Origin of the sequence: Clostridium fessum (genome assembly GCF_027698965.1) — a bacterium.
In the GTDB taxonomy this organism is placed as follows: Bacteria; Bacillota; Clostridia; order Lachnospirales; family Lachnospiraceae; genus Otoolea; species Otoolea fessa.
On record NZ_JAQEQF010000002.1, the window covers coordinates 230685 to 288355 of the forward strand.

General features: G+C 50.2%; 48 protein-coding genes (2 of these 48 cut by a window edge). 8 read left to right on the forward strand and 40 right to left on the reverse strand.

The genetic code is table 11. The features are described 5' to 3' along the window. The 5 genes from dprA to PG862_RS03805 form a co-directional block, all read right to left on the reverse strand. Nucleotides 1-629: the 5' portion of a DNA-processing protein DprA gene (dprA, locus tag PG862_RS03785; RefSeq protein WP_243101256.1), read on the reverse strand. 604 nt of this gene lie to the left of the window's left edge; 629 of the gene's 1233 nt are visible here — the first part of the coding sequence; the start codon lies at nt 627-629; its stop codon lies beyond the left edge, outside the window. A 102-nt stretch (nt 630-731) separates the two neighbouring features. Then, nucleotides 732-2375: a YifB family Mg chelatase-like AAA ATPase gene (locus PG862_RS03790; protein WP_270706552.1), complete on the reverse strand. Its 1644-nt coding sequence runs from the start codon at nt 2373-2375 to the stop codon at nt 732-734. A gap of 342 nt (nt 2376-2717) precedes the next feature. After that, nucleotides 2718-5030 carry a xanthine dehydrogenase family protein molybdopterin-binding subunit gene (locus PG862_RS03795; RefSeq protein ID WP_106999931.1) on the reverse strand — a complete coding sequence of 771 codons (2313 nt, stop codon included), beginning with the start codon at nt 5028-5030 and terminating at the stop codon, nt 2718-2720. After that, nucleotides 5027-5503, reverse strand: a complete 477-nt coding sequence (locus tag PG862_RS03800; protein ID WP_107000403.1) for a (2Fe-2S)-binding protein — start codon at nt 5501-5503, stop codon at nt 5027-5029. Before PG862_RS03800 ends, PG862_RS03795 begins: the two co-directional genes overlap by 4 nt. A 59-nt stretch (nt 5504-5562) precedes the next feature. After that, a complete protein-coding gene (locus PG862_RS03805) occupies nt 5563-6426 on the reverse strand; it encodes an FAD binding domain-containing protein (protein WP_118683732.1) in 864 nt (287 codons plus the stop codon). Between the two features lie 148 nt (nt 6427-6574). Between PG862_RS03805 and PG862_RS03810 the strand changes: the two genes are divergently transcribed. After that, nucleotides 6575-7699 carry an NTP transferase domain-containing protein gene (locus tag PG862_RS03810; protein WP_270706555.1) on the forward strand — a complete coding sequence of 375 codons (1125 nt, stop codon included), beginning with the start codon at nt 6575-6577 and terminating at the stop codon, nt 7697-7699. Between the two features lie 146 nt (nt 7700-7845). Here the strand turns inward: PG862_RS03810 and PG862_RS03815 are convergent, their stop codons facing one another. From PG862_RS03815 to PG862_RS03830, 4 genes are all read right to left on the reverse strand, one after another. After that, complete coding sequence (locus tag PG862_RS03815) at nt 7846-9243, reverse strand: uracil-xanthine permease family protein (RefSeq protein ID WP_106999933.1); 1398 nt, start codon at nt 9241-9243, stop codon at nt 7846-7848. A 145-nt stretch (nt 9244-9388) separates the two neighbouring features. Then, complete coding sequence (locus PG862_RS03820) at nt 9389-10312, reverse strand: alpha/beta hydrolase (RefSeq protein ID WP_118468608.1); 924 nt, start codon at nt 10310-10312, stop codon at nt 9389-9391. Between the two features lie 298 nt (nt 10313-10610). Then, nucleotides 10611-14147, reverse strand: a complete 3537-nt coding sequence (nifJ, locus tag PG862_RS03825; RefSeq protein ID WP_270706557.1) for a pyruvate:ferredoxin (flavodoxin) oxidoreductase — start codon at nt 14145-14147, stop codon at nt 10611-10613. A gap of 346 nt (nt 14148-14493) precedes the next feature. Further along, on the reverse strand, nt 14494-16296 hold the full coding sequence (locus PG862_RS03830; protein ID WP_181357145.1) for a VanW family protein: 1803 nt from the start codon (nt 16294-16296) through the stop codon (nt 14494-14496). A 331-nt stretch (nt 16297-16627) separates the two neighbouring features. Between PG862_RS03830 and PG862_RS03835 the strand changes: the two genes are divergently transcribed. Then, on the forward strand, nt 16628-17482 hold the full coding sequence (locus PG862_RS03835) for a PHP domain-containing protein (protein ID WP_118293870.1): 855 nt from the start codon (nt 16628-16630) through the stop codon (nt 17480-17482). A gap of 108 nt (nt 17483-17590) precedes the next feature. On the opposite strand, the gene hemC is transcribed toward PG862_RS03835, so the two are convergent. Continuing rightward, nucleotides 17591-20017, reverse strand: a complete 2427-nt coding sequence (hemC, locus tag PG862_RS03840) for a hydroxymethylbilane synthase (RefSeq protein WP_270706558.1) — start codon at nt 20015-20017, stop codon at nt 17591-17593. A 25-nt stretch (nt 20018-20042) separates the two neighbouring features. After that, nucleotides 20043-20525 carry a precorrin-2 dehydrogenase/sirohydrochlorin ferrochelatase family protein gene (locus PG862_RS03845; protein WP_117795481.1) on the reverse strand — a complete coding sequence of 161 codons (483 nt, stop codon included), beginning with the start codon at nt 20523-20525 and terminating at the stop codon, nt 20043-20045. Nucleotides 20526-21019: 494 nt separating this feature from the next. On the opposite strand from PG862_RS03845, the gene PG862_RS03850 reads away from it, so the two are divergent. Further along, on the forward strand, nt 21020-21277 hold the full coding sequence (locus tag PG862_RS03850; protein ID WP_270706561.1) for a hypothetical protein: 258 nt from the start codon (nt 21020-21022) through the stop codon (nt 21275-21277). A 185-nt stretch (nt 21278-21462) separates the two neighbouring features. Beyond that, a complete protein-coding gene (locus tag PG862_RS03855) occupies nt 21463-21699 on the forward strand; it encodes a hypothetical protein (protein ID WP_022359553.1) in 237 nt (78 codons plus the stop codon). Between the two features lie 202 nt (nt 21700-21901). On the opposite strand, the gene PG862_RS03860 is transcribed toward PG862_RS03855, so the two are convergent. Continuing rightward, entirely contained in the window at nt 21902-23068 is a 1167-nt protein-coding gene (locus PG862_RS03860; RefSeq protein ID WP_270706562.1) for an alanyl-tRNA editing protein, read from the reverse strand. Between the two features lie 216 nt (nt 23069-23284). Between PG862_RS03860 and PG862_RS03865 the strand changes: the two genes are divergently transcribed. Then, nucleotides 23285-23536 carry a hypothetical protein gene (locus PG862_RS03865; protein WP_022359551.1) on the forward strand — a complete coding sequence of 84 codons (252 nt, stop codon included), beginning with the start codon at nt 23285-23287 and terminating at the stop codon, nt 23534-23536. A gap of 82 nt (nt 23537-23618) precedes the next feature. Here the strand turns inward: PG862_RS03865 and PG862_RS03870 are convergent, their stop codons facing one another. The 12 genes from PG862_RS03870 to PG862_RS03925 all read right to left on the reverse strand — a co-directional run bounded on the left by PG862_RS03870 (nt 23619) and on the right by PG862_RS03925 (nt 39099). Continuing rightward, nucleotides 23619-24266 (reverse strand): precorrin-8X methylmutase, encoded by a 648-nt coding sequence (locus PG862_RS03870; protein WP_370823688.1) that lies wholly within the window; start codon nt 24264-24266, stop codon nt 23619-23621. Between the two features lie 4 nt (nt 24267-24270). After that, entirely contained in the window at nt 24271-25884 is a 1614-nt protein-coding gene (locus PG862_RS03875) for a cobyric acid synthase (RefSeq protein ID WP_270706563.1), read from the reverse strand. A gap of 289 nt (nt 25885-26173) precedes the next feature. After that, complete coding sequence (locus PG862_RS03880) at nt 26174-27361, reverse strand: pyridoxal phosphate-dependent aminotransferase (RefSeq protein WP_270706565.1); 1188 nt, start codon at nt 27359-27361, stop codon at nt 26174-26176. A gap of 250 nt (nt 27362-27611) precedes the next feature. Continuing rightward, nucleotides 27612-28631 (reverse strand): adenosylcobinamide-phosphate synthase CbiB, encoded by a 1020-nt coding sequence (gene cbiB, locus PG862_RS03885; RefSeq protein ID WP_243023716.1) that lies wholly within the window; start codon nt 28629-28631, stop codon nt 27612-27614. Nucleotides 28632-28654: 23 nt separating this feature from the next. Continuing rightward, nucleotides 28655-29113: a bifunctional adenosylcobinamide kinase/adenosylcobinamide-phosphate guanylyltransferase gene (locus tag PG862_RS03890; RefSeq protein WP_118472659.1), complete on the reverse strand. Its 459-nt coding sequence runs from the start codon at nt 29111-29113 to the stop codon at nt 28655-28657. Nucleotides 29114-29128: 15 nt separating this feature from the next. Beyond that, nucleotides 29129-29914 carry an adenosylcobinamide-GDP ribazoletransferase gene (locus tag PG862_RS03895; protein ID WP_270706567.1) on the reverse strand — a complete coding sequence of 262 codons (786 nt, stop codon included), beginning with the start codon at nt 29912-29914 and terminating at the stop codon, nt 29129-29131. A gap of 71 nt (nt 29915-29985) precedes the next feature. After that, nucleotides 29986-30627, reverse strand: a complete 642-nt coding sequence (locus PG862_RS03900; protein ID WP_118742568.1) for a bifunctional adenosylcobinamide kinase/adenosylcobinamide-phosphate guanylyltransferase — start codon at nt 30625-30627, stop codon at nt 29986-29988. A gap of 87 nt (nt 30628-30714) precedes the next feature. Then, complete coding sequence (gene cobT / locus PG862_RS03905) at nt 30715-31857, reverse strand: nicotinate-nucleotide--dimethylbenzimidazole phosphoribosyltransferase (protein WP_117795496.1); 1143 nt, start codon at nt 31855-31857, stop codon at nt 30715-30717. 282 nt (nt 31858-32139) lie between these two features. Further along, nucleotides 32140-33516 carry a TolC family protein gene (locus PG862_RS03910; protein WP_270706568.1) on the reverse strand — a complete coding sequence of 459 codons (1377 nt, stop codon included), beginning with the start codon at nt 33514-33516 and terminating at the stop codon, nt 32140-32142. A gap of 14 nt (nt 33517-33530) precedes the next feature. Further along, entirely contained in the window at nt 33531-34721 is a 1191-nt protein-coding gene (locus PG862_RS03915) for a TolC family protein (protein ID WP_270706570.1), read from the reverse strand. Nucleotides 34722-34778: 57 nt separating this feature from the next. Then, on the reverse strand, nt 34779-37787 hold the full coding sequence (locus PG862_RS03920) for an efflux RND transporter permease subunit (RefSeq protein ID WP_270706571.1): 3009 nt from the start codon (nt 37785-37787) through the stop codon (nt 34779-34781). 19 nt (nt 37788-37806) lie between these two features. Next, nucleotides 37807-39099, reverse strand: a complete 1293-nt coding sequence (locus tag PG862_RS03925; RefSeq protein ID WP_270706573.1) for an efflux RND transporter periplasmic adaptor subunit — start codon at nt 39097-39099, stop codon at nt 37807-37809. A 207-nt stretch (nt 39100-39306) separates the two neighbouring features. On the opposite strand from PG862_RS03925, the gene PG862_RS03930 reads away from it, so the two are divergent. After that, on the forward strand, nt 39307-39984 hold the full coding sequence (locus PG862_RS03930) for a response regulator transcription factor (protein WP_022360261.1): 678 nt from the start codon (nt 39307-39309) through the stop codon (nt 39982-39984). Further along, on the forward strand, nt 39981-41048 hold the full coding sequence (locus PG862_RS03935) for a HAMP domain-containing sensor histidine kinase (protein ID WP_270706575.1): 1068 nt from the start codon (nt 39981-39983) through the stop codon (nt 41046-41048). Before PG862_RS03930 ends, PG862_RS03935 begins: the two co-directional genes overlap by 4 nt. A gap of 268 nt (nt 41049-41316) precedes the next feature. Here the strand turns inward: PG862_RS03935 and PG862_RS03940 are convergent, their stop codons facing one another. The 9 genes from PG862_RS03940 to PG862_RS03980 all read right to left on the reverse strand — a co-directional run bounded on the left by PG862_RS03940 (nt 41317) and on the right by PG862_RS03980 (nt 48663). Continuing rightward, entirely contained in the window at nt 41317-41721 is a 405-nt protein-coding gene (locus PG862_RS03940) for a GerW family sporulation protein (RefSeq protein ID WP_022360264.1), read from the reverse strand. 1 nt (nt 41722) lies between these two features. Next, on the reverse strand, nt 41723-42820 hold the full coding sequence (locus tag PG862_RS03945) for a hypothetical protein (protein ID WP_270706577.1): 1098 nt from the start codon (nt 42818-42820) through the stop codon (nt 41723-41725). 122 nt (nt 42821-42942) lie between these two features. After that, on the reverse strand, nt 42943-43281 hold the full coding sequence (locus PG862_RS03950) for a hypothetical protein (RefSeq protein ID WP_270706578.1): 339 nt from the start codon (nt 43279-43281) through the stop codon (nt 42943-42945). 103 nt (nt 43282-43384) lie between these two features. After that, nucleotides 43385-44638 (reverse strand): competence/damage-inducible protein A, encoded by a 1254-nt coding sequence (locus PG862_RS03955; RefSeq protein ID WP_270706580.1) that lies wholly within the window; start codon nt 44636-44638, stop codon nt 43385-43387. A 1-nt stretch (nt 44639) separates the two neighbouring features. Beyond that, entirely contained in the window at nt 44640-45182 is a 543-nt protein-coding gene (gene pgsA / locus PG862_RS03960; RefSeq protein WP_270706582.1) for a CDP-diacylglycerol--glycerol-3-phosphate 3-phosphatidyltransferase, read from the reverse strand. Next, a complete protein-coding gene (gene rimO, locus PG862_RS03965; protein WP_270706584.1) occupies nt 45166-46509 on the reverse strand; it encodes a 30S ribosomal protein S12 methylthiotransferase RimO in 1344 nt (447 codons plus the stop codon). The genes pgsA and rimO overlap by 17 nt, the downstream gene beginning before the upstream one ends. 274 nt (nt 46510-46783) lie before the next feature. Beyond that, complete coding sequence (gene rpoZ / locus PG862_RS03970) at nt 46784-47038, reverse strand: DNA-directed RNA polymerase subunit omega (protein ID WP_022360270.1); 255 nt, start codon at nt 47036-47038, stop codon at nt 46784-46786. 17 nt (nt 47039-47055) lie between these two features. Continuing rightward, complete coding sequence (gmk, locus tag PG862_RS03975) at nt 47056-47676, reverse strand: guanylate kinase (RefSeq protein WP_022360271.1); 621 nt, start codon at nt 47674-47676, stop codon at nt 47056-47058. 108 nt (nt 47677-47784) lie between these two features. Further along, nucleotides 47785-48663, reverse strand: coding sequence for a YicC/YloC family endoribonuclease (locus PG862_RS03980; protein ID WP_106999957.1), 879 nt, complete (start codon nt 48661-48663; stop codon nt 47785-47787). 144 nt (nt 48664-48807) lie between these two features. Between PG862_RS03980 and PG862_RS03985 the strand changes: the two genes are divergently transcribed. Next, nucleotides 48808-50550 carry an Rqc2 family fibronectin-binding protein gene (locus PG862_RS03985; RefSeq protein WP_118683713.1) on the forward strand — a complete coding sequence of 581 codons (1743 nt, stop codon included), beginning with the start codon at nt 48808-48810 and terminating at the stop codon, nt 50548-50550. A 109-nt stretch (nt 50551-50659) separates the two neighbouring features. Here PG862_RS03985 and serS read toward each other — a convergent pair whose 3' ends face one another. The 7 genes from serS to pknB all read right to left on the reverse strand — a co-directional run. Then, on the reverse strand, nt 50660-51937 hold the full coding sequence (serS, locus tag PG862_RS03990) for a serine--tRNA ligase (RefSeq protein ID WP_022360274.1): 1278 nt from the start codon (nt 51935-51937) through the stop codon (nt 50660-50662). A gap of 280 nt (nt 51938-52217) precedes the next feature. After that, nucleotides 52218-53054 (reverse strand): pyridoxamine kinase, encoded by an 837-nt coding sequence (locus PG862_RS03995; protein ID WP_118683712.1) that lies wholly within the window; start codon nt 53052-53054, stop codon nt 52218-52220. A gap of 461 nt (nt 53055-53515) precedes the next feature. Further along, the gene (locus PG862_RS04000) at nt 53516-54118 is read right to left on the reverse strand and encodes an ECF transporter S component (RefSeq protein ID WP_022360276.1); all 603 of its coding nucleotides are present in this window, start codon (nt 54116-54118) and stop codon (nt 53516-53518) included. Between the two features lie 117 nt (nt 54119-54235). Further along, the gene (locus PG862_RS04005) at nt 54236-54895 is read right to left on the reverse strand and encodes a thiamine diphosphokinase (protein ID WP_333490929.1); all 660 of its coding nucleotides are present in this window, start codon (nt 54893-54895) and stop codon (nt 54236-54238) included. Beyond that, nucleotides 54892-55557, reverse strand: a complete 666-nt coding sequence (rpe, locus tag PG862_RS04010; protein ID WP_022360278.1) for a ribulose-phosphate 3-epimerase — start codon at nt 55555-55557, stop codon at nt 54892-54894. The genes PG862_RS04005 and rpe overlap by 4 nt, the downstream gene beginning before the upstream one ends. Before the next feature lie 32 nt (nt 55558-55589). Continuing rightward, a complete protein-coding gene (gene rsgA / locus PG862_RS04015) occupies nt 55590-56483 on the reverse strand; it encodes a ribosome small subunit-dependent GTPase A (RefSeq protein ID WP_106999960.1) in 894 nt (297 codons plus the stop codon). A 25-nt stretch (nt 56484-56508) separates the two neighbouring features. After that, nucleotides 56509-57671: the 3' portion of a Stk1 family PASTA domain-containing Ser/Thr kinase gene (pknB, locus tag PG862_RS04020; protein ID WP_270706590.1), read on the reverse strand. The gene runs 1084 nt beyond the window's last position; 1163 of the gene's 2247 nt are visible here — the last part of the coding sequence; the start codon falls outside the window, past its right edge — the gene reads right to left on this strand; it ends in the stop codon at nt 56509-56511.

Genomic DNA, 57671 nt, shown 5'->3' on the forward strand with positions numbered 1-57671 from the left:
TCCATCGCGCCCTTATGCCCCGCCTGATCGATCCCCAGCGCCATGCCGCTCACTACCTGCACGCCGTTTTCTGCCAGAATCCGGCCGAAATACTCTGCCTCCTGTCGTCCATACGGCGTACAGCTGCGCGCCCCGATGACTGCCGCGGATGGTTTCGCATCTTCTGGAAGCATTCCACGCACAAACAGCCACATCGGTTTATCATAGATATGCATCAGGCGCTTCGGATATGCCGCCTCACCGCACAGAATGAAACGTACCCCCTGTTCCTCCAGCCTATCGTATTCTTCCACGCGCTGTTTGAAGAGCAAAACCGCTTCCTCCAGCCCCTTTTTCACAGCCTTTCCGAGAAAGGAACATATAAACGGATCCAGTTTCTTCCTATTATATAAAACCCGCTCATAGATTCCCTCAAAACTGCCGCAGGATTCATATAATTTAGCCGCCGTCACCGCGCCGATTCCATCCACTCTCGATAACCAGTAGGCATGGATGCGCTCACGGTCGGAATACTGCATATTTTCTGTCAGAGGCACTTTTTTATGCGGCGGTTCCTGTGTTTTTCCATATAGTTCCTGCATAGAAAGCTGAGCATTCTGTACATTGCTCTCTTCTTTTCCTATTTCCATATCTTTCCCCCTATATATGTCAGATCGGCTGCCTTTTACCATATAACAATTACAACCCTTGTTAAACTTTTTATTCTTTCGATCTTTTAGACATGCTTCTTTTCAGAGACTCCCCCAATATTTTTTTTCAAAACTCCGGAATCCAATCGCCTCCGCCAACTGCGTCCGCCCGATCTCCGCCTGTCCATCCAGATCGGCAAGTGTGCGCGCTACTTTTAAAATCTTTCCGTGTCCCCTGGCACTGATTCCCTGCTGCCGTTCGACCTTTTCCAAAAATACCGCATCTTCCCCGGATAGACGGCAATACTCTTCGATCTGGCGGCGGGTCATCTGGCTGTTGTAGGAGATAGATTCGTCTGCAAACCTCTTTTCCTGTCGAGCGCGCGCCTCCATGACGCGGGCGCGCATGACAGCGGAGGAATTCCTCTGCTCTGTCTGTGGAAAACTCCCCTCATCTATGCTCTTCTCTGCAGCCATCATCCCCAAATCCTGCCGCGGTACTTCCACCCCAATATCGATCCGATCTAAAAATGGTCCCGAAACGCGGTTCAGATACCGGCGAATCTGGGTTGGAGTACAACGGCATTTTCCCAAATCTGGGAAAAAACCGCATTTGCAGGGATTCATCGCCGCCGCAATCATCGTTTTTGCCGGAAATACAACCGTCTGGTTGAGACGGGAAACCGTGATGCTTCCTTCCTCCATCGGCTGACGCAGCAGATCCAAGATTTTCGGCTGAAACTCCGTTAACTCATCTAAAAAGAGGGTTCCATAACTGGCGAGTGAAATCTCCCCGGGCTTCGGATTTCGTCCTCCGCCTGCCATCGCCTGGGCGGTCGTGCTGTGATGCGGGCTGCGGAACGGACGCTGCAAAACCAGCGGTGTGTCTGGCTTCAGGAGACCGCAGATACTGTATATCTTCGAGACTTCAATGCTTTCCTCCAGCGTAAGCGGCGGCAAAATTGTCGGAATACGCCGAGCTGCCATCGTTTTTCCCGTTCCAGCCGGCCCGATATAGAGAATGTTGTGACGCCCCGCTGCTGCCGCCTCGGTTGCCTGCCGCACCAGCGGAAGTCCGACGATCTCATCAAAATCGACGTCAAATTCTTCCTGTCCCGCCTGAAACAGCTCTGGTGTGAACCATTGTCCGTGAATCTGTTCCGGATGCTGCAGGCACCCCGTCAGCGCTTTCACATCCCGGACTCCGACGATCTCGATTCCATCCACAGCCCGTCCCTCCTGTACATTCTCTTCGGATAGAAAAACCCGTTTCATTCCGCAGCGGCGCGCTTCATAGACCATCGAAAGAACACCGGTCAACGGCTTGATGCTGCCGTCCAAACCCAGTTCACCGATAAACGCCCATTGGTCCCAATCCGGTGCAGAATTGTTCTCCTCATCTTCCATCCCATCCATTTCCGAGCAGGTTTCATCCGTCTTTCTTATTTTTGCCTTTTCACCCTGTTCCCACAAGCACCTCAAAATTCCTGCCGCGATCGCCAGATCACACCCCGTTCCCTCTTTCCGCACCCCGGCTGGCGATAAATTGACTGTGATCCGCTTCGGCGGCAGGCAAAACCCCGCATTCCGAAGTGCGGTCCGAACGCGCTCCTGCGCCTCCCGCACCTCCTCCGCCAGGTAGCCCACCATAACAAAACTCGGCAATCCGTCGCTCACATCAACTTCCACCGTGATCCGGTAGCCATCGATGCCGCGGGTGCTGAAACTGTTTATTTTACTGAACATATATTTCCCCCTATTATTGATTTTTTACCTTGCCTTGTATTTTTCATATCATACAGGTTTAAAATTTGAATATTTTTAACGATATCCTGAGATAAAAGAGATTCTACTTGAATTTGATTTGAAATTAAAATAAATAGATTTGAATCATGAAATCAGATTTACCAGACCTAAAATAGATATTCACTCTTTCATTATATATAGACCTGCGGCAGAATGCAAGCCAAAACAGCTTAGAACTATGACACTAATTAATTGACATTGTGCGCACACAAAAACAAAAAGCTGCAGCAAAATGCTAACATATAACATTCTGCTGCAGCTTTTTGTTTTTAATCTATCTCTTTAAATAAAATCTTCTCCCAGCTTCTCTGCCGCCGCGCGTGCAATCTGCTCCGGCGTGATCGGAAGCTCATAGAATCGTTTTCCGACTGCATTGTACACCGCATCAGCAATCGCCGGAAGCGGCGTGTTGATAACAATCTCGCCGATCGACTTTGCTCCGAACGGACCAGATGGCTCATAACTGCTCTCAAACTCAACGTTTAAATGTCCATAGTCAATCCGGGTCGGAATCTTATACTGCATCAGGGAATTTTCACGCACACCCCCCTGTGCATTGCGGGTAATATTTTCCGTCAGCGCCATGCCGATTCCCTGCATCAGACCGCCCTCAACCTGCAGGCGGGACAGATTCGGATTGATCGGTGTACCGCAGTCTACCGCTGCCGCATAATTAATAACGCTGGTTTCGCCTGTCTCCATATCAATCTCAAGCTCAACCGCACCTGCCATAAACGGAGGCGGGGAAATGTGAGCGGTTCTCGACTCGGTTACCTCCAGCGGAATTTCATGCCCGTACATGGATGCCGTTGCGATATCAGCCAGAGCGATCTTCTTCGTCTCATCCCCGGCTTTTTCGGTTGTGAATACCTCTTTTCCGTCAAATTCCACTGCATCCGCCGGGACGCCCAGAAGCTCTGCGCCCAGTTTACAGATCTGCTCGCGCAGGCGCAGCGCACACCGTTCGGTCGCTTTTCCGGTCAGATAGGTCGTACTCGATGCATAAGAGCCCGAGTCATACGGGGATGAATCCGTGTCCGCGCCCAACACCGTGATTGCGTCAATTGGGCATTCCAGCACTTCCGCCGCAATCTGCGCCAAGATCGTGTCACAGCCGGTTCCCATATCTGCCGCTCCGAGCGACAATGTATAGAACCCTTCGTCGTTGACTTTGAGACGGGCACTTCCGACATCCATCGCCGTGATTGCCGATCCCTGCATCGCCATACCCATGCCGACGCTGCGGACCTTGCCATTGCCCATGTCACGCACCGGATATTTGTCTTCCCAGCCGATCATCTCACGCACTTTTTTTACACAGCGGTCGAGTGCGCAGCTTGTATTAACCTGATTATAATATGCTGGCATCAGATCGCCCTCTTTAACCATGTTTTTCAGGCGGATCTCAAAGCGATCCATCTGAATCTGGTCTGCCAGCTCATTGACCGCCGACTCGATCGCGAAAAGTCCCTGTGTCGCACCATAGCCACGGTACGCGCCTGCCGACATGATATTCGTATAGACAACATCGCTGATAAAGCGGAATGCTTCAACACTTCCATACAACGGGATCGATTTGTGTCCTGACAGTCCAACGGTTGTCGGTCCATGCTCGCCGTAAGCACCGGTATTGGACAATGTGTAAAGATCGATGCCGCGGATCGTGCCGTCCTTCATCGCGCCCAGACGCACATGCATCTCCATCTCATGGCGCGGCGAAGACGCCGTCTGTGTCTCCATCCGGCTATAAATCAGCTTCGACGGTTTTTTCGTCATCCAGGTAACGAATGCCGGATACACTTCACAGACCGCCGTCTGCTTCGCACCAAAACCCCCGCCGATTCTCGGCTTGCTCACGCGCACCATCGACTTCGGGATATGAAGCGCATTTGCCACGATTCTGCGGCAGTGAAACACGATCTGCGTGGAACTTAAAATATTTAATCTTCCGTAGGTATCGATCGAACAATAGGTACGGAATGTCTCCATCATCGTCTGCTGGCACGGCTTTGTGTGGTATACATGGTCAATCACGATGTCGCAGTCCTTTAAAACCGCCTCGACATCCCCGTTGCCGCACTCATCGTGCGCGCAGAGGTTGCGCTTGTTGTCTGCGCCGACCGGAGCAAGACTTTCCCAGTTGTCCTCTGGGTGAACCAGGATCGGGTTGTCCTTTGACGTATGGAAATCCAGAACCGGCTCTAAGACTTCGTACTGTACCTTGATCAGGCGGAGTGCTTTATCGACACATTTTTCATCTTTTCCTGCTACAATCGCCACAATATCGCCCTGAAAACGGACATGGCGGTCGATCAGGAGACGGTCATACGGGCTCGCCTCCGGGTATGTCTGCCCCGCCTGTGTGTAGCGCTTTGCATCCTGCGGCACATCCTCCCAGGTATAAATTGCCTCGATGCCCGGAACTTTCATTGCGATCGCAGTGTTGATCGTTTTTACCATCGCATTCGCATACGGGGAACGCAGAAGTTTGACGATCAGGCAGTCCTGCGGCGCCAGATCATCCACGTAAACCGGCTGTCCGGTTACCAGCTGCATCGCATCTTTTTTTCGTACAGAAGTATTGACTACTCTCATTCTGCCGCCTCCTTCTGTTTTTCTCTCTTCCAGTCTAAAAATGCCAGAATGCCGCGAAGCTGTCCTTCATAACCGGAACAGCGGCACAGGTTTCCTGCCAGATATTCGCGGATTTCATCCTCCTCCGGGAACTCTTTTTCCCGGAACAGCGCCAGCGCATTCATGATAAAGCCCGGATTACAGAAGCCGCACTGTTCGGCTCCCTGATCGGCAATGAATGCGCCAAATTCTTTTGCCTCCTCCTGGAGCCCTTCCAGCGTCGTCACGCTGTGACCGTCCGCCCGCGCCGCCAGCACGGAACAGGAAAGCACTGGTTTTTCATCCAGAAATACGGTACAGAGTCCGCAGTTTGCCGTCTCGCAGCCGCGCTTGACACTGTAACAGCCCTGACTGCGTACCAGATCAATCAGAAGCGTATCCGGTTCAATCTCCGGGGAAATCTTCGTTCCATTTAGAGTAATCGTTATCTGCATCATATGTGAATCTCCTAATATTCATACTGTTATACGATCATTTTATTGTCCTATTTCGTTTAGCACTCTTCCAGCACACGCACCGCCCGCTTTATCAGAACACCGGTTAAATGTTTCCGGTATTCGGCGCTGCCGCGCATATTTGAAGACGTCTGAACCTGATCACGGACCCACTTTGCAAGACAGGCTGCTTTCTTCCCGGTCTGCGCCTTGTCCTGATTTTCTCTGATATTGGCATCCGCATCTGCTTTTGTTTCAGCCTTTTGCTTTTCCTCTATAAGCGCCTGTATTGTCTCCGCTGATGCCTCGAACAACACAGCACGCCCCGGACGCGCACCGATGCTAAAACGATATGCTCCATCCGCCCGTTTCGCCGCCGCACAGGTCAGCACTGGAAAATCAGTCTGCGTATTCCGCACGGACTGATAGTGATATACGGCTTTGTCTTTATGGACAATTAATTTGACTAAAATGTCCCGGCCGCCGATCTGTTTTGCAAATTCCACCAACGGCATCCGTCCAGCTTTGTAAAGTTCCACTTCGGTGTCCATCGCCAGGAACATCGTCAGGACATCTGAAAATCCAAACCTGCCATAGATACTGCCTCCGACTGTCGCCAGGTTCCGAAGCTGCACGCCGACGATATGACGCACCGACTCGCGCATGGCACCGTCTGTGTATGCCGCCAGTCCCGGATGTTCTTCCAGCTGGCGCAGGGTAACCATCGCACCGATCTCAAATGTATCCTCAGTCTCCTCTATCTGATCCAGCCCCAGCCCTGAAATATCAATCGCGGTTCCTACATTGCCCCGGCTCATCTTCAGCCAGATCATACCGCCTATCACCCGGTTCGCTTTTTTCTGATTCAGCTCCCAGGCTTCCTCCAGGCTTTCTACCCGTTTATATTCTCGAATCGTCATCATAGGTTTTTCCTCTTTTTCATCTATTTCTTAAATAACAAAATTATCCATCTTTTATTATAGCATAAAACATGGTATAATTCCGTTGTTATTTTTAAAATACAACGAGACCACTTTTTCCAGAAAAGATTAGGAGGATTTGACAAAAACTATGAAACCATCCATCCGTACCTACCTCTGCAACGACGAAAACCATCGTTTCTTTGGCGAAGGTCCTCGTCAGCTTCTTCATGCCATCGATGAAACTGGCTCGCTCCGCTCCGCCGCTCTGTCCATGAATATGGCGTATACAAAAGCACTTCGGATTATCCGCTCCGCCGAAGCCACGCTTGGATTTCCACTGACCGTCCGCACCACCGGCGGAAAAGGCGGCGGAGGCAGCCAGATGACGGCGGAGGCGAGGGAGTTTCTAGCTAAGTATGAGGCATATCGGGATGCATGTACGGAGAGTGGGCAACAGTTATATGAAGAATTTTTTTGCAGGCGGAAATCTGTTTTTTTCTCTTCTGGAACACAAACGCCCTCTTTCACTTGTTTGCAAAATTCAAACGATGTCCGGATCGCCTGCATCATCATGGCCTCCGGTCTTGGAAAACGTTTCGGCTCGAACAAGCTCATGGCTTCGTTCCACGGTGCTCCGCTCATCCACTCGGTTCTGGATGTGACCGGTTCTGTTCCGCTCTTTGCCGATCGTCTCGTTGTGACGCGCTCCCGGGAGGTTCACGATTACTGTCAGTCCCTGGGAATTCCGGTGCTGATTCATACACTTCCCAATCGGAACGAGGCGCTCTGCCTGGGACTTACACACATGTTAAAAAGGCACCCGGATTTATCAGGCTGTCTCTTTGCACTCGGCGATCAGCCGCTTCTGCGTCCACGGACACTGGAACGGATATGCCGGCGCTATCTCGAATGCAAAATATCACCAGGTCACTCTGAATCTGTTTTCCCAGATTCTGATTTTTCCATTTTGAAATCAAAATTGCCTCAGAATTCAGGAATTGCAGAAAAATCACCGATCGTACAGCTCTGCAGCGTCCAAATGACGGCTTCTCCCGAACCTTCCGTCTCAACCACCGTCGGAAGCCCGATTCTCTTCGACCGGGCATATTTTGACGAACTGCTCCATCTGCCGGAAAAAGCTGGCGGAAGCCATGTTCTCCGCCAGCATCCGGACGTTGTCCAGTATGTGACTGCCGAAGTGCCGGAGGAATTGATGGATGTAGACACGCCGGAGGAGCTCAAACGCCTGGAGAATCTGGTAACAATCGAATAAAACTATAAGGACTGACATCACACATGCAGCATGATGCCAGTCCCTTTTTATCAATCTACGTATCACTTTCAGCCATACATTCCATATTTTATAGATGGATCTTATATTTTTATGTACCTATAACCTTTTTCTAATCTTCCTATTTCTTACGCCTCATCCTTCGGCAGCAGCACATTCAGGATAATCGCCATGAAAGCTGCCGGAACGATACCAGATCCGCCGAATACAAGCTGAATTGCTTCCGGCATCTTGGAAAGGATGGTTGCATGTGCACCCATGCCGTAACCAACACCCAGTGCAACAGAGACGATGGTCAGGTTGCGTGAAGTCATCTTCTCTTTCGTGATAAGCTGAATACCGCTAACTACGATCGAAGAGAACATCATAACCGCTGCGCCTCCCAGTACCGACTGCGGCATGATCGAAACGATCGCACCCAGCTTCGGAATCAGACCGCACAGAATCAAGAATACCGCGCCGGTTGCAAGTGCCATGCGGTTGACTACCTTTGTCATCGTAACCAGACCTACGTTCTGGCTGAACGAAGTGTTCGGAAGAACACCGAACAGCGCCGCAATACTGGAACCAAGTCCATCGCAGATAACACCGCCGGAAAGCTCTTTATCGGTCGCCTCACGGTCCATACCGCCCTCAACGACACCGGAAATATCTCCGACCGTCTCAACAGCGGTTACAATAAACATGATAAGAACCGGCAAAATTGCGCGCATATCAAAGACAATTTTAACCGGGACGATCGGCGGAATGCTGATCCAGCTCGCCTGTGCTACCTTATCCCAGTTTAATACCCATGCTTTGGTATATTCGGTTCCGTCCGCTGCAATGCCCGTGTGCGGAAGCACCAGACCCATGATGAATGCTACAGCATAACCGGCAATAATTCCGACCAGAATCGAGGAAGAACTTAAATATCCCTTCGTTCCGTGCTTCACTGCCAGAATCACAATCAGGACAAAAATAGCAAGCAGCATATTTTCCATGGAACCAAAGTCCTGCGCCGAGCTGCCGCCGCCGAAGGAATTGACGCCGACCCCGATCAATGACAGACCAATCGAAAGAACGACCGTACCTGTTACGACCGACGGGAAAAATCGGCGAAGCGGCTTTAAGAAGCATCCAAGCACACTCTCGAACAGACCGCCGATGATCGAAGCACCCATAATGGCGCCGTACGCTAAAATACCGCCGCCCATCGTAGCCGCCACGCTGTTGAATACACCGATGAAACCAGAGCTGGTTCCCATGATAATCGGAACCTTGCCGCCGACCGGACCAACCGAAAATAACTGCAGCAGCGTGATCAGTCCCGCCACCAACATCGCATTCTGCAAAAGCTCGATCTGCAGCTGTGCCAGATCGTTTCCGCCCGTGATACCACAGGCGCCTGTGATGATCAGAAGTGGTGTCAGGTTACCAACAAACATCGCAAGCACGTGCTGCAGTCCCAGCGGAATCGCCTGTTTTAACGGCATCTTCGCCTCAAACTCATAGGCAGGTCCCGTAAATTTCTTTTCATTTTCCATAGATTTTCTCTCCCTGTACCCAATTTAAAACTACCTTTTTACACAGTTTCCAAAACATTCTCAATTATAAAAAAAAGCATATGAACTGTAAAGATTGTTTTTTCATTTGTATATTATTTTTCATTAAGTAAGTTATAAGTATTACTTATAATTTACTTACCCAGTCCACAATATCACCAAATACCTCTTCCCGGTTGATCTCATGAAACAGTTCATGCCTTGCCCCCGGATAAAGTTGCATCGCCACATTGGTACATCCGGTTTCTTGCAGATCTTCCATCGCGCGCCGCACACCGCGTCCGCCTTCTCCGACCGGGTCCTCCTCTCCCGATATCAGCAGAATCGGCAGATTTTTCGGAATTCCATCAAAGCCTCTCTTCCGCTTCAAATCCAGCATGACCTGGAAAAAATCGACGAATGCCCCATCAGTAAATAAAAACTGGCAGTATGGATCCGCCTCGTATTTTTCATCCTCCTCCGTCACGCGCGACAGCCATTGATGTTCCGTTTTTCCTTTTTCAAAATAGTGGTTATAGCTTCCAAGAACCAGCTGGTGCAGCCGCTCATTTCGTCCATTTCTTCCTTCCAGCCACGCTGCCGCTGCCACGACGGTTCCGCCCAGCCACAAAAGTGGTTCCGGCTGGCTTCCGGTTCCCATGAAAATTGCGCCGTCCAGCCATTCTCCATAATGCGTGATAAAACGGCGTCCAAAAAACGAACCCATGCTGTGCCCCAGAAGAATATGCGGAATGCCCTGAAACTTGTGTTTCGCAAAACGTGCCACCTGCGCCATCGCACCGTTCACGCGGCGGACACCATTTTTCTCCGCGAACTCGCCTAATTCCCCTGGTTTTGCTGTCCGTCCATGTCCCGGATGATCGTGCCCGATGACCGCAATCCCCGCCCGGTTCATCGCCTGTGCAAATTCTTCGTATCTGCCAATGTGCTCGATCATACCGTGCGCCACCTGAATGACCGCCCACGGTGTTTCCTCCGGCTCCCAGCAGATGCCATGGATTCTGCCGCTCCCATCCTGAAATGGAATATAAAAATCTTTGCCCTGTGCCATCCTGATTTCCCCGCTTTCTAAATGCTATACCGAATTAGCTCTCTCAACATTGCCTGAAATATTTTTTATTTTCCTGTTTTATTGAAGCATATAATTTTCAGATCCTTTTCATATACAGGATACCACAAAAACACTCTATTATACGATTTTCCCCCTTAAAAAAAGAATGTGCCTTGTTGTGTAATAGGGAATTCCAAGGAATTTCCTATTACACAACAAAAGCTCCATCTTTCGACGGAGCTTCTGCAGTCATACGTTTTATATATCGTATGTCATATATTCATGAATCAGTGATTCATTAGTTGTTTGTATACAGAGTAACGAGCTTGTTCAGGTACTGGTATCTAGCCTTTGCCTCTTCCTCGTTCTTTGCATCCAGCGCGCCGGCTCTATCCGGATTCTTCAGAGCCAGAGATGCGTAACGAACCTCACCCTTTAAGAATGCCTGGTAGTCACCTGTCGGTGCCTTGCTGTCCAGAGTGAACTTCTTGTCCTCTGCAGCCGGATTGTAACGGAAGTTGTGCCAGTAACCGCACTCTACCGCCAGTTTCTCCTCGGTCTGAGCCTTGTCCATACCTTTCTTGATACCGTGGTTGATACACGGAGCATAAGCAATGACTAAGGACGGACCCGGATATGCCTCTGCCTCAGCAAGAGCCTTAACAGTCTGAGCATAGTCAGCACCCATGGAGATCTGGGCAACATATACATAGCCGTAGCTCATAGCGATGGAAGCAAGATCTTTCTTCTTCACATCTTTACCGCCTGCTGCGAACTGTGCAACTGCACCGGTCGGAGTCGCCTTGGAGGACTGTCCGCCTGTGTTGGAGTAAACCTCGGTATCGTATACCATGATGTTGATATCCTTGCCGGAAGCAAGTACGTGGTCAACACCGCCGAAACCGATATCGTAAGCCCAACCGTCGCCACCGAATACCCACTGGGATTTCTTAGCGAGGAAGTCTTTGTTCTTCACAATATCCTTGCAGTTCGGGCAGTCGATGCCGTCCAGAGCCTCTACCAGCTTGTCGGTAGCTGCGCCGTTCAATGCACCAATTCCGTAAGTATCCAGCCACTCTTTGCAAGCTGCTTTCACTTCATCGGTCGCCTGTTCTGCCGCCATCACAGCCTCAACCTTATCCTTTAAGCCGTCACGGATTGCGTTCTGAGCCAGAAGCATACCATAACCGAACTCTGCGTTGTCCTCGAACAGGGAGTTGTCCCAAGCCGGACCCTTGCCAGCCTTGTTCATGGTGTAAGGTGTGGACGGTGAAGAGTTGCCCCAGATAGAGGAGCATCCGGTTGCGTTGGCAATGTACATACGATCGCCGAACAGCTGAGTAATCAGTTTTGCATACGGAGTCTCGCCGCATCCTGCACAAGCGCCGGAGAACTCAAGTAACGGCTGTTTGAACTGGCTTCCCTTAACGGTTGTCTCTTTATATTTATCAATGACATCCTGTTTGATCGGAAGTGTCTGACCGTAGTCATAACCCTTCTGAGCCTCCAGATTCTTGTCAAGACTTACCATCGTAAGTGCTTTCTCACCCTTCTTGCCCGGGCAGACATTTGCACAGGAACCACATCCGGTACAATCCAGGGAAGAAATAGTCATCACGAACTTGTACTGCGGCATACCTGTAAGCGGCAGTGTCTTTGTTCCTTCCGGAGCGGCAGCAGCCTCTTCCTCGGTCATCGCGATCGGGCGGATAACTGCGTGCGGGCACACATAAGAACAGAAGTTACACTGGATACAGTTGTCCGGATTCCAAACCGGTACATTGACTGCGATACCACGTTTCTCGTATGCAGCAGAACCAGACGGAGTTGTACCATCTACATAATCAGTAAATGCAGATACCGGCAGGTTGTTACCCTCCTGAGCATTGACAGCAGCCTGAACGGTATTGACAAACTTAACAACGTCTGCTCTTCCCTCGGTTGCGTGAGTCATCTCAAGTCCCTCGTCCTCGCCGTTCTTCCAGCTTTCCGGAACCTGAATCTCTACAACGTTCTGAGCGCCTGCATCGATAGCAGCCCAGTTTTTCTTAACAACATCTTCGCCCTTACGACCGTAGGTTGCCTTTGCAGCAGCCTTCATCAGCTCGATCGCTCTCTCCTCCGGAATAATATTTGCCAGCTTGAAGAATGCGGACTGAAGGATGGTATTGATACGGGTCGGACCCATACCGGTCTCGATACCCAGTTTAACACCGTCGATGGTGTAGAATTTAATCTTGTGGTCAGCGATGAACTTCTTAACCTGTCCCGGTAAGTGCTGCTCCAGCTCTTCCATGTTCCACGGGCAGTTTAACAGGAATGTACCGCCGTCAACCAGTTCCTGAACCATGTTGTACTTACGGATGTAAGCCGGGTTGTGACAGGCAACAAAGTTTGCCTTGTGGATCAGGTAGGTGGATTTGATCGGTTTATGACCGAAACGAAGGTGGGACATTGTAACACCACCAGATTTCTTGGAGTCATAATCGAAGTAAGCCTGTGCGTACATATCGGTATTATCGCCGATGATCTTGATAGAGTTCTTGTTTGCACCTACAGTACCGTCGGCACCAAGACCCCAGAACTTACAGTTTACAGTTCCTTCCGGAGTGGTAACAAGCGGTGCGCCAAGCTCCAGGGAAAGGTTGGTAACATCATCTACGATACCGATGGTGAACTGTTTCTTGGTTGTGTTCTCATATACAGCTACGATCTGAGCCGGTGTGGTATCCTTGGAACCAAGTCCGTAACGACCTGTGAAGATCGGAGTCTGATCGAATTTTGTACCCTTTAATGCTGCTACTACATCAAGGTAAAGCGGCTCGCCAAGGGAACCTGGCTCTTTGGTGCGGTCTAATACGGAAATCTGCTTAACTGTATCCGGAATAGCGTCTACCAGTGCGCTGGCTACGAACGGACGGTACAGGCGAACCTTTACAACGCCGACTTTCTTTCCAGCTGCTACGAGGTAATCGATCGTCTCTTCGATGGTATCGTTGACAGAACCCATTGCGATGATAACGTGCTCTGCATCCGGAGCGCCATAGTAGTTGAACAGCTTGTAGTCTGTGCCAATCTTCTCATTGACCTTGTCCATGTATTCCTGAACAATCGCCGGAAGTGCATCGTAGTACGGGTTGCAAGCCTCTCTTACCTGGAAGAAGATATCCGGGTTCTGAGCAGAACCGCGCTGACACGGGTGGTTCGGGTTCAGTGCATTCTTACGGAATGCATCGATTGCATCCATATCTGCCATATCTTTCAGATCTTCATAATCCCAGGTCTCGATCTTCTGAATCTCATGGGATGTACGGAAACCATCAAAGAAGTTAATGAACGGAATCTTGCCCTTGATGGATGCCAGATGTGCAACCGGGGTTAAATCCATAACTTCCTGTACGCTGGATTCACACAGCATCGCGCAGCCTGTCTGACGGCACGCATAAATATCAGAATGGTCACCAAAGATGGATAACGCATGGCTGGCCAGTGCACGAGCAGAAACATTAAATACGCCCGGGAGCTGCTCACCTGCAATCTTGTATAAGTTCGGGATCATCAGAAGCAGACCCTGGGAAGCGGTGTACGTGGTTGTCAGCGCACCTGCTGCCAGAGATCCGTGTACTGCACCTGCTGCACCTGCCTCAGACTGCATCTCTGTAATCTGAACTGTGTGGCCGAAAATATTGGTTCTTCCGTCTGTTGCCCATTCATCGGTAGCCTCAGCCATCGGAGAAGAAGGGGTAATCGGATAGATAGCTGCCACGTCGGTGTATGCGTAAGAAGCATGCGCTGCTGCGTGGTTTCCATCCATGGTTTTCATCTTTCTTGCCATAATGAATATTCCTCCTATTGATAGTGAATGTATTCAGTAATAAATCTCCCCAAATAGATTGTCCTGGAAATTTACCTGATAATATTATAACAAATTCTCGTCAAAATGCAAATAAATTTGATTTATATCCGGTATTATTTTTCGAACAATTACAAAAAAGCTGTCTACTGTTTTTTCAGATAGTCGGTAAAATCACAAAATATGGAAAAAAACACCGCCAGATGAAGAAAGACTCTCCATCCAGCGGTGCTTTTCATTCAAATGCCGCTTGAATGCCCTTTTATCATTCATTTTTGCAATCTATCTTACAGCACTTTCTATATTTCACCTTAGTTTTGCCTTGATTTTAATTGCTTCCAGGTCCATTTGCTTCCACAACCGGGTTCGTTTCCTCTGGCTCTGGAGTTGTCTCCTGTGGTCCTTCGTTGGATGCCGCCGCTGTCGTGGTCGGAGCTTTTGTCTCGCCGTCAGGGCTGGACGGTGCCGCTGTGGTTGTCTCATGTGCCGCTGTGCTCTCATTAGCTGCATTTGTCTCAGCTGCGGTGCTCTCTGCTGCCGCCGTTGTCTCCGTTGCGTTGGTCGCTACAGTAGCGGAACTGTTACGTTTGATCTGCGCTGCCTTTCCACGATAGCTGCTATTGTGAAAAAATTCACGACTCACTTCTTTATCATTCTCATAGGTAACCAGATCCGTGGACCAGCGGCTGCCCGGAGTCGCTGCCTTTGTCTGCACTTCCTGACCCGGCTGCAGGGAACCATCCTCGGTATAAACCGCAGACGGCGGATCAATCTCGCCTGTCTTCTCAGAAGACATACGAATCTTGACACCCTCTTTCAGAATCGGAACTCCATACAGTGCGATCGTCAGTTTTCGATCAGATGCGCTGAAGCTTGCCTTGATAGCCAGCGGATATTCCGAGTTGTTGACGAACTTGAAGTCCGGTCCGCCGTAGCTGACTGCCGCATCCTCGCCCGGTGTAACGTAGGACGGCTCGTAGCTGTGTGCGTGGCGCTCCGTACTTTTAAGCCCCGCAAATACAACCGCGTTATATAAGGTCGAAGATACCTGGCAGACGCCGCCGCCTGGCTCCTGGACAACCTCGCCATTTAAGTATGCGGTTGCCGGCTTGTAGCCTTTTTCTTCGGTTCTCGCACCGGTCGTATTGTTAAAGGAAAATTCCTGTCCTGGTTTGACAATCGTTCCGTTTAACGCTGCGACCGCCAGACGGATATTCTCGTTTCGGTTGCTGTTGGAGGTCGTCGTGGTTGTGTAGGTGGACATTGTCTTGTACTTATCCTGTACCGACGAATCCGCTGCGACTTCCTTCGTCTCTGCGGTCAGAACGGCATCAAACTCTTTCTTGTCAATCGCATCGACCATCGCCTGTGCCAGCTTGTCCTGATCGATGACAAGTCCCTTGGTGCCCTCGCTGAACTCAAACTTGCCCGTTTCCTTATTGTAACCAGAGATACCGCCGCTCTTGGCTGCCATGTTCCAGTTTCCGGCAATCAGTGCTGCCTCTGCCTTGGCATCCTCGATCATATTTTCCGTGTTGACTTCATATGTCTCACCCGGTTTCAGATCACTTGCATAGATCTCCTCGAGAAGCTGATCAACTTTATCCGCCATCAGATTGGTGACGTCGGCCTCTTTGTCCTCGTATTTGACCTTCATCTTCCAGTCAAATGAATCAAGGATCGCCTTGCGCGCCTCCTCCTGCGTCATTCCGTAAATATTGACGCCGTTGACGGTCACCGCTCCATCTGCCACGGTACTCTCCTGTACGGCATCCGATTCGGTCGCCCCGCCTGCCGCGCTGCCCCCACCGCACCCGCGGGAGGCAATCGCCGCTATCAGGATAACCGCCAGGACACCGATCACGATCAAAAGGATCTGTGTAATATCCAGACGGTTTCTTCTCTTCTTTTTATAACGCCCGGAAGTATGCCCACTCCGACCGGCTGCCGCCCGGTTCATCGCAGTATCCCGGCGTCCCGTGCTTGTGTGCGCAGCTGTACTTTTTGTATGGCTGGATGTTCCGGACGACGAACGATGCCCGGTACTGCTGTACGAACTCAGCGTTCCGCCCTCCAATCCTCTATGTTCAAAATTCCTTCCTCCTGAAGAATTTCTGTTGTACTCACTCATTTTCCATCACCTGTCCGTCTTTTCCATGAAATTTTATTATATGTGTTTATTTGAAAATATCCCTGCTACAGTATAGCACAATTCCAGGAAAAGAAAATAACATTATTCTTAAATTAACTTATAAATTTTTTTGATCCCCACAACCGTTTCCTGGTACAAATTTCCACAGCCGCTCTGTTTTTTGTATAACGCTTCTTCTTTCAAATATATCTGATGTAAACAATCATTTTTGTTCCCGTTTACACACTGGCAAACTGCAGCGGGTATCTGCCGCATACTTGACTTTTCCATCTAATGCGGGTAGTCTTACAGCAGAAGGAGGTCTGCATCTATGCAGTTAATTGATTTACACGTTCATTCTACTGCTTCGGACGGAACACTCACGCCCACCGAAGTGACAAAGCTGGCGCTCCAATGCGGTCTGACCGCCTATGCGCTGACGGATCATGATACAGTTGACGGCGTTGCGGAAGCCATGCAGGCAGCCGAGAACACCTCCCTGACTGTCATTCCCGGTGCCGAATTTTCCAGTCCTTATAAAGGAAAAGAAATCCATATTCTGGGGCTCTATCTGAACCCGCACTGCCCGGAACTTTTATCTGCACTGCGGCAGGTCCGCGAGATCCGCAACCGGCGCAATGAAGAGCTTCTCGCTTTATTTCAGGCAGATGGATTTCCCATTAAATATGAAGATTTAATTCATGGAAATGAACACACTGTCATCACCCGTGCCCATTTTGCACGCGCACTGCTTGAAAAAGGCTGTGTCACTTCGGTCAGCCAGGCATTTGATAAATACCTCGGGGACGGCAAAAAATATTACCGCCCGAAGCAGATGATTGAGCCGGAGGAAGCGATCCGCCTGATCCGTGTAGCTGGCGGTTTACCAGCGCTCGCACATCCTCTCCAGTATAAACTTGGCTGGAAAAAGACCGAGCAGCTTCTCTCCTATTTAAAAGAAGCCGGAATGATGGGCATCGAGATTTATTATTCCTCACACTCTCAATCCGACAGTCTTCATTTACGTGAAATAGCTTCGCGTCTCGGTCTGGTCTCCACCGGCGGTTCCGATTTTCACGGTGCCAACAAACCAGATATCCATCTTGGAAGCGGCTACGGTGGTCTGCGGGTTTCTGCACTGCTGCTGGACAACATAAAAGCCCGGTTACAGCAGAAAAACAGCTAAAATGCTGATTTACCCGCTCACGCTTCTATCGGTTCCGTATGTTCAGGCATTTACAATTTATATAAAAACTTCTTCATGAACCTGCTGAACAGACGTCTGTTTATATGTTTACATATGATAGAGCGCCTGCTCAATCCCTTCTTCCGAGACGGACTCCGCCAGTACGGCTTTCATTCCCGCCGCGCTGGCGGTTTTTTCTGTCTTTTCTCCGATACAGACGGCTGTAAATCCGTTCAATGTCTCCTTATCCGGCTGTAAAATATCCAGGAATCCCTGTACCGTCGATCCGCTCGTAAACGTGGCCGCATCGATCGCGCCCTCTTTTAGGAGTTCACGGATGCGCTCTGCAAGAGGCGATTCCTCCGGCGTGATCGTATCGTAAAGTGTCACATCCATATAGGATATTCCGGCAGCTTCAAATGCCTGCGTCAGTTCCGGCGAACCATGTCTGGCGCGCAGGATGCATACGCGTTCGTTCTGCTTCACCCGTTTTGCCAGCCCTTTTCCGAGATCTGCCGCATAAAAGCGCTCCGGAATATAATCTGGGTAAATGCCGTGTTCCCGGCAGACGGACGCGGTTCCCTCGCCGATCACAGCAAAACGCAGATGGGAAAGGCTCCTGAAATCTTTCTGCATCTGGTTCAAAAGCTCAAAGAAATATTGCGCCCCTGCTGGACTCGTGAGCACCAGCCAGTGATACGATTCCAGATTCCGAACCAGTTCATACAGTTTTTCTTTATCCGCTGTGCCAGCATCCGCTTTTTCTGATTTTTTCCAGACCGGTTTTAACTCAATCGTCGGAAATTCCAGCACCTCCGCTCCGGCATCGCGCAGATGTTCCGCCAGCTTCTGGCTGCGCTCCTTCGGGCGGGTAATCACGATCCGTTTTCCTGCCAACGGCTTTTCTTCTCTCCATGCACACGTATCAGCAAGCGCACAGACCTCCCCGATCACAAGGATGGCAGGCGCCTTGACGCCCTGACGCACACCCTCTTCCGGAAGTGTCTGCAGGGTTGCGCGGATCATTCTCTGGGACGCAAGGGTTCCGTTCATCAGAAATGCCGCCGGCGTCTCCGGTTTCATTCCCGCACTCAGAAGCCCTTCACAGATCCTCGGCGCATTCGCAACACTCATCAGAAAAATTAAGGTGCCGCCGACCCGAGCAAGTGCCTCAAAATCCAGAGCCGGCATGCCCTCCATACGATGTCCGGTAATCACATGAAACGATCCCGCCAATCCTCGGTGCGTCACCGGGATGCCAAAATATGCTGGAACTGCCAGGCTGGAGCTGATACCCGGAACCACCTCAAACGGGATCTGATGTTTCTTTAAAAATTCGGCTTCTTCGCCGCCGCGTCCAAAGACGAACGGATCCCCGCCCTTGAGGCGCACGATCGTTCCGCCCTTTTTCGCTTCCTCTAATAAAATTTCTAAGATTTCTTCCTGCTTCTTCGAATGGCGTCCACTCCGTTTACCAACGTCAATTTTCCGCGTGTGCTCCGGAATCCAGCCCAGTACCGCGTCGCCTGCCAAAGCGTCGTAGACGACGGCATCCGCCTGCTCCAGAAGTTCTCTGCCGCGCAGGGTAAAAAGCCCTGCATCGCCAGGGCCCGAGCCGATAAGGTAGACTTTCCCCAGCGGAGACAGTGCAGGCTTTCCCGATAACTGTTCCGCCAATTTTCTTCCAAGCTCCGCTGCTTTCTCTGCCTCGCCCTCAATGGAGCCAATACGGACTTCTCCCGTTTCTTCCTTATAATAAAGACCGCGCAGCTTGATTTTTCCATTTTCAAGCACCGCCGAAGCTGCCGTCGGCGACGAACATCCGCCTCCAAGTGTGGCGACAAAGCCCTGTTCTGCCCTGGTTAAAACCGCAGACTCCTCAGAGTGAACCATTTTCACAAAAGGGATCTCCCGGTCACGCCGTCCCTGGATTGCCAGAATGCCCTGTCCTGCTGACGGGATCATTTCCTCCACAGAAAAATAACGGCTGATGCGATCTGCAAATCCCAGACGAATCAGCCCCGCCGCTGCCAGAATCAGCGCATCATATTCGCCAGAATCGAGCTTTCGCAAACGCGTGTTCAGGTTGCCTCGGATCCCCTTAAATTCTGCATCCGGGAATAATCTCTGCCCCTGTAGGACGCGGCGGCGGCTGGAAGTTCCGATTACCGGGTGCGCCGGAAGCTCGGATAAGCCTTCACGCAGAACCAGCACATCGCGGCAATCTTCGCGCTCTAAAAGCGCCAGCACCGGCAGCTCCTCCGGCGGACAGAGCGGCATATCTTTTAAGGAATGAACTGTCAGCTCGCACCGCCCTTCATAAAGCGCCTGATCCAGCTCTTTTACAAACAATCCCCTGCCGCCAACCGCATCAAGTGGACGGTCAAGCACCTTGTCTCCCGTCGTTTTCATCGTGATCAATTCAAATCCTGTCTCCGGACAGACATTCTGCATCGCTGCGATCGCCATCTTTGACTGAACAACTGCCAGCGCGCTGTCGCGGCTGCCTACGCGGATCCTATTTTTATCTGTCAATTTTTAATCTCCTCTATAAAATATATTAAGTATCTTCTACCTCTGCTTCCGCCAGCACGCGGCGTACTTCTTTTGCCACACGATGCGTCAATCCCGGATCCGCTCCGCCAGAAATCAATCCGGCTGTCAGTTCTCTGCCCTGGGCGATCGCCGGGAAATAAAACTCTGACTGACTTTTATCGGAAGCCATATTAAACCAGACGGAATGGCTCGACGCATCCTCCTTGATCCGTGCATCCGTCCCCGTCTGCCCGGTCGCTGCCAGCGCCATAAAAAAGTTTTTTTCCTGCCAGATCGTATCTCGAACTTCCTCATAGGTTTGTTCAATCAGACGGATTTTCCGTGAATCCGCCAGCTTCCGTATCTCTTCCGAAGTGTTCGGTGCAATCACCGTGATTGCTGCGCCAAATTTTTCCAGCACGCCGACCCGCCTCGATGCCACACTTCCAGCTCCCACAACCAGCACCTGCCGATCTGTCATATCTATAAAAATCGGAAAATAGGACATTTCTCTTCTCCCACTATTTTCGTTTGGTAACTGTTCAGTGCCTTCACAGTCACGCGCAATAAATCCGCAGACCTACTGAACAGTTACTTCGTTTGTTTCTATACCGCCGGAATTGAGTTCATCTCTTCAAAACCGTATTTCCGTATTATTATAAGGTTTCACGTTTTATAAATCAAGCATGAGGCAGACCTATTTTTCATTTTAGAACCTCTTTTGTTTCTGTTCACGGGTAGGCACTTTTGGAACCGAAAGTGCCGTAAGAAAACGTGGTGGCAGCAGGAATTTGCCGTATTGAAATGCGAAGCCACGGCAAATTCCGTTACTTTTTACGTATGCGTGTACAGTAACCCTCTTTTATTAATACCCGCATACGTAAAAAGTAATCCTTGTTTTGTCTTGCCAGAACGGTGCAGATTTTGTATACTTATAACACATTTAAATTCAATACAATGAGTATAAAAAGATTGACTAATACCAATAAAGGAGTTACAACGATGGAAGAATTTTACAAAGCAATCGAAGACAAGATCAAAGCTTCCGGCTATCTGGGCGAGGTAAACGGCGAGGATATCTACAACGACATCTGCGATCAGATGGAGGAAAAAGAAAATGGAACCTATCTGTTTCTCTCCAAAAAAGACAATGGCGTCGTATTTGAATACAAGGTAGACATTCTGGATGAGTCTTTCAATCTCTCCTATGTTCATATTACCGCAAATAACGACACGTTTCATATTGATTTTGACAATTAATAGACAATCTTTTCTTGGACATCCCTGTATTTTTGACATACAGGGATATTTTTTTAAGGATTTTTTTGGAAAATGTGAGCATTGCGCCCTTTATAGAGGTCTGTTATAATTATCATTGTTAAAAGATTGACGAAATTATAAACTGCACACAGGGTTGTGTGCCAATCCATGAAGGAGGGCTAAATATGAAAATCCAGAATATTTCCGATGTAAACACATTTTTTAAAGTAATTGATTCCTGCAAAGGAACCGTCGAGCTGGTTTCCCCGGAGGGCGACCGCATCAACCTGAAATCCAAGCTGTCCCAGTATCTGTCGATGGCAAATATTTTTTCCAATGGCTATATCAAAGAGCTGGAGCTGGTTGCTTATGAGAAAGAGGACTTAGACCGACTGATTAAATTTATGTATCAGGGGGAGTAAGCTCTCTTCTAAGGTGTACACGGTATGTACCTTGCCGTTGTATAAAAAAATGTTTGAATGATACGATAGAAACTGTATAAAAAAGCTTCCTGGCTGCATGGCAGATTGGCTCTGCTACACAGGAAGCTTTTTTCCGTTTTATGAATCTAAGTCAAACCGTTTCTCATACTTCACGCAGTAAACACGCAAACCTTCTAAACAGCTACGCTTCTATCCGCGCCAGCTCTTGAAAGATTTTTTCAATTTCTTCCCGCGACGCCCGGAATGTTCCCTGCACCATCTGGGTGCTCCCGCCGCCGCGTCCCTGCAGACGGGCGTTTAATTCTTTTCCGAATGCACGCATATCACGGCCGAGGCTTCCGGCTGTGTAGTTATAACCTGACGCGTCATCGCCAGAGCACACCAGCACGGTCTCTCCTTTTTCCTGTTCCAATAGCAGATTTGCAAACTGACGCACCAGAACTGGCGTCATGCCCTGCTCAAATACAGCCAGCGCTTTCTGACCCTGCGGATAGACGTCTGCCTGCATGGTGAGAATGCGCTGCCAGAGGTGGTTGATCTCACCGTCCTTGCGCCCGCTCTCCTCTTTCAGATGGCTGACCGCCTCCGCCGCCTTCTCCGGTTTTGCAGAAAGCAGGTTAGAGATCGTCTGCATCTGCTCCGTCTTCGCCTCAAAATTCTCCAGCGCACGGTCACCACAGAGCATGGAGAAACGCACGCCGCCCTTGTAATTCATCAGGGAAAGCACCTTGATCACGCCGATCTCTCCCGTGTAATCCACGTGTGTGCCGCAGCAGGCACAGATATCCGCCCCCGGAATCTCTACGATGCGAACCTGACCGGTCAGCTCTTTCTTGCTGCGGTAATCGATGGTTTTCAATTCCTCCTCACCCGGATATGTCACCTGTACCGGAAGATTCGCCCAGACAACCGCATTTGCCTTCTTCTCGATTTCCTTTAACTGTTCCCAGTTAAGCGGACCATTCAGATCGACCGTCACTTCATCGTGTCCCATATGAAATCCGACATTATCATATCCGTATGCGGCATGAATCAGCCCCGATATGATATGTTCTCCCGTATGTTGCTGCATGTTGGAAAAACGCTGTTCCCAGTCGATGGCCGCGTGAACGGTGCTTCCCACCTCCAGCGGCGCGTCCGTCTCATGAACAACCACGCCATGTTTCTCCTCCACATGTGTCACGTGCACTTCCCCGATCCGTCCGGTGTCCGACGGCTGTCCGCCGCCCTCCGGGTAAAATCCGGTCTGGGAAAGTTCCACCTCAAATCCGTGCTTTGCCGGACGGCAGGCGGTGACGATGGCATCAAATTCTTTCACATACGGTGTCTGATAATATAACGGTTCCATTTTCATTCCTCTTTTCATTTCGTTGTACAATGTTCTGTGACAAATCGTTATGGATAAACATCCATGTCGATCCGCCCGGTTATCTCGGTTATCTCGATTATTTCAACAAAAAATTTATAGTAAAATATTTCCGTCCTAATTTTCCTGATTTATGGAAACTGTGGCAAGCTGCCCCTCATATGATGAAGTGTATAGAAAATCTCGGAGGACATAACCATGAGTGATTTAGCGGCTACCAACTGCGGTTGCGGATGTGATAACAACGGAGGAAGCTGCGGCTGTAATTGTGGCTGTGGATGCGGCGGTTTCGGCAACAACAACTGTCTCTTCCTGATTCTGATTCTGCTGTGCTGCGGCGGATGTGGCGGCGGATGCTTTGACCACGGATGCGGCGGTAACAACTGCGACTGCCTGATCTGGATCCTGCTTCTGTGCTGCTGCTGTGGCGGCGGTGGCTTTGGCTGCTGATAAACATCCGCCCATATCCAGCATATCTTTTGAGAATGCATCCATGTACATTTTAATACCGCAGATTTAACACCATCACATCTTATTTGCGCGTCAACTGATAAATCAATGCATTGCAGATCGCGGCGGCTACATTGCTGCCGCCCTTTCTGCCTCTTGCCACAATATAAGGAGTGTCCGGCAAGGATATAATCAATTCCTTGGACGGCACGACATTGACAAAGCCGACCGGCACGCCGATGATGAGCTTCGGGTGGATTTTTCCCTCCTGAATCAACTCGTACAGACGCACCAGCGCGGTCGGTGCATTCCCAACTGCAAAAATACAGTCTTTTCCCATTTCTGCCGCCTTGTCCATGCTGGCAACCGCACGGGTGGTCCCGAACGCTGCCGCTTTCTTCGCGACATCCTCGTCCGCCATAAAACAGTAGACCTCGCCGCCCAGCGACGCAAGCGCGCGCTTGTTGATACCGGATTTTCCCATATTAGTATCAGTCACGATGCACGCCCCATTTTTCAGGGCTTCCAACGCCTTATCGACTGCGCCCGGTGAAAATACAAGCGAATCTGCGTACTCAAAGTCGGCTGTCGTGTGAATCACGCGTTTCACAATTGGTGCTTCTTTCTCCGGAAATGTCCGTTCCCCCAGCTCCTCGGTGATAATCTCAAAACTTCTCGCCTCGATCTCCGACGGCAATACCTGACTGAGTTCTTTCATTTTCTCATCCATCTATCTACACTCCCTCTTCCAGAATCCGGTAAATTGCTTCCATATCCAAGTACTTCCGCATCGTGTCTGCCAGCCGGTTGTACTGCTCTTCCCGGTATTTCTCATAATCAAACGATAATCCGCTGACTTCCGGCTCCATTCCTTTTTCTTTCATCAGCGCACAGACAATCGTCTCCGCCACCTCTGCCTTGTCAAAAATGCCGTGGACGTAAGTGCCGTAAAGGTTGTCCCGGCAGCAGCCATCCTGTTTTTCAGTGTGGTTTCCCGCCTGTTCTTCCCTGAGTTTCAATAAACTATGATTTACGGCTTTTTCCTGCTCCTTGATCACGTTCTTAACAATATCACCGCCGACAGATGATGTCTCTCCCATATGTATTTCATATCCTTCCGCCTCCATCCCCGAAAGCCCGGAAAAGATACCGCTGACCGTCCCGAAACATCCCTTGACCTGTGTCCTGGTCTTTTCTTCCTGAAACTGTGTCTGTAACGGCAGAAGTCCCATACCGGAGATCGTACGCCCAGGCACACCCGCCTCGGTTCCTTCCTGATCTGACAGCGTCTGTCCCATCATCTGATAGCCGCCGCAGATGCCCCAGATCGGCGTTCCTCCGGCTGCTTTCTTTAAAACTGCCGCTTCCAGACCATTCTGCCGCATCCAGAGCAGATCCTCGATCGTATTCTTCGTTCCCGGAAGAACAATCAGATCCGGTCGTCCCAGCTCAGACAGGCGGCTCACATAACGCACCGAAACGCCGGGGATCGGGTCAAATACGTTCAGATCAGTGAAATTGGATAAACGCGGAAAGCGGATGGCTGCAATGTCGATCCATGCCTCTACATGTTTTTCAGATGACTCGTTTTCCTGTTTAAGGGTATTATTCCGCCCTGTGGATGAAAGGCGGCTGCTTAAGCTATCCTCGTCCTCGATATCCACGTCCATGTACGGAACGACGCCGACCACCGGAATCTTGCATAATTTCTCGATCATCTCAACACCTGGATCCAGGATCGTCTTATCGCCGCGGAATTTGTTGATGATAAGCCCCTTTACCATCGCCTGTTCATCCGGTTCCAGAAGCGCTACCGTTCCATAGAGCTGTGCAAACACGCCGCCCCGGTCGATGTCCCCGGCAAGCAGCACCGGCGCACCCGCCATGCGCGCCATTCCCATGTTCACGATATCATCCGATTTTAAGTTGATCTCCGCCGGGCTGCCGGCGCCCTCGATCACGATGATATCGTACTGTTCGGACAAGTGCTGAAACGCTTTCTTGATTTCCGGGATTAGCTGCTTTTTATACTTGAAATATTCCTTCGCGGGCATTGTGCCGATCGGGACACCGCGCACGATCACCTGAGAACCGACATCGCTGGATGGCTTTAAGAGAATCGGATTCATGTCCACCGATGGCTCACAGCCCGCCGCCTGCGCCTGCACTACCTGTGCGCGTCCCATTTCCAATCCCTCGCTGGTAATATAGGAGTTCAGCGCCATATTCTGCGATTTAAACGGCGCCACGCGGTAGCCGTCCTGCTTGAAAATCCGGCAGAGTCCCGCCGCCAGCAGGCTTTTTCCCGCATTGGACATCGTTCCCTGTATCATGATTGCTTTTGCCACGGTGAAATCCTCCTTATTTTTGAGTGTCTTACCAAATAATGGTTGCTCAAAGCTATTTAATTCGAAGCTATTTTGTGCTTAACCGAAACTATTTTTCTGCCATTTGTCCTTTCAAATGACAGAGGCTATTTTATGGGTTCGTGTAACTGTTCAGTACCTTCACAGTCACGCGCAAAAATCCATTAAAAATTGCCTACGGCAATGGGATTTTTGCCTGCTGGCCCATGTTTTCGTACGGTCAGCGCAGTAAATGCGCAGACCTACTGAACAGTTATGGGTTCGTTTTATATTACAAATTCACATCGTGTTTTTCTTCAGATTGTACCTCTTTCAAAATATTTATCAACCTTTCATTTTCTCCTCGGTTCCGCACCGCCACCCGGTAATAATGACGGTTCAGCCCTTCAAAATTCTCACAGGCGCGAATCAAAATGCCATGCTCTAAACACCCCTGTTTGTAATCGCGCGAATCCTCATCCGGCGAACGGAACAACAGATAATTTGTCTGGGACGGATAAACGATAAATCCCAGTTCTTCCAGTTTTTCCGCCAGCCGCGGACGTTCCGTCTGCAAAGATTTAACCGTCCATTCCAGCAGATTTCCTTCTGAATGAGCCGCCAGTACCGCAAATGCCGCCACCCCGCCCGCCTGTGCCGGAGCCGAGACACTCCACGGCTGGCGGAACTTCTCGAGGCGTTCCCGGAGTCCGGCATTGGAGATGATGCCATAGCCCAGGCGAAGGCCTGCCATTGAGCAAATTTTGGTCAAGGCATTTAAGAGAATAACGTGATCTCCAACACCATTTAACAAATTTCCAACAAACGAACATTCTCTCCGTGTATCCAAAAACCACTGAAAACACTCGTCCAGCATAAGCCAGGTATGTGTTTCCCGGCAGACCTCCGCCAACCTTTCCAGCTCGGTGGCTGAAATAGCGCGCCCTGTCGGGTTATTGGGATTTCCGAGAATCAATATTTTTTCCCAGACGTTTTCATGTTTAGAGGATAAAGTTGGGACCGAATCTATCTTCGATGCATCCCCAGAGCCATCGCAAAGCATGGCATACAATTCTTCCCTCGTACTCTCCAGGGAAAATCCATTTTCTTCCCTTAAATGAAGCCACCGGATCTTGCAGCCGCACATCCGAAGCGCCTGCTCATACTCCGAAAATCCCGGTGCCAGCAAAATCGCCTGTTTGGGCCGAATCGCTGAGACAACTGCATATAAAATATCCGAAGCACCGTTTCCAAACACGAGCCAGTCCTTCGGAATCGGCGTGCCGTCTGCCTCATAAAAAGCAGCCGCTGCACGCCGCAGCTTCCGGCATAAAGCATCCGGATATTGTTCCCAAGCAGCCGACGATGCTATCACAGCATCACGGACAGCCTGCGGCATTCCAAGACGATTTGTATTGACTGAAAAATCTAACTCTACGGCTGCATCACCGTAAATATCGCCGCCGTGCGTGTATGGCATAGATGCTTCCTCCCTGTTGTTCCCTCTTTTTATATATTCTTTATCTGTTTACTGTTCTCTTATTTCGTTCTGTTTTGTAATTGTTCAGTAGGTCTGCGCATTTACTGCGCTGACCGTACGAAAACATGGGCCAGCAGGCAAAAATCTCATTGCCGCAGGCAATTTTTAATGGATTTTTGCGCGTGACTGTGAAGGTACTGAACAGTTACTCTGTTTTTAATATTTTTATCATTCCGGAATTCTTCCAATTCTATAAAAACAGAATCACACCGCGCACCACCAACGCAATAATCCCCATGATTCCCGCCGCTCCATACATCAGGCGGTTGACCCGGCGGATGTCCTGCGGTTCAATCGGGTGTATCTCATCACCGATATATGGCTTCGGAACTAACTTGCCGAAATACCAGGCATCGCCCGCCAGTCGCAAGCCCAGCGCGCCGGCGCATGCCGACTCGGTCTGCGCGGAATTGGGGCTTTTGTGGTTCCGGCGATCACGCCGCCAGATACGGTAAGCATTCTTTCCGTCATATCGTAAAAGGTATGCAGAGACTATCAATAAAAGCGCTGCCAGACGCGACGGAATCAGGTTTACCAGATCGTCCAGTTTTGCTGCCGCGCGTCCAAAATGCAGATATCTGTCATTTTTATATCCGACCATCGAATCCATCGTGTTGACTGCCTTGTACAGCCAGCCAAGAAGCGGACCTCCGATCGCCAGATAAAACAAAGGCGCAATCACTCCATCCGACGCATTTTCCGCTACCGTCTCAACTGCCGCCCGTGCGATCCCCGCCTCTGAAAGAGGTTTCGTATCGCGCCCGACAATCATCGACACTGCATAGCGGGCTCCCTCGGTCTCTCCCGCCTCCAGCTTCCGGCAGACCGCCATGCTCTCATCCCGCAGGGAGCGCGCCGCCAGCAGATAGTAAGTCATGACCGCCTCGACTACTGTCTGAATCCAGCTGCCGCCCAGATGGGAAATCCAGAGGATTCCGCCTGCCACACTGCCTGTCACAAGCAGCACCAAACACACAAAAAGAACGCCCGCGCGGCGTTCCCCCCGTTCCGTTGCATGCTTTTTTCCAGCTGGACGCAAATATTTTTCCAGCCACACAATCAGATTTCCGATCGCCCGAACCGGATGCGGCATCGAATGCGGATCACCCAGGCACAGATCCAGAAGATAACCTGCCAGAATCGCAGCTAAGTGATATCCGACCATTCTACCTTCTATCATTCCTGTCAATACTTTACTGATTGCTGTCATTTTGTCTACTCCCAACTATTCTTTTATTTGATCCGCATTCCCAGACCGCAGATAACCCGGTGCACTTCCTCCGAATACGCGGCGATCCGCTGGCAAATGCGCCCGTCTGTCTCCCGGTAATCGCGCTCAAATGCTTCCATCGGCACAATGCCGCAGCCGATTTCATCCGCCGTCACGAATGCATCCGGATTTTCCTGCATCAGGCGTTCTGCAAACACGTATGGATCGCGCCCGGCTTCCATCTCACGCCTCACAAACAGTTCAAAATGCGTGATCAGATCCGCCTGCATGATCGTCTGTTCGTCCGTTTCTAATCTCCCATCCGCGATGCGTGCCGTAACTCTACACGCTTCTGGATTTTTCGATCGATTCAGAACGGTGGATAAGTCTTTTGTTTTCCTCCGTTCCAAAGTACGTTTTTCCCACAATTTCATCGCATACGCTGTCTTTCCTTGTTCCCTGCCGCCAATTATAAAAATCATTCTGCTTTTCCTCGCTTAAAAATTCAAAAACCGCAGGCACGTACCTGCCAGCCGCATCGCCGCCAGCACCAGCACCACATTCCGCTCGCAGCTCTGCAGAAAATGCCCTGCCAGATCGCCGTTGATGCCGCCAAATTCCCGCATGGAAAAACGATAATAGCAAACGAAAGTCGCAAGTGCTGTTAAGGCTGCCAGAGCGCCGCGCAGATGTCCCCAGTAAATCATCCAGCTGATCGCCAACACTGTTAAAACTGCCATACTCACGCGAACAACCTTTGTCTCGGCACTTCTGGAAAATTCAGCGGCAAGCCCGTCCTTTTTCGCCTTTGGAAATGCCACCACCGAATAGCCGCTGCAGGCGCGTTCCAGCATAAGCGCCCCCGGCAGCAGCCACACATCTGCTCCCACAAGCTCAGAAACTGCCCCCGCATAGAGAAGCAGGTACAACCCCAGACCGATGATCGCAAACGCCCCTGTATGGGGATCTTTTAAAATCGCCAGCTTTTTTTCCCGCTCGCCGTAGGAATGGCGCGCATCCGTCACATCGAGATACCCGTCCATATGGATTCCACCGGTAATCAATAGTGGAACCGCCGTCAACAGGCAGGTCCGGAACAGAACTCCAGCACCCAAAATTTCACAGAGCGCAAACGTGGCTATCTCTACCGCCCCGATCACCGCCCCGATCAGCGGGAAAAAACAGAGCGCATAGCGCATCCGCTCTTCCGTCCAGTCCATGCGCGGCATCGGAATGCGTGAATACATGGAAAATGCAATGACAAAACTTCCTATCAGATTCAATCTTCGATCCCCCTGACTCTATTCTGGCAACCATAACTTTAGCAGGCATTCCGCTCTGTTCCACTCACTGACTACCCTACATCTTTTGTCCTTTCATCGGCTGAAAAAACAGGTATTGACACCGCAAGCGGAATTCCATACACCACTTCCGTCACTGAATCCGCCATCTGTCCCAGTTCCCGGTTGATCCGTCCCAGAAGCTCTATGTACCGCTCCGATTCCGGATCATACGTCACACCGTCCGAAAAGATCTCATTCGTTACAATGATAAGGTCATGACACTGTTTTTGCAAGCGTTTTATTCCTTGAAGAATCCGCTCTTGCGCACCATTTTCCTGAGCATAAAATTCATTGAGGACAAGGTTGGACATACATTCAAGGAGAAGCACTGGTTTTTGTGCCACTCGGCAGGACTCCCAGCGCTTCAAACTATCGTTTTCCTGTTCATCGTCCAAACCAGCCGAATTGGACTCTTCGAATCTCTCCTCTAATTCTAATGTTTCTAACCCCGTATACCGCTCAATCGTCTCAAACCCTTTTGCCGCGCGCATCCGCCGATGGCGCTCCACCCGTTTTCTGCCTTCATCATCCCAAATCCGCATCGTCGCCAGATACCAGAGTGTCCCACCGTTCCCGTTCCGGCACTGCACGGCAATCTGTTCGGCATATTCGGACTTACCGCTGCCACTGCCGCCTGTAACTATATATAACATCGTTCATTTATCCTCTTTTTCACCGAATTGCAGCAGTTTCCATGCTTTAAAAACATACGCAAAAAATGTTTTAATCCGTATATCTCATCACACCAGCGGCTTATATTCCTCTATTTCCATCTCCGCAAACGTATCCATATCCCGGTAAATGGACAGCGCCATATCCAGCAGTGGAAACAGCGCCAGCGCCCCTGTACCTTCTCCGAGTCGAAGTCCCGCCTGGATAGCCGGAGTTACTCCTATCAAATCAAGCAGCCAGATAGACGCCGGTTCCGCCGATACATGGGCTGCCAGCATATAGTCCGTCGCTGCCGGTGCAATTCTTCCAGCAGCTGCCGCCGCAGCAGCCGCGATAACCCCGTCAATCACAACCGGAACATGATAGATGGCACCGCCCAAAAAAGCACCTGCCATCGCCGCCAGATCGAATCCACCTACCTTTTGCAATACCTCCATGCCATCCATGGGATCCGGGTGATGCAGTCCGATTCCACGCCGGATTACCTCCGTTTTCCGTTTCAATCCAGCCGAATCTAAACCCGCCCCAGCTCCAGTGACAAGTTCTGGATCCTTTTGCAGCAGAACCGATGCGACCGCACTGCTGGTCGTCGTATTGCCGATCCCCATTTCACCCACTGCAGACAAGCGGTACCCCTGCTCCTTCAGCACACGCACTGCATCGATTCCCGTCAAAATGGCTGTCAACACCTCCTGGCGCGTCATCGCTGCTGCTTTTGTAAAATTGGAAGTCCCGCGCCGGATTTTCCGTTCTGTCAGGGGATGAAGTTTCCCCTGATGTTCCACCTCACAGGCGATTCCTATATCGATCGGAAACACGTCCGTTTCTGCCTTTTCTGCCATCAGGCAGGAGCAGCTCCTCCCGCGTGTCATATTCGAAACAACTGCCGCTGTAACCTCCTGCCCGGTCTGTGATACCCCTTCTTCAACCACCCCATTATCCGCGCAAAAAATCAAAAGCGCACGCTTGGAGAAGTCTGGCACTTTCTCCCCCTGCGCTGCCGCCGCCCGCACAATATCTTCCTCCAGGACTCCCAGACTGCCAAGCGGTTTTGCCACATGCCCCCAATGCTTTTCTGCCTGCTCCCGGATTGTCTTGTCCGCTGGTACAATCTGTTTCTTAAGCTGGTCAAACCGTATTTCCAGCTCTTTTTCCGAAAAATGTCGAAAATCTTCCAGGGATTCCAATGTCTTCATATTCTCCTGCTGCATCTATATGTTCCTCCCGTTTTCGTTTCCGCCCTTTTCCATGGGGCCGTGAACGGGCGTACCCTTTCAGTCTATCGTTTACCGGTTCAAAATTCCGCCTATGATTGTACCATTGACCGGAACAATACGCAAATACAAATTTGTTCTCACACCGAAAGCATGAAAACAGTAACAAAACGACACCCCCATCCGGGCAGTGCCGTTTTTTTCAAACCCATCTTATAAAATTCCATTTCACGTATCCATACAAAACATACGATCTTAGGAAACGCAATCATTTAATCCTCACGCAACCCCTTTCAACATCCACTCATACGCATCATATGCCGTCCGCAGGGAAATCTCGGCAGTCTCTAGTTCTGCTTTTTTCTGCAGATAGGACGCCTCGCCCTGTAAATACGTTGCTTTATTGATCGCGCCGGACTGATACTTAATCTGGGTGGCGCCGTATGTTTTTTCGGCAGACTGGTAGGCTGCCTGCGCCGCGTCACGTTCTAGGCTTAATGCCGCTATCTCAGCGTACTGCTCATCCGCTGAGGCGCTTGCGGCGCTCTCGGCTTCCTCGATCTGCTGGTGGCGCAGCTTGCGCGCTGCATCTCCGGTTGCGGAGGATCGTCTGGCTGATTTGACACTGGAACTTGCAACGACAGCTGCCGCGCGGTCCGCATCCAGATTCATAGAAGCCAGTTCCGTTGCCGATACGGCTGGAATTTCCCCCAGCGTAATAGAAGTTCCGCTCTTTCCAAGTAAAATGGCAAGCTGACGCAGCGCCTTATTTGCCTGATCGGTAGTGGATTGTAATGCTGTCTGGGCGCTTAACAGGTTTTTCTGAGCCTGCAGCAGATCCGTCTCCGTGCAAAGCCCCGCTGCCAGTTCCCGCTCTTTGCGATCTGCCTGCGCCTGATAGTTCTCTGCCGTCTTGGCAGCCGCCTCCACCTCGTCCTGAAGCTGCCGGCAGGTGCCCCACTGCATCTGTGCGGTCTTTACGACCTGCCAGACCGTCCGGTTTCTGGACGCACGGCTTGACGCCGAATTTAAGGAAGTGAGCGACTTTTTATACTGCTTCGCTGCCATCGACAGCGTTTGTGCATTTCGCTCATAGGTGCCGATCAGTGCCTCATCTCCGCCCGCATCTTCGAGCTCATCTGCTTTATAGTTCATATCCCGGGCACCGGAAATCATCGCATCGTAGGCTTCCTGGTAGACGGCAAGGCTGTCCTGATAACTGTAATCGGCGCTGACAGCCGTTCCATTGCCGCGCCGCACCAGCACCTCCAGTTCCCCGTACTCTATCACAGAATCCGCTAGCTGTTCCTCCGTATAGGAGCCGGACTGGCTGGCGATCGTGTTGTCTGCGCTGTTTTCGGTTATGGTGCCATCTTCCAGCGCCGGACCATCTGCCTCGCTGTCTGAATCACTTTCTGTGCCGGAAATCAAAGGCGTTTTCGCCGCCTGCGCCGGGCTCGATACAAGAATACAAGCCGCCAGGGCAATTCCGATCGAACGACTCAATCTGCTTTTTCCGATTCGTTTCACATTATAACCGTCCAGATGCACATCCAAAGCACTTGCACCGCTTCGGTCTCTTTCTTGCCCCTTGCGCATCTTTTGCTCTGTCCCAGCTTCCGCGTTCATCCATTTTCCTTTCAGATTTCGCATCATCCGCCCACCCCTTTCTACTGCGTGGACGCCAGTCCGCCCACCGCCCACTGGTAGGCGAGCTGCGCCTGGAGAAGCGACATCGCTGCCGTCTCTTTTGCCACGGATGCCGATTCATAGGAATAGGTTGCGCTCTGGTATGCGTTCTGGCTGATAAGTCCGGCTGCCAGCTTGCGGTCGTTGGTCTGTTTCGTCTTTTCTTCTAATTCAAGGCTGCGTTTTGCCTGTTCATACTGTGCCTCAGACAACTTCAGATTCTGATAAACCGACTGGACATTCGACTTGACTGCCTCCTTCCCGCTGGTCAGAGTTGTCTGGTACTGCTCTTTAAGGGTGCTTGTCATCGCATTGTTGACCTGACGTGCCAGAATCTTTAACTGATAATTATTTTCCTGTGCTTTCGCAATGTCCTCTTCGAGGTTGACCGATGCACTCATCTGTTCCTGCGGGTCCGGTAATGCACCGATTTCTACTGATGCGCCATATTTCCATCCAAGCATCTGGCACAGGGATTCCTTCGTCGATGCAATATTGCTCTCCGCCGTCGTGATGGACGCCTGCGCCTTTAAAAGAGTCTCCTTGGCATCCAGCACATCCGTCTGGGTCGCGCTTCCGGATGAAAGCTTTAAATTTGCCGTCTCATAGTCTTTTTCTGCCTTGGACACCTGGTTCTGCACACTCTTTAAGTTTTCCTGGGCATTCCAGTACTGGATCATCAGGTTCTGCGCCTGCTGTACCAACGATTTCTCGGTCTGCGTATACCCCCACGCCTTAACATTCGCATCATCGACGTTATTATCGCCCTGCTCGCGCATCTGGGTCGCGGAAGCCTCGCTTCTCTGTGCTGCTGCCAGTGCGGAACCATAATTCGCATCATCTGAATCCGGGTACTCGATACTGCTCTCGATCTCATCTGCCGCGTCATAATATTCCTGCGCGATCTCATTGCTGTCTTTGCCCTGATAATCCTTGTACTCGATCTGGTTCTTCTCCACCGTGCTGTTGTACTCATGGATCAAGTCAGCAATCTCATCAAACTCGAGCTTATCATCCTGCAGCGAAGCCCATTTTTCTGTGGAATATGCAAATTGCGGGCTGGCTGCCAATACCTGGACCGGCGCACCTGCCGCCAGAAAAAGCCCCAGTGAGCAGGCTACTGCACCGGCCGCCATCCGATGCTTCAGACATATTTTTTTATTTCGATTCATGTATGTCACTCCATTCCGATATATCTGATTTTAACAATTATCCTATTCTGTTTCCAATTAATCTATGTCCGGTATCTCTTCCTTCGGTTTCCGGCTCAGCAGTGCGTAATATACTGGAACCATGAAGAGCGCGACAATCACACCTGCGCTCAGACCGCCGATATCTACGATCGCCAGACCCTGTGTCGTGGAACCGCTGCTTCCGATTGCCAGTGCCATCGGAATCATCGAGAGGATGGTTGTCATACTTGTCATCAGAATCGGTCGGATACGGGTCGCACCTGCCTCGATGAGCGCTGTCCGCAGATCCATCGTGGAGCGATACTGGTTGACCGTATCCACGTAGAGAATACCGTTATTTACAACAGTTCCGACCAGAATCAGGAAGCCAAGCAGGGACGTCATACTGATGCTGACGCCGGTCAGCTTCAGTAATCCGAAGGAACCAACCAAACTGAACGGGATGGTCGTCATAACCATGATGGAAAACTTCACAGACTCAAACTGTGCCGCCATGACAACGAATACCAGGAAGACTGCAATCGCAATCGCGCGGTACAGGGAGCTGAACTCACTCTTCATCATACGGTCACGGCTGTTCTGCCCAATGCTGATTGTACCGCTTAAGTTCGGAGTAATTACCTCACTGTTGATTTGCTGCTGTACATTATCACCGGTGTAATCGGCAGAGATTGTGATCTCATATGCACCGTCGGTTCTGGAAATCGAAGCCGGACTGTCCTCAAATACGACATTTGCCACATCGGTCAGTGCCACCTTCTGTCCGTTTGTTCCCGTCAAAATAATATCTTTTATGTTATCAACTGTCTCGTACTCGCCCTCCGGATACTCAACCGTTACCGTAATGTCCTCGCCGTCAATTTTAAGTGTCGTCGCGTCGATACCACTCAACATCTGGTTAATCGTCGTTCCGATACTGGAAGCCGTGAGTCCATACGCCTTTGCCATGACTGGATCAATCTTCAGGGTAATGATCGGTGCATTATTCTCAATACTGGAATGGATGTTGATGACATCCGTTCTTGCTGTCATTTCCTTGACAATCTTATCACTAACTTCTTTTAATTCATCATACTGCGTGCCGTGAAGAATCACTTCATAGCCGCGCTGTCTTCCCATGAAGCTCATGGAAGTCGATGCCGATACGTCGATCGTACAGTTTGCAATGTTATCCATCTCTTTCTGCCACTGATCGGCTACATCGTCTGTTTTCATGGTACGGTCATCTTTCAGATAGGCACTGATCTCGCCGCTGTCTCCGTTGTAACGCAGCATGTACGAATCAACCTGGTTGCTCGCGGAAACAATCGCCTCCGCTTCTGCCAGCGCCTCCTCGATCTTTTCCTGTTTCAGACCCGGACGCGTCTCAATGCTGACACTGACCGTACCGGTATCATCCGATGTCATCAGCTCCGTCTGCATTCCGCTCGCCAGAATTACCGTCAGTACAAGTACCAGAACCGAAAATCCCATAACCATCGCTTTGTGGTTTAACAGACGGTCCATGATGCCGCGGTACCATTTCTGTAAACGTTCAATCGGACGTCCCATCAGGGCGCGCTTCGCCTCGCTCGGTTTATAGAACAGATAGCACAATGGAACCACCGTCATCGCAGAAAGCAGGGACGCCGACATACAGAACACGATCGTGAATCCCAGCGGCTTGAACATCTGTCCGGTCATACCGTTTAAGAATGCCAGCGGCAGGAATACGACACAGGTCGTGATCGTCGAACCGATGATCGAGTTGATGACAATGCCGGTTCCGTGAAGCGCTGCTGAAAAATAGCCAAGCGCCCCCTTGTCTTCCTGCTCCGCCGTTGCACGGAAACAGCTCTCCAGTACAACGATCGAGTTATCGACCATCATGCCGACGCCGAGTACCAGCGCACTCATCGTGATAACGTTCAACGAAAATCCTGCCATCGTGATCGCAATCAAGGACATCAAAATCGAAGTCGGAATCGAGCTTCCGACGATCAGGGACGCCTTATAATCGCCAAAGAACAGAAAAATGATGAACATGGAGATGATAACCGCCAGAACCATTGTCTTTGCTACGTCTTTTAAGGAATCAAGAATCGTGTCAGATGTATCATTTGCAACCGTGATCGTCAGATCCGAATCATCTGCCATCAATTCTTCAACTTTCTCTTTTACAGCCGAGGACACTTCCATATCTGTGCTGTCCTGCTGCTTCTGAATCGAAACGGAGATCGTCTCCTGACCGTTGTAACGGGAAATGCCGCCCCGGTCTTTCGTTGCCTCATACACATTTGCCACATCCGACAGAGAAATAATCTGTCCTGCCGGCGTCTTGATTGGAATATCCTGCAGCTCATTTACCTGTTCTGTTTTTAAGGAGGTAGTAACGGAAAGCTCCAGATTTCCGGCATCTGCCTCACCCGACGGGGATGCCACGTTTGCATCGCTGATCGCACTCGCAACATCCTGCATGGTCAGATTGTACTGATCCATTTTTTCAGACTGCAATTCAATGCTGACGTACTTAGAAGAACCGCCTCGCGTCTCAATTTTTGCAATTGAAGAAATTCGCTCTAATTCAGGTACTATCTTCTGATCCACATAATCGTAGAGGTTTGTCTGCGTCTTATGTGAAATCGAAAGCATCATGCTGTCTCCTTGATTGGAGTTCATCGACATAACGCTCGGTTCCACATCATCTGGAAGCGCCCGCTGGATATTGTCCAGTTTCTGCTTTAAGTTGTCATACGCCTCATCCATATCGGTGCCGTAATCGTACTGAAGCATGATCATCGAACGTCCATCGCTCGATGTGGAGGAAATCGTGTCCACGCCTTCCATCGTGCCGATCGCCTCCTCGATCGGTTCGGTTACCAGCTCGCTGATATCCTCCGGTCCTGCGCCTGAATAATTTGCCATGATAATCAGCATCGGCGTCTCCATATCCGGCATCTGCTCCAGCTTTGCCGAAAAGACCGATGAAATACCGAATACAACCAGACACAACAGAGCCATGACAGTAGTAACCGGATGTTTCAGGATATATTTCGTTACTCCCATGTCTTACATTCCTCCTGTCCTACTGTTTCTGTCCATTTTTTGCATCGTTCGGAGCACCTGCACCACCCGCAGGCTGATCGTTTCCGCCATCTGCCGGAGCGCCCGCTTTCTGTCCATTTTCAGAGCCTGCCGGGGCATCGGCTTTCTGGTTTCCAGCTTCATCCGCTGCTGCCGCATCTGTTTCTTCACCCTTTAAGTTAACGGTTGAACCCTCATAAAGCTGGGAACTCCATGTACTGATGACGAGCTCATCTGCCGTCAGCCCCGACTTGATCTCCGCCAGCTCTGTATTATAAAGCCCCACTTCGACTTCCACTTTATGTACCGTTCCGTCCTGGTAAACATAGACATTTCCAACGCCGTTATCATAGTAGATCGCATCTACCGGCACGGTCATGACATTCTCTGCACGCTCAGAAGTTACTGTTACCTTGACAGTACTTCCCGTTGAAAGGCTGTTCGCCTCCGGCAGCTCTGCTTTTATCTTAAACAGACCGTTGCTCTCGTCCGCCATGCTGCTGACATCGGTAATCACACCATCATAAGTCGTTCCACCTTTTACAATCGTCATCGCGTCGCCCTGGTTTAAGTTGCTCATAACACGCTCGGATACGTAGAACGATACCCGTTTATCTCCCTCACCGGAGATAACGCAGAGCTGCGCCTGCTGGTTGACATGATCATATACATCAATATCCATCGTCTCAATCTTGCCGGAGATCGGTGCGGTCACGGAACTGTATTCCACCTGACGGTCGTAGTTTAATTTTGCCGATTCATAATTTAACTGTGCCGTCTTCGCCTGGTTCTGGTACTGCTCCCATTCCTGATCAGAAATATCTCCTCCCTGATAAAGAAGCTGCATACGGCTTAAATTGCTCTGTGCCTCGGTCAGGTTAACAGAGGCGGAGTCCATCGCATTTTTCGCCGTCTCAACCTGTTCGGTATTGATCGTACAGAGAAGCTGACCCGCTGTTACCATATCACCGACGCTGACGTTGACGCCCGTCACATCGCCGGATGCCTTCGCATAGACATAGACAACGTCCGATGCCTCGACAGTACCGGATGTGCTGGTTGTCCGCTCGATCGTTCCGATCTTTGGATTCTCAGCCGCAACCGTCGCCACATTGTCCATCTGCGTGTCCTGCATGCCGCCCGGACCTCCCGGACCGCCGCCTGGACCTCCTTTGCTGCCGCCCTTGAAACGCATAAAAAGCGCCGTAAGTACGATCAGCACCACCACCGCGATGATGGCTGTTTTCTTTTTATTCTGCTTTGCCGCTTCCATCAGAGAAGATAGTTTACTCATTTCGCATATTCCTTTCTGGTTTTTCCTAATTGTCCCTAGTATAACATCCCATTTTTAAACGAGTTTCAACTACATATAAACTGAATGTAAACGAACCATGAAAAAAATGTGTTGCACCGTTCACAATCAGTTTAAACTTATGTGGTATACTATGAGCACTTATGATATTACATCTTTTTAATTGAATTATAGGGAGGATTTACGGATATGTTTCACATTCTCGTGGTAGAAGATGATGCGAAACTGCGTTCCCTGTTCTGCACGGTACTCACCAACAATGGTTATCTGGCGCTTCCGGCAGAAAGCGGCGAAAAAGCATTATCTCTTTTAGATTCTGAATATGTAGATCTCATTATTTCGGATATTATGATGTCCGGAATGGACGGATATGAACTGATTGATCACCTGCGGACGAGTGGATTTACGATGCCGATCCTGATTATCACCGCCAAAGAGCGCTTCGAAGACAAGCAGCGCGGCTTTCAGGCAGGCACGGATGACTACATGGTGAAGCCGATCGATGTCAATGAGATGGTTCTGCGGGTTGGCGCCCTGCTCAAACGCGCCAAGATCGCGACGGAGCATCGGATTGTCTGCCAAAATACGATTCTCGACTACGATGCACTGACGGTCACGGTCAACGGGCAGGAGACGCTTCTGCCGCAGAAAGAATTTTATCTTCTATATAAATTACTTTCTTATCCAAATAAGATTTTCACGAGGCAGCAGCTCATGGACGAAATCTGGGGGCTTGACTCGACAACCGACGAACGGACGGTCGATGTGCATGTCAACCGGCTGCGCGAACGGTTTAAAAACTGCGATGATTTTATCATCATGACCGTGCGGGGTCTCGGCTATAAGGCGGTGAAAACAGAAGCATGATCAGCAAGAACTTTACCAAATATTTCCAGATTCCACTCTACTGGCTGACCCTCCTGGTCTTTTTCTTCCTGGTGTCCTCGTTGATACCGATGCTGACCGGATATTTTGTCTCGCTGCTCACAAGCGGAACAGATAAACACGAAGTTTTTCGGATTTTCGGTCCGAATTTTCCGCGCCTGATGTCATTTTTGAGCAGCCTTGCTTTCAGTATCGCGCTGTCGCTGTTCCTCTGGTCGAAAATCCTCCGCCCGATCGGTTCCATAAGCCTTGCCGCTAAGCAGGTAGCAGACGGAGACTTTTCTGTTCATGTGCCAAATTCGAAGTCTTTACAGGCGATCTGTGAACTAACCGACAATTTTAACCGTATGGTGCAGGAGTTAAACAGCATCGAATCGCTGCGAAATGATTTCGTGACCACGGTTTCCCATGAGTTCAAGACACCGCTCGCCGCCATCGAGGGCTATGCGACATTGCTGCAGGATCCATCTCTCTCAGAGGCGGACCGGAATGAATACACGCGCATCATCATCGACAGCACGCGCCAGCTCACCACGATGACCGGCAACATTCTTCTGCTTTCCCGCCTGGAAAAGCAGGAGATCGTGACTGGCCGCACGACGTTCAGCCTCGACGAACAAATCCGTCAGGCGATTCTTCTGCTGGAACCGCTCTGGGAGAAAAAGCATCTGAATCTCGACATTGATTTGACGGCGTGCAAATTTTACGGCAACTGTGAGATGCTGCAGCAGGTCTGGATCAATCTCCTGCAAAATGCCATCAAATTCACCCCGGCTGGCGGTATGCTTTCTGCCAAACTCGTTATCACAGGAGATAAGGTGCGTGTCTCCATCCGCGATACCGGCGTCGGCATGGATGACGCCACGATGAAACGGATCTTTGAAAAATTTTACAGCAGGAACTCTGATCCCAATGAAAAGGGCAACGGGCTGGGACTTTCCATCACGAAACGGATCATCGACCTGATGCACGGTACCATCGAGGTATCCAGCCAGGTGGACGAGGGTAGCTGCTTTACAGTGATTCTGCCGCTTGAAAAAGCATAGAATCTCATCGGCAAAACATATTGTACCCGACAATCATCAGAGAAATGGCGATGCTGACCCATAGAAAATTCTTTGGGAAAATGAGCACCAGGGTCATGCCAAATCCCATTGAAAAAAGGACTAAACCAAATAAACGCTTCATAGAATGATACCTCTCTGAAATGTCTGTTTTCAAAAGAAGTTAAATAGCAGGCGATCATTGCCAGAGACATCTGACATTCGATCGTGTGCTATGATCATTCTATGAAGCGTTTTGATTTTAATTTCTTTATTTCTTCTCTTCCATCTCGCCCGCCATTTTCTCAGCTGTCTGCATCGTCTCCGCATCGATCGGTCCGGTGCTTCCGCCGACAAATTTATTGACGAGATCCGGTGCCATGTCGAGAACCTTGGTCAATGCATCCTGATGCTTGATATTGACCACCTTCGTCATGCCATTCTGAATGACCAGCACCGCGCTCGGCGTCATCTTGGCGCTCATGCCACCCGCATTCTTCTCTTTCGCCGACTGACCAAACGCGCCCGCCGCCATGCCGCAGGTTACATCCACGAGTGGAAGTATAATCGCATCGCCAACTGTCACCGGCTCTCCCACGACTGTCTTCGTCGTGACGAACTCATCCATACCCTGAAATAATGCACCGATTGTCGATGCAAACTGATTGTCTGCCATATTATCTTCCTCCTCGGTTTCTATATTTATAAACCTGTGTCCGTACATTCTTATCCATCCAGATCCGAAGCGCCATCAATGCCAGCACGCCAATCTGGACTCTGCCCCGGAACGAAAGCTCCCCGTCCAGCGCATTTGCATCCATGACCGGAGTCAAATCAACCTTCTTTCCGTAAACTGGATACAAAAAAGCCGCCACACTCAAAATTTGTCCCATCAAATAAGGATCCTCCACGCCAAACGTAACCTGCCCGGACAGCTTTCTGGGAAATATATGCCGCAGAATTCGCATGAGCTGGCGTTTGATCAGGCGAAATGACTTCTGATTTTCTTCATTTTCTATAAATGCAAGGACGGATTGGCGTTTGTGCTCCAGGTTGTTGATTCGGGTAAGCAGCTTTGAGAGGGATTGCCGCAGGGCGCTCCATTTTTGTTTGAACCAGCTAATGATTCTATGAAGGAACGATTCACGCTTTTCCTGGCTGGGATTTGATTTTAATTCATTCTTTGCCCGATGCGTTTCTCCTTCTGCCTCGGACACTCCCGCCTCCTTCACATCTGGAAATGCATCTGCATTCTTCACAGCTGGAGACATTTCCGCCTCCCTCTGCGCACTCCGTCTCTTCACCGCCTCCTCCAGCAGCCTGGCCGTTTCCTCTGCTTTCTCGATCGCGGCGTCTGTCTTCTCCGATGCTGCTTCCGCCCGCAAAATCAGTTCACCGGTGTCTAAATCATCATCCTCTGTTTTCTCCTGCGCATTTACAAATTCCAGCTCATCCGAATCCGCTGCCTGCGTGCCTTCCCGCACACGCCCAGATTCCGTATCTTTCTCTTCACTCTCACTCCCGAAAATCCGGAATCCAAACAACTTAACCGCATATCGAAGCCCATTTTCATAAGCAATCCGCAGCGACACCGCATGAAGCAGCCAATGGATATGCAGATGCACGCCAAAATCCTTGATACTGTGGTAGCTTCCGTTCCCCCGGTATCGAATCGGGACAAATAAAACCGCCAACAGGCACAGAAACAACAGTCCCAGAATGACAAGAAGCAGGATTCCGAGTATTTTCAAGATTATGAACAAAATATGCAGCAATCCATCCCCTCCCACTTCTTATTCTTTCATTGACAAATTCATGTATCAGCTCTGTATCATATGATGTTGGGGTCAAAAGACATTTTCAGTCCAAAAAAACTTCATCAAAGGCTGCAAAATACTTACCTCTTTTTCCTCAACCTGTCTTCCTTCTCTCTCAGATACGTCTTCACATCCAATCCACCCGTCTCGCGGTACGTCTCATCCACAATCCGCCCCACCGTCTCCACGGCATCCTGGTAGCCCGCGCCGACCCCTACGATCAGCAGATCCGCCTGCTCCCGGTAATAATTCTGCCGGAGCACATAGGCAGGCAGGATATCAAGCAGGTTGTGTCCGCCTGAGGCAGGCGTGATCACGTGAACGCCCGGCTGTACCTTTCCGAGGCGGAGTTTCTGTAGAATCGAAAAACGATGCTTTTTAGCAGTTTCTCCCAGATACAGATATTTATACCAAATCATCGTCCCCGCCTCCTAAAAAAGGAGAGCCTGATCCATGGCGCTCTAAAAACAGCTCATTTCCGGCTATTTTTCCCCGCCTGTCAGCTCTCCCTCCTTTACATGATCAATCTTTTTTATAATTCTTAATAATCGACCGTCTCAGCAGATCCAGTGCCTGAATCACCGTCTGCTCACGCACCTTCTCGCGGTTTCCGCGGAAATGGTATTCCTCTACTTTGACTTTATCCTTCATATAACATGCGATATAGACGAGTCCCACCGGTTTCTCCTCGGTTCCGCCGTCCGGTCCGGCGATGCCGGTCACAGCGATACAGGCATCCGCATCCGTCGTAAATACACCGCCTGCAGCCATCTCACGCGCCGTCTGTTCGCTGACCGCGCCGTATTTTTTCAGGGTCGCCTTGCTGACGCCCAGGATCTTTTTCTTTGCCTTGTTGGAATACGTCACGTATCCCTCGTTAAAGACCTCTGAGGCCCCCGGCACGTTGACGATGCGTCCGGCGATCAGACCGCCTGTGCAGGACTCTGCGGTTGTCACAGTCAGGTCGTATTTCTTTAAGAGGCGGACAACGACATCCTCCAGATTCTCATGCTCATCCGTCGTGTAAACCGCATTACCGAACCGTTTCTTGATCTCTTTGATAACCGGTTTTAACAGCTGTTTTGCCGCGTCTTCGCTCTCGGCTCTCGCGGTCACGCGCAGATGTACTTCTTTCGTCTTTGCATAGGTCGCAATCGTCGGGTTCGTCTGCTGGTCGATGAGGTCGAGAAGCATCTCCTCCACCTTGCTCTCCCCGTATCCGCAGATTTTGAGCATCTGGGAATAGATCACACAGTCAGATCGTTTCTGAATATAAGCACAAACCTGATCTTCCACCATCGGATACAGTTCGTTCGGCGGTCCCGGAAGAAGAATCGCGGTCTTACCGTTTTTCTCCAGGGCAAGTCCCGGAGCTGTGCCGTTTGTGTTGGAAAATACCACCGCGCCCTCCGGCACCAGCGCCTGACGCCAGTTGCTATCCGGAATATCGGTGCGCTTGCGCTGCCGGTACCAGTCCTCCAGATGTGCCCGCACCTTTGGATCCTCGACTAACGGCATTCCCATCAGCTCCGCGCAGACATCCTTCGTGATATCATCCTCCGTCGGTCCCAGACCGCCGCCGATGATAACGAGATCGGCTCTTGAGAGCGCCGTCCGGAAGACTTCTGTCATGCGCTCCCGGTTGTCCCCTACCGTCGTCTGGTAATAGACGTTAAGCCCCAGCTTTGCACACGTTTCCGATAAATACTGCGCATTGGTATTGACGATATTGCCAAGCAGCAGCTCTGTTCCTACCGAGATCAGTTCGACTATCATATCAGATACTCCCTTCTGTCAGTATTTTATGATTCTTGTAAATATAATCAACAAGTGACACAATCGTCAGCACCAGCGCGATCCAGACACAGATCGTCGTGACAAACGCAAGCGCCGGAATATCCAGAATCAACAACACCACCGATACCATCTGAAACGTCGTCTTAAATTTGCCCCAATAGCTGGCGGCGATGACAACTCCGTTGTCCGAGGCGATCAGACGGAATCCGCTGATGATAAACTCCCGGCTGATGATGATGATAACCATCCAGGCTGGAAGCGCGTTCAGCTCAATCAGGCAGATGAGCGCCGAGCACACTAGAAGCTTGTCCGCGAGCGGATCCATAAATTTTCCAAAGTTCGTAACCAGATTGTACTTTCTGGCAATCTTTCCATCCAGAAGATCGGTCAGGCTGGCTATGATAAACAGTGCCAGTGCAATCATACGGAAGGTACGGTTTTCACCATTCTGCCAGAGAAGGAAAAACACAAAAAACGGAATCATGATGACGCGAAGCGTCGTAAGCTTATTCGGTAAATTCATCAGCCAACTCTCCTATCAAATCATATTCGAGTGCTCCCGTTACGCGGACACGGCAGAAATCGCCGGACATCAGCGGAACATCCGCATTGACAAAAATCAAACCATCTACGTTCGGCGCGTCCTTATAGGTACGTCCCACGAAAGCATTCTCGTCTGCCACTTTTCCCTCGATCATAACCTCAAGCACACGGTCTTTCATATCCTCGGCTTTCTCAAAGGCAATCTCCTGCTGCAGCTCCATGATCTCGTCGCGGCGGTCTTCCTTGACCTCCTGCGGTACCTGATCCGGATATCCGGCTGCCGGTGTGTCCTCTTCTGCAGAGTATGCAAACACGCCCAGGCGGTCAAATTCCATCTCATCGACGAACCGCATCAGTTCCTCATGATCCTCCTGTGTCTCACCCGGGAAACCGGAAATTAAGGTCGTGCGGAGTGCAATATCTGGGATCTCTTCCCGCAGATGCGCGATCCGCTCCCGAAGCTCCGCCTGATTCGTACGGCGCCCCATCCGCTTGAGAACGGCATCGCTCGCGTGCTGGATCGGAATATCCAGATAATGACAGACTTTTTCTTCCGTTTTGATCGCCTGAATCAACTCCTCGGTGATCTCCTCCGGATAACAGTACTGGATACGGATCCATTCGATTCCATCGATCTGTGCCAGTTCGTGTAAAAGTTTCGGCAGGGTCTTCTCTCCATACAAATCCACGCCGTAAAGCGTCGTCTCCTGTGCGACAAGAATCAGTTCCTTCACACCCTGATCCGCGAGCTCCCTTGCCTCTGCGAGAAGCTGCTCCATCGGCACACTGCGGTACGGTCCGCGCAGGGACGGGATAATACAATAGGTACACCGTTTGTTACAGCCCTCGGAAATCTTTAAAAAAGCATAATGTCCGCCGGTCGTCACCAGACGTTTGCTCCGCATCTTCGTCTCCGGAAGTTCGGACAAATCGTGAAAATCAGATACCCGCTCGCCCTTCAGCGCCTCCGCCAGCACCTTGCTGACCTCATCATAGCTGGTCGTACCGAGAATACCGTCCACCTCCGGCACCTCCTGCAGGATCTCTTCCTTGTAACGCTGTGCCATACAGCCGCTGACTAAGAGCGCCTTGCAGGTTCCGCTCTTTTTGTACTCTGCCATCTCTAAGATAGTGTTGACACTCTCCTCCTTGGCATCGTTGATAAAGCAGCAGGTATTGACCAGAATGACATCTGCCTCCTGCTCGTCATCGGTAAACGTGTACCCATCCTGGCTCAGCGAACCCAGCATACGCTCTGCATCAACCAGGTTTTTATCGCAGCCAAGGGATATACAAAGTAATTTCATTCAATTCTCTCCTAATACCATATTTAAAAAATTTCTGTAACCATAATCGATTTGAACCGTCACAAAAATTCTATATCGTAACTGTTCAGTACCTTCACAGTCACGCGCAAAAAACCATTAAAAATTGCCTACGGCAATGGAATTTTTGACTGCTGGCCCATGTTTTCGTACGGTCAGCGCAGTAAATGCGCAGACCTACTGAACAGTTACTCTATATCTAAGAAAAGACCATCTCCATGTACATAATGAACACGGGACGGTCTTCTGTCACCTTTTAGACCTCTTCCTCCGGGGAATCGTTCTCTGCTACAATTTTAACCTTAGAATGGTACAGCTCGTCGATCGCGATCGAAAGCGGTTTTCTTCCATTCTCAATGACCAGTGCCTCATCACCGGCGATCAGCTGTCTTGCACGCTTTGCAGTCGCAATTACGATGGAGTAACGGCTCTGAATCAGCGGTTCTTTCCCCGGCTCAGCCTCTTTGTTTACAACATTAATTAAGTCAAGATATGACGGACGCAGCATCATAATACATCTTTCTCCTTTCAGAATTGCTTCATCTCTTCTTTTATTTTTTCAATCAAAGTCTTGTGATTTTCTGTTCTGGCATGCATCGCCTGAATCAGTGCGTGCATTTCTTCTACACAGCGGTCTACCTCATCATTCACCAGAATGAAATCGTAGTCATCCATCTGCTTGGACTCCTCCGCTGCTCTCGAAAGCCGTGCGGCAATCTTCTCAGGTGTCTCGGTTCCACGACCTGCCAGCCGGTTTCTAAGCTCCCCGGCACTCGGCGGCGTGACAAAAATGAGAACTGCCTCCGGGAATTTCTTCTTGATTTTCAGGGCACCCTGAATCTCAATCTCCAAAAGGACATCCTTGCCCGCTTTCAGGTTGGAAAACACATACTCCTTCGGTGTGCCGTAATAGTTTCCGACATACTGGGCGTATTCGACCAGCTCATCGTGTTCGATCATCTGTTCGAACTCTTCCCGGGTCTTAAAGAAATACTCTCTTCCATCAACCTCGCCCTCGCGCGGTGCACGGGTGGTCGCGGAGATGGAAAGGGCATAATTGTCATACCGCTCCAGCAATGCACGCATCAATGTTCCCTTGCCTGCCCCTGAAAATCCGGATATAACTGCCAGTACTCCCTGATTATCCATATATTTCGCCTGCTTTCTAAATTCTATCTATTATTACAATATTTCATATTCTCCGTATTTTCACCGCCAACGGCAGCTTTCCGTGAATACCTCTTCCAGCATGATCGGCTATTCAATATTCTGAATCTGCTCTCTGACTTTCTCGATCTCTGTCTTGAGTGCAATCGCACAATCGGAAACCTCCAGATCGTTTGCCTTGGAAAGGATCGTATTCGCCTCGCGGTTCATCTCCTGTGCAATGAAATCCAGCTTACGTCCGACGCTTCCGCCCGCCGTCAGCTCCTTGCGGGTCGCCTCGATATGGCTTCTCAGGCGGACCGTCTCCTCATCGGTGCAGATCTTATCTGCAAAAATCACAACCTCTGCCGCAATCCGGCCTTCATCGACGCTGCTTCCTTCCAGAAGCTCTTTCACCTTATCTTCCAGTTTCGCCCGGTATTCTTCCACGATCTTCGGGGAACGTTCTTCAATCTGATCGACCAGCGTTACCATATAGTCCAGCTTGCCAAGCAGATCCTGCTTCAGATTCTCACCCTCGCGTGTGCGTGTCTCGACAAATTTTTCTGCCGCCTCACCAATCGCTTTTTCAAGAATCTGCCACATATGCTCCTCGTCCTCCGGCACCTGTTCCATCGTAAAGACCTCCGGACACCGTGCAAGACGCATCACCGTCGCGTCATTCGGAATCCCAAGCTCGTCCGCCATCTGACGGAAATAATCCATATACTCGCCGGCCAGGGAACGATTGTACTTTAAGGACATCTTCTCATCCGTATAATCTTCATAGGAAATAAAGACATCTACCTTTCCCCGCTGAATGTATTTCTTGAGCTGCGCGCGAATCGCCGCCTCAAAGTAATTAAATTTCTTCGGCATCTTAATGCTGAGATCCAAGTAACGGTGGTTTACCGCCTTCATCTCCACAGAAATCTTATATTCATCCGTTGCCATCTCGCATCGGCCAAATCCAGTCATACTTTTAAGCATAGTGACGCCTCTCTCTTTCATCCATAGATAATGGTATTATAATGCAAATCGCCGCAAGCGTCAACCGAATTTAAAAGTGATTGTTTTTCGTGTCTTCTTTCATTATAATAGTAGATACTACACAAATAAAGGAGCACCAAAACCATGGCATTTGACGGAATTGTAATCGCAAACCTGGTTAAGGAGTTTAGTGACGCGCTTACCGGCGGCAAGATCGCAAAGATCACGCAGACCGAGCGCGATGAACTTCTTTTTACCATAAAGAACTTCCGGGAGACGAAACGGCTTCTTCTCTCGGTCAACGCAAGTCTTCCGCTGGCATATCTGACGGATACCAACAAGCAGGGACCGATGACTGCCCCGAATTTCTGCATGCTGCTTCGCAAGCACATCGGAAGCGGACGCATCGTGTCGGTCAGCCAGCCGGGTCTGGAACGCTGTATTCATTTTGAGATCGAACATCTGGACGAGATGGGTGACCTCTGCCGCAAGCTGCTTATCGTCGAACTGATGGGAAAATACAGCAATATCATTTTCTGCAGCCCTGACGGCACGATCCTCGACAGTATCAAACATATCTCCGTGCAGGTCAGCTCCGTGCGCGAGGTTCTGCCGGGACGGCAATATTTCCTCCCGCAGACGGTCGCAAAGCAGGATCCGCTGACTGCATCTGCCGATGATTTCGCCGCCATTCTGGCACAGTTACCGGCACCGGCAGGAAAAGCCATTTACACGAATTTCACCGGTATCAGCCCGGTCATGGCAGAAGAATTCTGCTATGAGGCATCGATTGATGCCGACCGCCCCGCATCGGAACTGAATGAGCTGGAGCGCACGCACCTCGGTCACACCCTGGAACTGGCAATGGAATCCATCAAAAATGGACAGTTCTCGCCCTGCATCGTATACCGTGAAGATGAGCCAATGGAATTTGCCGCTCTCCCATTGACCTCGTTCCCGCCGGAATATCAGGTCGAACACTTTGATTCGATCAGTAAAGTGCTGGAGACCTACTATGCGTCCAAGAACGTCATCACACGAATCCGCCAGAAATCCTCGGATCTGCGCCGGATCGTCCAGACTGCCCTGGAGCGCAATTATAAAAAATACGATTTGCAGCAGAAACAGTTAAAGGACACCGAAAAACGGGATAAATACAAGCTCTACGGCGAGCTGTTAAACACCTACGGTTATGAGCTGACCGGCGGCGAAAAAGAACTTGTCTGCACGAACTACTACACAGGAAAAGAGGTCAAGATCCCGCTTGACCCGCAGCTGACCGCCCGCGAAAATTCGCAGAAGTATTTTGACAAATATGGAAAACTCAAACGTACTTTCGAGGCTCAGAGCCAGCTCATTGAGGAGACGAAGCAGGAGATCGAGCACCTCGAATCCATCAGTACCTCCCTCGATATTGCCTTAAAGGAGGAAGATCTGACCCAGATCAAGCAGGAGTTGACGGAATATGGCTTCATCAAAAAGCACGGTCCGGCTGGAAAGAAAGTAAAAATCACAAGCCGCCCATTCCACTACCTTTCCTCCGACGGATTCCATATCTACGTCGGCAAAAACAACTACCAGAATGAGGAGCTGACCTTCAAGATCGCGACTGGAAATGACTGGTGGTTCCACGCAAAAGGAATTCCGGGTTCCCATGTCATTGTGAAATCCGAAGGAAAAGAGCTTCCGGACCGCACCTTCGAGGAAGCCGCCGGGCTGGCTGCCTACTATTCCAAGGGACGGGAAAATGAAAAAGTTGAGATCGATTATGTACAGAAAAAGCAGGTCAAAAAAGTAGCGGGCGCTGCTCCGGGATTTGTGATTTATCATACGAATTATTCGATGATGGCGACGCCGTCGAATCAGCTGGAAGAACTGCCATCATAATGCCGCCTGAAAAAAGACAATGTCTATATTTCTGCAATTCACAATGAGTCCAGTAAAAAACGCCACAGGCACACAACCCATGGCGTTTTTTTACTGGACTCAAATGAACTTAGCGAATCTCGCTCTTACCACCCATATACGGACGCAGAACCTCCGGAATGCGGACAGAACCGTCTGCCTGCAGGTTGTTCTCTAAGAATGCGATCAGCATACGCGGCGGAGCTACTACAGTGTTGTTCAAGGTGTGTGCAAAGTATTTGCCGTCTTTGCCGTTGACACGGATCTTCAGACGTCTTGCCTGTGCATCACCTAAGTTGGAGCAGCTTCCAACCTCGAAATATTTCTTCTGACGCGGGGACCATGCCTCTACATCAACGGATTTTACTTTCAGATCAGCCAGGTCTCCGGAGCAGCACTCCAGAGTACGAACCGGAATATCCATGGAACGGAACAGGTCCACGGTGTTCTTCCACAGTTTGTCATACCACATCTTGCTGTCTTCCGGTTTGCAGACTACGATCATTTCCTGTTTCTCAAACTGGTGGATGCGGTATACGCCTCTCTCCTCGATGCCGTGAGCGCCCTTCTCTTTACGGAAACACGGAGAATAGCTGGTCAGTGTTTTCGGAAGCTCTTCCTCCGGAACTACGGTATCAATGAATTTACCGATCATAGAGTGCTCGCTGGTACCGATCAGGTAAAGATCCTCGCCCTCGATCTTGTACATCATCGCATCCATCTCATCGAAACTCATAACGCCGGTTACAACATTGCTGCGGATCATGAACGGCGGGATACAGTAGGTAAATCCACGGTCAATCATGAAATCTCTTGCATATGCGATAACAGCAGAATGAAGTCTTGCGATATCGCCCATCAGGTAATAGAAACCATTTCCAGCTACCTTTCTGGCACTGTCCAGATCGATGCCGTTAAATTTCTCCATAATCTCGGTGTGGTACGGGATCTCGAAATCCGGTACCACCGGCTCGCCGAAGCGCTCGATCTCTACGTTCTCGCTGTCGTCTTTACCGATCGGAACACTCGGATCAATGATGTTCGGGATGGTCATCATAATCTTTAAGATGCGCTCGCCAAGATCCTTCTCCTGCTCTTCCAGCTCAGACAGGCGGGCAGACTGCTCTGCTACCTGTTTCTTCAGCTCTTCTGCTTCCTCTTTCTTTCCCTGACCCATCAGAGCGCCGATCTGTTTTGCAATCTTGTTCTTGTTCGCACGCAGATCATCTGCTTCCTTCTTCGCTGCACGGTTCTTGGCATCCAGCTCAATTACCTCATCTACCAGCGGAATTTTCTTGTCCTGGAACTTATTTTTAATATTCTGCTTTACAATGTCAGGATTTTCTCTGACGAATTTAAGATCTAACATATCTTCCTCCTACTGTTATGCAATTAACTGCACGAAAACTATTTATAATTATACTACAACTTTGTACGAATGAAAAGCCCTGTTTCAAGAGTTCCTCTGTTCGTTACTGTTCACGCATACGTGAACAGTAACGGAATTTGCCGTGGCTTCGCATTTAAATACGGCAAATTCCTGCTGCCACCACGTTTTCTTACGGCACTTTCGGTTCCAAAAGTGCCTACCCGTGAACTGTAACCTATGTTCTTCTTGATACAAAACAGGATAGACTGCCCCATTATATTTAACTCAACTTCGTCAAATAGGACAGACACGCCTCCAGGCACAGTCCGTCCTGCTCCGGGGCACCAAGTTCTTCTGTCTTTTCCACACATTTTTTTGTAAAAGCTGCCGCCCGTCTGACGGCTTCCTCCATCGGCACACCTCGCACCATGCTGGCACCGATGACTGCTGCAAAGACATCCCCGGTTCCGTGGTAATTGCCCGCCACAAATTTAGTTGCATGAAAGACCGGATCCTTGCCACGCTCATGGATCACGTTGAGGATCTGTTTGCCCTTGACCACGCCTGTCAAAATGACTGACCGCGCGCCCAAAAGGTGAAGCTTCCAGGTCAGATCTGAGAGCTTGCGCTTACTCCATCCATTTTCCTGATACAGCGTGTCCGTCAGGGCACAGGCTTCAGTCAGATTTGGCGTGACAACGTCCGCATACTGCATCAGCTCCCGCATCGCCTCGATCAGATCCTCGTCACAGACGCTGTAGAGATGTCCGTGGTCGCCCATCGTCGGATCTACCAAAACCTGCGTATTTTCCCGTTTGAAATCCCGGATAAAATCTGCCACGATCGACGCCTGTCTGGCAGAACCTAAGAATCCAGTCATGATTCCGTCCATCTCAAATCCCATCTTCCGCCACGGCTCCAGATATGCCTCCATCCGATCGGTATAATCATCCATATAGCATTCCGGATATCCCGCGTGATTGGACAGCACCGCCGTCACCACCGGACAGCACTGTACTTTGAGGGCGCTGATAACCGGCATTGCCGCCGTCAGCGAACAGCGCCCGTAGCCTGACAGGTCATTTAAAACCGCTATTTTCTTCTGAATTCCTTCCATGTATAATTTTTCCTCATTTTCTTAATTTTAAGATACCAGGGTCAAAAGGTCAGAAGTTCGACGCAAGCTTGCTTGCAGGAGAATTTTTGACCTTGGGACCCGCCAAAAACATGAGTAAGTAGCCATTTTTCAAAGAAAAATGAGCGAATTACGAATGTTTTTGAAGATTGCGTGAGCATATAGTGCGGAGCAATCTGGTATCAGAGGGGTCAAAATATCTTTTGACCCCAACATCATTTTAAGCAACTTTATAATCTAACATATTCTCGCGGCAGATACGACTGCCTGCAGCATGATTCTGGTTTCTACAAGCGTGTATCTATGCATTTGTGTTTCATAAGCCGCACACTCCAATGACGCAACAAGGAGACTGCGCCCGGACAGATGTTTTTCCCATTCTGCCCAACCACAGTCTCCTGTATGTATTTCATTTTAATTCTTCTCGACTGAGATAAATTGCCTTATGCTCTCGCTTCTACAGACAATGCATCCAGAAAACCTGCCTTGCGGAGTGCCGGACGAACTGCCATATAGATAACAACAGACGCAATCGTAGATGTCACCGCATTGATCGAAGTCGCTGCGATATTCCATGCAAGTGTGAGCTCTGCCGCCGGTTTACCAATGATCCAGAGTTTATAATAATATCCGATCAGCGGATCTGCAATGACGTTGAATAAAAGACCTGCCACCGCTGCTGCAATCGTAAAACCAAGGATGTGGTTCTTATCGGTGCTCCGGTCAATCTTGCCCAGACGATGTGCTACGAATCCGGCGATCAGTCCGATGCAGAGTTTGCAGATAAATGTCTTCGGTGCATATACAATATAAACCGGATCGAGAAGGTCACCTATCGTCATGCCGATAGCACCTCCCAAACCGCCGTAAAAGCCGCCGACTAAGAGTGCCCCGATGACACAGACTGCATTTCCCAGATGAATGGAGGTTGCATCGCCGCCCGGAAGTGTGATCTTCACCTGTCCGTATGTAAATACGACATAGGAGAGAGCTGCCAGCAGACCGACCATCGCGATCTTGTAAGCCTGATTTGATTTGTTTGCCATGATGTTTCATCCTCCCTTGTTATTGGACTCATCATAGCACAATCTTGTCCCCTGAAAAACATACAGTTTTTATCATTTTAAGCAGGTCAGTTTTAACTTGCCACTTTTTTATCCGGATTAATCATGTGCCTCCACGCACAAAAGGACGCCTCTCTCCAGCTCCAGAATGCCCTCTTCCCGTTTGAGTTCATTGCTGATGCAGAGACTCGTCCCCAGCCCGATCGTCCGCCGCTGGAGCGGGTATTTAAATCCCCGCAGCGTCAGTCCCTCGACAGTCTCGGTCATCGGCAGGAACGAAATGTATTTTCCATACACCTTTTCCCGGTGAAATACCTTATGCCCGCCCAGAAGATACAGGCGGTTGCGGGCATCATAAATATTCACTTCCATTCCCTGGCAGAAAAACTGATACATCAGCTGGATATTGCCGATGGCGTGATCCATACGGCCGCCCAGCGCCCCCAGGATATCAACTGCCTCACAGCCCTGGCGCGCCGCCGTCAAAAGCGCCAGCTCCGTATCCGTCTCATCCTTCTCCGGTTTATGGATCTCAAATTCGATGTCCGGCTGGTTCTGATATTCTTCCAGAACCTTTTTATCCACCGTGTCCAGATCGCCGACCACCGCATTCGGAGAAATATGCAGCGGGCGCAGAACCTCCAGCCCCGCATCTGCCGCAATTACATAGTCATACGAGCGCTGTGAGAGAAAATCTTTCGCAAACGCAATATCAATCGTTCCGCCTGTCACAATCAAACAACGCTTCATCTTCATCATCCCTGTTCAAATTCCTGAAAAATATTTAAAAATGTTTTTACATTCCCAGCCGGGTTTCCCTTAAATACGGCGCTTCCCGCCACGATCACATCGGCTCCTGCCTCTAATACCGTCCGCACATTGTCCGGCGTGATTCCTCCGTCCACCTCAATGCGGGTGGAAAGTCCCCTCTCGCTGCACATTGCGCGCAGCTTCTTGATTTTTTCTACCGTATATGGAATAAATTTCTGACCGCCAAATCCCGGGTTGACCGTCATCAGAAGAACCATGTCCACCTCCGGCAAAATAACATCCAGTGTCTCGACCGGGGTCGCCGGATTTAACGCTACACCTGTTTGCAGCCCTGCCTCACGGATCTGCGCGATCGTGCGGTCCAGATGAAGACAGGCTTCCTGATGCACACAGATCAGATCCGCCCCCGCTTTTTTGATATCCTCTACGTAACGTCCCGGTTCTTCCACCATCATGTGTACGTCAAACACACGATCCGTCACCGGGCGCAGGCTCTTAATTACCGGCATTCCAAAGGAGATACTCGGCACAAACGCGCCATCCATCACATCCAGATGGATGTACTGTGCACCTGCCTTGTCCACCTCAGCGACCTGCTCTCCCAGCTTCGTAAAATCTGCCCCCAGAATCGAAGGTGATAATATAATCATGGTTCTTTCCTCCCATTTTTTGTATAATATCCTCAACGGCTGCTTCTGCCGTATTTCTTTTTCTCTTTTAATTCCTGATACATCAAACGGTAATTGTCATACCGGCTCTGCCCGATCTTATGCTCCTGCACCGCCGTCTTGACGCCGCATTCGCGCTCGCCAATGTGGACACAGCCTAAGAAACGGCATTCATCCTCATATGCCTCAAATTCCGGGAAAAAGTCCTTGAGCGCCTCCGGCTCCAAATCCTCGATATAGAGAGAACTGAATCCCGGCGTATCCATCATATAGGTGCTCTCTTCCACGAAAAACAGTTCTGAATGGCGCGTCGTATGTTTGCCCCGGCGGATCTTCTCACTGATACCGCCCGTTTCCATCTGTGCCTCCGGCTGGATAAAGTTCGTGATCGACGATTTTCCGACACCCGAAGGTCCTGCTAAGACCGTTGTTTTCCCAATGATCAACCGATGAAACTCCTCCAGCCCTGATTTTTCGTAGGTGCTGATAAAATGCACCGGATAGCCCGCCGGTTCATAGATCGCACGCAGCTTCTCCTGCTCGGCTGCATCAACCAGATCGATCTTGTTGAAACAGATGCTGACCGGAACTTCCTGCCGTTCCATCATGACGAGGAAGCGGTCGAGAAGGTTTAAATTTGGCATCGGATCGGTGATGGCAAAAACCACCACCGCCTGATCAACATTTGAAACCGCCGGGCGGATCAGACGGTTTTTACGAGGAAGGATCTCATCGAGATTGCCTGTCGCCTTCTCCTCATCGAGAACACTGATCTCCACGTCATCGCCTACCAGCGGCTTGATGCCGCGATTTCGGAAAATTCCCTTTGCACGGCATTCATATACCTTTCCAATACCGTCGTGTACATAATAGAAACCGCCGATCCCTTTAATTATCTTTCCCTGCATATCTGTACCTTACAACTACCTCTTATTAATTATCTGAAACTTCCACAAATTCAAGCTGATACGTTTTTAGAACCCGATCGTTCGTCAGATCGAGGATCTGCAGCTCACCTGTCTGCACACCGTCCGCTCCCTCGATATTATAATGAATCGGAAGCGTGATATCGCCGCCGATCTCCCTCGGTTCCATGACCGTCTTAGTCACAGTATTGCCGGCAATCGTCTGCTTCATCACAATACTGACGCGGATATGCGTATCTCCGGAACTTGGTCCAAACAGTTCACTCATCTGGAATTCATCGTTGATCGCCGCCACATAGCGGGTTCCTTTTCCCAGACTGACTGTATAGCCAATGGCACTTCCCTCCGGTGTATCTGTTTTCTCCAGGACATCCTGACTGATGATCTTGCCCTTTGCCACTTCTGAACTCTTCGCTTCCTTGCGCTCGCCAAGCCCTAATCCGACCGCTTCCAGAACAACTTTTGCATTTTCCTCTGAAAGCCCTGTAATCCTCGGCATCGGTACCGTCGGTACGTTCGGACCTGTGCTGACATACAGCGTCACCGTACCGCCTGGATCCACGCTGGACGGACTGTATCGGATCACTATACCGGAGGCAACCGTATCGCTGCTCTCTTTCTGCACTACTACGGTCAGTTTATTTTCTTCTGCCAGAAGCGTCTCTGCATCCTCGCCGGACATCTCTTCCAGTCCAAGTTTCGTCAAATCTATTGCCTCATTGCCTTCTCCGATCGTGACGATAACTTCCGTCTGTTTCGAGACAACCGTGCCGCTGGCAATACTCTGACCGATGACCTTCCCCTTTTCAGAGGTTTCCGACTTTTCATATTCATAACGGATTTTCAACGACTGCTTTTCCAATGCTGTCTTCGCCTCATCCTCCGTCATGCCGTCCAGAGGCGGAACCCTGCACTCCGTTGATTCCAGACTCTCGCTCTCAGACGCCTCCGAAGAAGCTTCAACGGTCGTCTTCGGATGCTTCTGACTACCAGATCCCAGATTAAAGATGCCTGTCAACTTCGCAGCAATGACAATCACAACCACCACAATCAATACGGCTGCACCGATTCCAATCATCGTAAGCAGGCGCTCCATCTGCGGATTGACATCCTCGCTGTCTTCTTCTATACGGCGTCCCTTCCGTCTACGGTCTGGGCGCCTTGAGGTTT

What these genes read in the sequence shown, in the direction of transcription:
- PG862_RS03790 (WP_270706552.1), bottom strand. Translation starts at nt 2,375, where the DNA reads ATGTTCAGTAAAATAAACAGTTTCAGCACCCGCGGCATCGATGGCTAC.
- PG862_RS03795 (WP_106999931.1), bottom strand. Translation starts at nt 5,030, where the DNA reads ATGAGAGTAGTCAATACTTCTGTACGAAAAAAAGATGCGATGCAGCTG.
- PG862_RS03800 (WP_107000403.1), bottom strand. Translation starts at nt 5,503, where the DNA reads ATGCAGATAACGATTACTCTAAATGGAACGAAGATTTCCCCGGAGATT.
- PG862_RS03805 (WP_118683732.1), bottom strand. Translation starts at nt 6,426, where the DNA reads ATGATGACGATTCGAGAATATAAACGGGTAGAAAGCCTGGAGGAAGCC.
- PG862_RS03810 (WP_270706555.1), top strand. Translation starts at nt 6,575, where the DNA reads ATGAAACCATCCATCCGTACCTACCTCTGCAACGACGAAAACCATCGT.
- PG862_RS03815 (WP_106999933.1), bottom strand. Translation starts at nt 9,243, where the DNA reads ATGGAAAATGAAAAGAAATTTACGGGACCTGCCTATGAGTTTGAGGCG.
- PG862_RS03820 (WP_118468608.1), bottom strand. Translation starts at nt 10,312, where the DNA reads ATGGCACAGGGCAAAGATTTTTATATTCCATTTCAGGATGGGAGCGGC.
- nifJ (WP_270706557.1), bottom strand. Translation starts at nt 14,147, where the DNA reads ATGGCAAGAAAGATGAAAACCATGGATGGAAACCACGCAGCAGCGCAT.
- PG862_RS03830 (WP_181357145.1), bottom strand. Translation starts at nt 16,296, where the DNA reads ATGAGTGAGTACAACAGAAATTCTTCAGGAGGAAGGAATTTTGAACAT.
- PG862_RS03835 (WP_118293870.1), top strand. Translation starts at nt 16,628, where the DNA reads ATGCAGTTAATTGATTTACACGTTCATTCTACTGCTTCGGACGGAACA.
- PG862_RS03845 (WP_117795481.1), bottom strand. Translation starts at nt 20,525, where the DNA reads ATGTCCTATTTTCCGATTTTTATAGATATGACAGATCGGCAGGTGCTG.
- PG862_RS03850 (WP_270706561.1), top strand. Translation starts at nt 21,020, where the DNA reads ATGGAAGAATTTTACAAAGCAATCGAAGACAAGATCAAAGCTTCCGGC.
- PG862_RS03855 (WP_022359553.1), top strand. Translation starts at nt 21,463, where the DNA reads ATGAAAATCCAGAATATTTCCGATGTAAACACATTTTTTAAAGTAATT.
- PG862_RS03860 (WP_270706562.1), bottom strand. Translation starts at nt 23,068, where the DNA reads ATGGAACCGTTATATTATCAGACACCGTATGTGAAAGAATTTGATGCC.
- PG862_RS03865 (WP_022359551.1), top strand. Translation starts at nt 23,285, where the DNA reads ATGAGTGATTTAGCGGCTACCAACTGCGGTTGCGGATGTGATAACAAC.
- PG862_RS03870 (WP_370823688.1), bottom strand. Translation starts at nt 24,266, where the DNA reads ATGGATGAGAAAATGAAAGAACTCAGTCAGGTATTGCCGTCGGAGATC.
- PG862_RS03880 (WP_270706565.1), bottom strand. Translation starts at nt 27,361, where the DNA reads ATGCCATACACGCACGGCGGCGATATTTACGGTGATGCAGCCGTAGAG.
- cbiB (WP_243023716.1), bottom strand. Translation starts at nt 28,631, where the DNA reads ATGACAGCAATCAGTAAAGTATTGACAGGAATGATAGAAGGTAGAATG.
- PG862_RS03890 (WP_118472659.1), bottom strand. Translation starts at nt 29,113, where the DNA reads ATGATTTTTATAATTGGCGGCAGGGAACAAGGAAAGACAGCGTATGCG.
- PG862_RS03900 (WP_118742568.1), bottom strand. Translation starts at nt 30,627, where the DNA reads ATGTTATATATAGTTACAGGCGGCAGTGGCAGCGGTAAGTCCGAATAT.
- cobT (WP_117795496.1), bottom strand. Translation starts at nt 31,857, where the DNA reads ATGCAGCAGGAGAATATGAAGACATTGGAATCCCTGGAAGATTTTCGA.
- PG862_RS03910 (WP_270706568.1), bottom strand. Translation starts at nt 33,516, where the DNA reads ATGATGCGAAATCTGAAAGGAAAATGGATGAACGCGGAAGCTGGGACA.
- PG862_RS03915 (WP_270706570.1), bottom strand. Translation starts at nt 34,721, where the DNA reads ATGAATCGAAATAAAAAAATATGTCTGAAGCATCGGATGGCGGCCGGT.
- PG862_RS03920 (WP_270706571.1), bottom strand. Translation starts at nt 37,787, where the DNA reads ATGGGAGTAACGAAATATATCCTGAAACATCCGGTTACTACTGTCATG.
- PG862_RS03925 (WP_270706573.1), bottom strand. Translation starts at nt 39,099, where the DNA reads ATGAGTAAACTATCTTCTCTGATGGAAGCGGCAAAGCAGAATAAAAAG.
- PG862_RS03930 (WP_022360261.1), top strand. Translation starts at nt 39,307, where the DNA reads ATGTTTCACATTCTCGTGGTAGAAGATGATGCGAAACTGCGTTCCCTG.
- PG862_RS03935 (WP_270706575.1), top strand. Translation starts at nt 39,981, where the DNA reads ATGATCAGCAAGAACTTTACCAAATATTTCCAGATTCCACTCTACTGG.
- PG862_RS03940 (WP_022360264.1), bottom strand. Translation starts at nt 41,721, where the DNA reads ATGGCAGACAATCAGTTTGCATCGACAATCGGTGCATTATTTCAGGGT.
- PG862_RS03950 (WP_270706578.1), bottom strand. Translation starts at nt 43,281, where the DNA reads ATGATTTGGTATAAATATCTGTATCTGGGAGAAACTGCTAAAAAGCAT.
- PG862_RS03955 (WP_270706580.1), bottom strand. Translation starts at nt 44,638, where the DNA reads ATGATAGTCGAACTGATCTCGGTAGGAACAGAGCTGCTGCTTGGCAAT.
- pgsA (WP_270706582.1), bottom strand. Translation starts at nt 45,182, where the DNA reads ATGAATTTACCGAATAAGCTTACGACGCTTCGCGTCATCATGATTCCG.
- rimO (WP_270706584.1), bottom strand. Translation starts at nt 46,509, where the DNA reads ATGAAATTACTTTGTATATCCCTTGGCTGCGATAAAAACCTGGTTGAT.
- rpoZ (WP_022360270.1), bottom strand. Translation starts at nt 47,038, where the DNA reads ATGATGCTGCGTCCGTCATATCTTGACTTAATTAATGTTGTAAACAAA.
- gmk (WP_022360271.1), bottom strand. Translation starts at nt 47,676, where the DNA reads ATGGATAATCAGGGAGTACTGGCAGTTATATCCGGATTTTCAGGGGCA.
- PG862_RS03980 (WP_106999957.1), bottom strand. Translation starts at nt 48,663, where the DNA reads ATGCTTAAAAGTATGACTGGATTTGGCCGATGCGAGATGGCAACGGAT.
- PG862_RS03985 (WP_118683713.1), top strand. Translation starts at nt 48,808, where the DNA reads ATGGCATTTGACGGAATTGTAATCGCAAACCTGGTTAAGGAGTTTAGT.
- serS (WP_022360274.1), bottom strand. Translation starts at nt 51,937, where the DNA reads ATGTTAGATCTTAAATTCGTCAGAGAAAATCCTGACATTGTAAAGCAG.
- PG862_RS03995 (WP_118683712.1), bottom strand. Translation starts at nt 53,054, where the DNA reads ATGGAAGGAATTCAGAAGAAAATAGCGGTTTTAAATGACCTGTCAGGC.
- PG862_RS04000 (WP_022360276.1), bottom strand. Translation starts at nt 54,118, where the DNA reads ATGGCAAACAAATCAAATCAGGCTTACAAGATCGCGATGGTCGGTCTG.
- PG862_RS04005 (WP_333490929.1), bottom strand. Translation starts at nt 54,895, where the DNA reads ATGATGAAGATGAAGCGTTGTTTGATTGTGACAGGCGGAACGATTGAT.
- rpe (WP_022360278.1), bottom strand. Translation starts at nt 55,557, where the DNA reads ATGATTATATTATCACCTTCGATTCTGGGGGCAGATTTTACGAAGCTG.
- rsgA (WP_106999960.1), bottom strand. Translation starts at nt 56,483, where the DNA reads ATGCAGGGAAAGATAATTAAAGGGATCGGCGGTTTCTATTATGTACAC.